The organism is Amycolatopsis sp. A133, from assembly GCF_031082405.1.
Taxonomy (GTDB): Bacteria; Actinomycetota; Actinomycetes; order Mycobacteriales; family Pseudonocardiaceae; genus Amycolatopsis.
Genome location: NZ_JAVHJU010000003.1, coordinates 118,562 through 172,388 on the forward strand (window position 1 = coordinate 118,562; position 53,827 = coordinate 172,388).

General features: G+C 72.7%; 60 protein-coding genes and 1 tRNA gene (2 of these 61 cut by a window edge). 23 read left to right on the forward strand and 38 right to left on the reverse strand.

Going from position 1 to position 53,827, the window contains the following annotated elements:
- Window positions 1-142, forward strand: partial view of a recombinase family protein gene (locus Q5425_RS03290; protein ID WP_308670563.1) — the 3' portion only. The gene continues 1,151 nt to the left of window position 1, outside the view; the window shows 142 of its 1,293 coding nt (coding positions 1,152-1,293); its start codon lies off the left edge, out of view; the stop codon is at window positions 140-142.
- Between the two features lie 36 nt (window positions 143-178).
- Here the strand turns inward: Q5425_RS03290 and Q5425_RS03295 are convergent.
- The 4 genes from Q5425_RS03295 to Q5425_RS03310 form a co-directional block, all read right to left on the reverse strand.
- Window positions 179-262, reverse strand: a tRNA-Leu gene (locus tag Q5425_RS03295).
- 91 nt (window positions 263-353) lie between these two features.
- Complete coding sequence (locus Q5425_RS03300) at window positions 354-2,042, reverse strand: AfsR/SARP family transcriptional regulator (protein WP_308670564.1); 1,689 nt, start codon at window positions 2,040-2,042, stop codon at window positions 354-356.
- 28 nt (window positions 2,043-2,070) lie between these two features.
- Entirely contained in the window at window positions 2,071-3,132 is a 1,062-nt protein-coding gene (locus Q5425_RS03305; RefSeq protein ID WP_308670565.1) for a CE1758 family FMN-dependent luciferase-like monooxygenase, read from the reverse strand.
- Complete coding sequence (locus tag Q5425_RS03310; protein WP_308670566.1) at window positions 3,132-4,079, reverse strand: NmrA/HSCARG family protein; 948 nt, start codon at window positions 4,077-4,079, stop codon at window positions 3,132-3,134. Before Q5425_RS03310 ends, Q5425_RS03305 begins: the two co-directional genes overlap by 1 nt.
- Before the next feature lie 168 nt (window positions 4,080-4,247).
- On the opposite strand from Q5425_RS03310, the gene Q5425_RS03315 reads away from it, so the two are divergent.
- Window positions 4,248-5,039 carry a cellulose-binding domain-containing protein gene (locus tag Q5425_RS03315; RefSeq protein WP_308670567.1) on the forward strand — a complete coding sequence of 264 codons (792 nt, stop codon included), beginning with the start codon at window positions 4,248-4,250 and terminating at the stop codon, window positions 5,037-5,039.
- Here Q5425_RS03315 and Q5425_RS03320 read toward each other — a convergent pair.
- On the reverse strand, window positions 5,036-5,938 hold the full coding sequence (locus tag Q5425_RS03320; RefSeq protein ID WP_308670568.1) for a LysR family transcriptional regulator: 903 nt from the start codon (window positions 5,936-5,938) through the stop codon (window positions 5,036-5,038). The two genes, Q5425_RS03315 and Q5425_RS03320, sit on opposite strands and share 4 nt — an antisense overlap.
- Window positions 5,939-6,019: 81 nt before the next feature.
- Between Q5425_RS03320 and mdlC the strand changes: the two genes are divergently transcribed.
- Genes mdlC through Q5425_RS03335 form a run of 3 tightly spaced genes read left to right on the forward strand, consistent with a single transcriptional unit; the run spans window position 6,020 to window position 10,258 of the window.
- On the forward strand, window positions 6,020-7,594 hold the full coding sequence (gene mdlC / locus Q5425_RS03325; RefSeq protein WP_308670569.1) for a benzoylformate decarboxylase: 1,575 nt from the start codon (window positions 6,020-6,022) through the stop codon (window positions 7,592-7,594).
- A gap of 2 nt (window positions 7,595-7,596) precedes the next feature.
- On the forward strand, window positions 7,597-9,024 hold the full coding sequence (locus Q5425_RS03330) for a benzaldehyde dehydrogenase (RefSeq protein ID WP_308670570.1): 1,428 nt from the start codon (window positions 7,597-7,599) through the stop codon (window positions 9,022-9,024).
- Window positions 9,025-9,040: 16 nt separating this feature from the next.
- Complete coding sequence (locus tag Q5425_RS03335; RefSeq protein WP_308670571.1) at window positions 9,041-10,258, forward strand: aromatic acid/H+ symport family MFS transporter; 1,218 nt, start codon at window positions 9,041-9,043, stop codon at window positions 10,256-10,258.
- Here the strand turns inward: Q5425_RS03335 and Q5425_RS03340 are convergent.
- From Q5425_RS03340 to Q5425_RS03350, 3 genes are all read right to left on the reverse strand, one after another.
- Window positions 10,255-10,428, reverse strand: a complete 174-nt coding sequence (locus tag Q5425_RS03340; RefSeq protein WP_308670572.1) for a hypothetical protein — start codon at window positions 10,426-10,428, stop codon at window positions 10,255-10,257. The genes Q5425_RS03335 and Q5425_RS03340 overlap by 4 nt on opposite strands.
- Before the next feature lie 40 nt (window positions 10,429-10,468).
- A complete protein-coding gene (locus Q5425_RS03345) occupies window positions 10,469-10,702 on the reverse strand; it encodes a DUF6480 family protein (RefSeq protein WP_308670573.1) in 234 nt (77 codons plus the stop codon).
- A gap of 63 nt (window positions 10,703-10,765) precedes the next feature.
- The gene (locus Q5425_RS03350; protein ID WP_308670574.1) at window positions 10,766-11,374 is read right to left on the reverse strand and encodes an HSP18 transcriptional regulator; all 609 of its coding nucleotides are present in this window, start codon (window positions 11,372-11,374) and stop codon (window positions 10,766-10,768) included.
- Between the two features lie 105 nt (window positions 11,375-11,479).
- Between Q5425_RS03350 and Q5425_RS03355 the strand changes: the two genes are divergently transcribed.
- Window positions 11,480-11,911: an Hsp20/alpha crystallin family protein gene (locus Q5425_RS03355; RefSeq protein WP_308670575.1), complete on the forward strand. Its 432-nt coding sequence runs from the start codon at window positions 11,480-11,482 to the stop codon at window positions 11,909-11,911.
- A 43-nt stretch (window positions 11,912-11,954) separates the two neighbouring features.
- Here the strand turns inward: Q5425_RS03355 and Q5425_RS03360 are convergent, their stop codons facing one another.
- The gene (locus Q5425_RS03360; protein WP_308670576.1) at window positions 11,955-12,401 is read right to left on the reverse strand and encodes a nitroreductase family deazaflavin-dependent oxidoreductase; all 447 of its coding nucleotides are present in this window, start codon (window positions 12,399-12,401) and stop codon (window positions 11,955-11,957) included.
- A gap of 52 nt (window positions 12,402-12,453) precedes the next feature.
- The gene (locus Q5425_RS03365; protein WP_308670577.1) at window positions 12,454-12,618 is read right to left on the reverse strand and encodes a hypothetical protein; all 165 of its coding nucleotides are present in this window, start codon (window positions 12,616-12,618) and stop codon (window positions 12,454-12,456) included.
- Between the two features lie 147 nt (window positions 12,619-12,765).
- Here Q5425_RS03365 and Q5425_RS03370 point away from each other — a divergent pair, with 147 nt between their 5' ends.
- Window positions 12,766-13,314, forward strand: a complete 549-nt coding sequence (locus tag Q5425_RS03370) for an SEFIR domain-containing protein (RefSeq protein WP_308670578.1) — start codon at window positions 12,766-12,768, stop codon at window positions 13,312-13,314.
- Here Q5425_RS03370 and Q5425_RS03375 read toward each other — a convergent pair whose 3' ends face one another.
- A complete protein-coding gene (locus Q5425_RS03375; protein WP_308670579.1) occupies window positions 13,315-13,677 on the reverse strand; it encodes a metalloregulator ArsR/SmtB family transcription factor in 363 nt (120 codons plus the stop codon). It lies immediately after the preceding gene.
- Window positions 13,678-13,731: 54 nt separating this feature from the next.
- Between Q5425_RS03375 and Q5425_RS03380 the strand changes: the two genes are divergently transcribed.
- Window positions 13,732-14,673 carry a cation diffusion facilitator family transporter gene (locus Q5425_RS03380; protein ID WP_308670580.1) on the forward strand — a complete coding sequence of 314 codons (942 nt, stop codon included), beginning with the start codon at window positions 13,732-13,734 and terminating at the stop codon, window positions 14,671-14,673.
- Here Q5425_RS03380 and Q5425_RS03385 read toward each other — a convergent pair.
- Both Q5425_RS03385 and Q5425_RS03390 read right to left on the reverse strand, forming a co-directional pair.
- Window positions 14,670-15,866, reverse strand: a complete 1,197-nt coding sequence (locus Q5425_RS03385; protein ID WP_308670581.1) for an MFS transporter — start codon at window positions 15,864-15,866, stop codon at window positions 14,670-14,672. The genes Q5425_RS03380 and Q5425_RS03385 overlap by 4 nt on opposite strands.
- A complete protein-coding gene (locus Q5425_RS03390) occupies window positions 15,863-16,639 on the reverse strand; it encodes a DeoR/GlpR family DNA-binding transcription regulator (protein ID WP_308670582.1) in 777 nt (258 codons plus the stop codon). The genes Q5425_RS03385 and Q5425_RS03390 overlap by 4 nt, the downstream gene beginning before the upstream one ends.
- Window positions 16,640-16,762: 123 nt before the next feature.
- Between Q5425_RS03390 and Q5425_RS03395 the strand changes: the two genes are divergently transcribed.
- Together Q5425_RS03395 and Q5425_RS03400 are read left to right on the forward strand one after the other, a co-directional pair.
- Window positions 16,763-17,350, forward strand: coding sequence for a TetR/AcrR family transcriptional regulator (locus tag Q5425_RS03395; RefSeq protein WP_308670583.1), 588 nt, complete (start codon window positions 16,763-16,765; stop codon window positions 17,348-17,350).
- 72 nt (window positions 17,351-17,422) lie between these two features.
- Window positions 17,423-18,193, forward strand: coding sequence for an aminoglycoside phosphotransferase family protein (locus Q5425_RS03400; RefSeq protein ID WP_308670584.1), 771 nt, complete (start codon window positions 17,423-17,425; stop codon window positions 18,191-18,193).
- Window positions 18,194-18,231: 38 nt separating this feature from the next.
- Here Q5425_RS03400 and Q5425_RS03405 read toward each other — a convergent pair whose 3' ends face one another.
- Both Q5425_RS03405 and Q5425_RS03410 read right to left on the reverse strand, forming a co-directional pair.
- A complete protein-coding gene (locus Q5425_RS03405) occupies window positions 18,232-19,341 on the reverse strand; it encodes a Gfo/Idh/MocA family oxidoreductase (protein ID WP_308670585.1) in 1,110 nt (369 codons plus the stop codon).
- Window positions 19,338-20,081, reverse strand: coding sequence for a TIM barrel protein (locus Q5425_RS03410; protein ID WP_308670586.1), 744 nt, complete (start codon window positions 20,079-20,081; stop codon window positions 19,338-19,340). Before Q5425_RS03410 ends, Q5425_RS03405 begins: the two co-directional genes overlap by 4 nt.
- 219 nt (window positions 20,082-20,300) lie before the next feature.
- Between Q5425_RS03410 and Q5425_RS03415 the strand changes: the two genes are divergently transcribed.
- Window positions 20,301-20,495: a hypothetical protein gene (locus tag Q5425_RS03415; protein ID WP_308670587.1), complete on the forward strand. Its 195-nt coding sequence runs from the start codon at window positions 20,301-20,303 to the stop codon at window positions 20,493-20,495.
- Between the two features lie 87 nt (window positions 20,496-20,582).
- Entirely contained in the window at window positions 20,583-21,437 is an 855-nt protein-coding gene (locus Q5425_RS03420; protein WP_308670588.1) for an SAM-dependent methyltransferase, read from the forward strand.
- 4 nt (window positions 21,438-21,441) lie between these two features.
- Here the strand turns inward: Q5425_RS03420 and Q5425_RS03425 are convergent, their stop codons facing one another.
- From Q5425_RS03425 to Q5425_RS03470, 10 genes are all read right to left on the reverse strand, one after another.
- Window positions 21,442-21,795 (reverse strand): CU044_2847 family protein, encoded by a 354-nt coding sequence (locus Q5425_RS03425; protein ID WP_308670589.1) that lies wholly within the window; start codon window positions 21,793-21,795, stop codon window positions 21,442-21,444.
- 27 nt (window positions 21,796-21,822) lie between these two features.
- Complete coding sequence (locus Q5425_RS03430; protein ID WP_308670590.1) at window positions 21,823-23,109, reverse strand: ABC transporter substrate-binding protein; 1,287 nt, start codon at window positions 23,107-23,109, stop codon at window positions 21,823-21,825.
- Window positions 23,109-24,221 (reverse strand): hypothetical protein, encoded by a 1,113-nt coding sequence (locus tag Q5425_RS03435; protein WP_308670591.1) that lies wholly within the window; start codon window positions 24,219-24,221, stop codon window positions 23,109-23,111. The genes Q5425_RS03430 and Q5425_RS03435 overlap by 1 nt, the downstream gene beginning before the upstream one ends.
- Window positions 24,218-25,639: a VWA domain-containing protein gene (locus Q5425_RS03440; protein WP_308670592.1), complete on the reverse strand. Its 1,422-nt coding sequence runs from the start codon at window positions 25,637-25,639 to the stop codon at window positions 24,218-24,220. The genes Q5425_RS03435 and Q5425_RS03440 overlap by 4 nt, the downstream gene beginning before the upstream one ends.
- A 4-nt stretch (window positions 25,640-25,643) precedes the next feature.
- Window positions 25,644-25,970 (reverse strand): tetratricopeptide repeat protein, encoded by a 327-nt coding sequence (locus Q5425_RS03445; protein WP_308670777.1) that lies wholly within the window; start codon window positions 25,968-25,970, stop codon window positions 25,644-25,646.
- Window positions 25,892-27,898 carry a tetratricopeptide repeat protein gene (locus tag Q5425_RS03450; RefSeq protein WP_308670593.1) on the reverse strand — a complete coding sequence of 669 codons (2,007 nt, stop codon included), beginning with the start codon at window positions 27,896-27,898 and terminating at the stop codon, window positions 25,892-25,894. Before Q5425_RS03450 ends, Q5425_RS03445 begins: the two co-directional genes overlap by 79 nt.
- Complete coding sequence (locus Q5425_RS03455) at window positions 27,895-29,328, reverse strand: trypsin-like peptidase domain-containing protein (protein WP_308670594.1); 1,434 nt, start codon at window positions 29,326-29,328, stop codon at window positions 27,895-27,897. The genes Q5425_RS03450 and Q5425_RS03455 overlap by 4 nt, the downstream gene beginning before the upstream one ends.
- 242 nt (window positions 29,329-29,570) lie before the next feature.
- Window positions 29,571-30,542 (reverse strand): transporter, encoded by a 972-nt coding sequence (locus Q5425_RS03460; RefSeq protein WP_308670595.1) that lies wholly within the window; start codon window positions 30,540-30,542, stop codon window positions 29,571-29,573.
- Window positions 30,539-31,423: an ABC transporter ATP-binding protein gene (locus tag Q5425_RS03465; RefSeq protein ID WP_308670596.1), complete on the reverse strand. Its 885-nt coding sequence runs from the start codon at window positions 31,421-31,423 to the stop codon at window positions 30,539-30,541. The genes Q5425_RS03460 and Q5425_RS03465 overlap by 4 nt, the downstream gene beginning before the upstream one ends.
- Window positions 31,424-31,434: 11 nt before the next feature.
- A complete protein-coding gene (locus Q5425_RS03470; RefSeq protein WP_308670597.1) occupies window positions 31,435-31,830 on the reverse strand; it encodes a GntR family transcriptional regulator in 396 nt (131 codons plus the stop codon).
- A gap of 105 nt (window positions 31,831-31,935) precedes the next feature.
- Here Q5425_RS03470 and Q5425_RS03475 point away from each other — a divergent pair, with 105 nt between their 5' ends.
- From Q5425_RS03475 to Q5425_RS03485, 3 genes are all read left to right on the forward strand, one after another.
- Complete coding sequence (locus Q5425_RS03475; protein ID WP_308670598.1) at window positions 31,936-32,709, forward strand: cyclase family protein; 774 nt, start codon at window positions 31,936-31,938, stop codon at window positions 32,707-32,709.
- Window positions 32,706-34,325, forward strand: a complete 1,620-nt coding sequence (locus tag Q5425_RS03480; protein ID WP_308670599.1) for a thiamine pyrophosphate-binding protein — start codon at window positions 32,706-32,708, stop codon at window positions 34,323-34,325. Before Q5425_RS03475 ends, Q5425_RS03480 begins: the two co-directional genes overlap by 4 nt.
- A 92-nt stretch (window positions 34,326-34,417) precedes the next feature.
- Window positions 34,418-35,413 (forward strand): hypothetical protein, encoded by a 996-nt coding sequence (locus Q5425_RS03485; RefSeq protein ID WP_308670600.1) that lies wholly within the window; start codon window positions 34,418-34,420, stop codon window positions 35,411-35,413.
- 48 nt (window positions 35,414-35,461) lie between these two features.
- Here Q5425_RS03485 and Q5425_RS03490 read toward each other — a convergent pair whose 3' ends face one another.
- Together Q5425_RS03490 and Q5425_RS03495 are read right to left on the reverse strand one after the other, a co-directional pair.
- The gene (locus Q5425_RS03490; RefSeq protein WP_308670601.1) at window positions 35,462-36,691 is read right to left on the reverse strand and encodes a DUF222 domain-containing protein; all 1,230 of its coding nucleotides are present in this window, start codon (window positions 36,689-36,691) and stop codon (window positions 35,462-35,464) included.
- A 217-nt stretch (window positions 36,692-36,908) separates the two neighbouring features.
- Window positions 36,909-37,349, reverse strand: a complete 441-nt coding sequence (locus Q5425_RS03495; RefSeq protein ID WP_308670602.1) for an Lrp/AsnC family transcriptional regulator — start codon at window positions 37,347-37,349, stop codon at window positions 36,909-36,911.
- A gap of 166 nt (window positions 37,350-37,515) precedes the next feature.
- Here Q5425_RS03495 and Q5425_RS03500 point away from each other — a divergent pair, with 166 nt between their 5' ends.
- Window positions 37,516-40,899 (forward strand): indolepyruvate ferredoxin oxidoreductase family protein, encoded by a 3,384-nt coding sequence (locus Q5425_RS03500; protein ID WP_308670603.1) that lies wholly within the window; start codon window positions 37,516-37,518, stop codon window positions 40,897-40,899.
- Here the strand turns inward: Q5425_RS03500 and Q5425_RS03505 are convergent.
- The 3 genes from Q5425_RS03505 to Q5425_RS03515 form a co-directional block, all read right to left on the reverse strand.
- Window positions 40,880-41,506 carry a response regulator gene (locus tag Q5425_RS03505; protein ID WP_308670604.1) on the reverse strand — a complete coding sequence of 209 codons (627 nt, stop codon included), beginning with the start codon at window positions 41,504-41,506 and terminating at the stop codon, window positions 40,880-40,882. The two genes, Q5425_RS03500 and Q5425_RS03505, sit on opposite strands and share 20 nt — an antisense overlap.
- Window positions 41,507-41,571: 65 nt before the next feature.
- A complete protein-coding gene (locus Q5425_RS03510) occupies window positions 41,572-42,078 on the reverse strand; it encodes an ATP-binding protein (protein WP_308670605.1) in 507 nt (168 codons plus the stop codon).
- Window positions 42,079-42,235: 157 nt separating this feature from the next.
- Entirely contained in the window at window positions 42,236-42,877 is a 642-nt protein-coding gene (locus Q5425_RS03515; RefSeq protein ID WP_308670606.1) for an NAD(P)H-dependent oxidoreductase, read from the reverse strand.
- Between the two features lie 82 nt (window positions 42,878-42,959).
- On the opposite strand from Q5425_RS03515, the gene Q5425_RS03520 reads away from it, so the two are divergent.
- Window positions 42,960-43,430, forward strand: a complete 471-nt coding sequence (locus tag Q5425_RS03520; RefSeq protein WP_308670607.1) for a MarR family winged helix-turn-helix transcriptional regulator — start codon at window positions 42,960-42,962, stop codon at window positions 43,428-43,430.
- A 4-nt stretch (window positions 43,431-43,434) separates the two neighbouring features.
- On the opposite strand, the gene Q5425_RS03525 is transcribed toward Q5425_RS03520, so the two are convergent.
- From Q5425_RS03525 to Q5425_RS03540, 4 genes are read right to left on the reverse strand one after another with little or no spacing between them, the layout of a single operon-like run.
- Window positions 43,435-44,046, reverse strand: a complete 612-nt coding sequence (locus Q5425_RS03525) for a SecDF P1 head subdomain-containing protein (RefSeq protein WP_308670608.1) — start codon at window positions 44,044-44,046, stop codon at window positions 43,435-43,437.
- A gap of 6 nt (window positions 44,047-44,052) precedes the next feature.
- Complete coding sequence (locus Q5425_RS03530; RefSeq protein WP_308670609.1) at window positions 44,053-44,667, reverse strand: CPBP family intramembrane glutamic endopeptidase; 615 nt, start codon at window positions 44,665-44,667, stop codon at window positions 44,053-44,055.
- Complete coding sequence (locus Q5425_RS03535; RefSeq protein ID WP_308670610.1) at window positions 44,664-45,560, reverse strand: NAD(P)H-binding protein; 897 nt, start codon at window positions 45,558-45,560, stop codon at window positions 44,664-44,666. The genes Q5425_RS03530 and Q5425_RS03535 overlap by 4 nt, the downstream gene beginning before the upstream one ends.
- Before the next feature lie 10 nt (window positions 45,561-45,570).
- Window positions 45,571-46,494, reverse strand: a complete 924-nt coding sequence (locus Q5425_RS03540) for a DMT family transporter (protein WP_308670611.1) — start codon at window positions 46,492-46,494, stop codon at window positions 45,571-45,573.
- A gap of 73 nt (window positions 46,495-46,567) precedes the next feature.
- On the opposite strand from Q5425_RS03540, the gene Q5425_RS03545 reads away from it, so the two are divergent.
- A complete protein-coding gene (locus tag Q5425_RS03545; protein ID WP_308670612.1) occupies window positions 46,568-47,491 on the forward strand; it encodes a LysR substrate-binding domain-containing protein in 924 nt (307 codons plus the stop codon).
- Window positions 47,492-47,496: 5 nt separating this feature from the next.
- Here Q5425_RS03545 and Q5425_RS03550 read toward each other — a convergent pair whose 3' ends face one another.
- On the reverse strand, window positions 47,497-48,387 hold the full coding sequence (locus Q5425_RS03550) for a LysR substrate-binding domain-containing protein (RefSeq protein WP_308670613.1): 891 nt from the start codon (window positions 48,385-48,387) through the stop codon (window positions 47,497-47,499).
- A gap of 84 nt (window positions 48,388-48,471) precedes the next feature.
- Between Q5425_RS03550 and Q5425_RS03555 the strand changes: the two genes are divergently transcribed.
- A complete protein-coding gene (locus Q5425_RS03555) occupies window positions 48,472-49,425 on the forward strand; it encodes a threonine/serine dehydratase (RefSeq protein WP_308670614.1) in 954 nt (317 codons plus the stop codon).
- Here Q5425_RS03555 and Q5425_RS03560 read toward each other — a convergent pair.
- On the reverse strand, window positions 49,367-50,185 hold the full coding sequence (locus Q5425_RS03560; protein WP_308670615.1) for an LLM class flavin-dependent oxidoreductase: 819 nt from the start codon (window positions 50,183-50,185) through the stop codon (window positions 49,367-49,369). The genes Q5425_RS03555 and Q5425_RS03560 overlap by 59 nt on opposite strands.
- 84 nt (window positions 50,186-50,269) lie before the next feature.
- The gene (locus Q5425_RS03565; RefSeq protein WP_308670616.1) at window positions 50,270-51,100 is read right to left on the reverse strand and encodes a peptidoglycan-binding protein; all 831 of its coding nucleotides are present in this window, start codon (window positions 51,098-51,100) and stop codon (window positions 50,270-50,272) included.
- A gap of 437 nt (window positions 51,101-51,537) precedes the next feature.
- Here Q5425_RS03565 and Q5425_RS03570 point away from each other — a divergent pair, with 437 nt between their 5' ends.
- The 4 genes from Q5425_RS03570 to Q5425_RS03585 all read left to right on the forward strand — a co-directional run bounded on the left by Q5425_RS03570 (window position 51,538) and on the right by Q5425_RS03585 (window position 53,718).
- The gene (locus Q5425_RS03570) at window positions 51,538-52,590 is read left to right on the forward strand and encodes an NlpC/P60 family protein (RefSeq protein WP_308670617.1); all 1,053 of its coding nucleotides are present in this window, start codon (window positions 51,538-51,540) and stop codon (window positions 52,588-52,590) included.
- Window positions 52,591-52,649: 59 nt separating this feature from the next.
- Window positions 52,650-53,072, forward strand: coding sequence for a hypothetical protein (locus tag Q5425_RS03575; protein WP_308670618.1), 423 nt, complete (start codon window positions 52,650-52,652; stop codon window positions 53,070-53,072).
- A gap of 76 nt (window positions 53,073-53,148) precedes the next feature.
- On the forward strand, window positions 53,149-53,349 hold the full coding sequence (locus Q5425_RS03580; RefSeq protein WP_013227672.1) for a DUF3072 domain-containing protein: 201 nt from the start codon (window positions 53,149-53,151) through the stop codon (window positions 53,347-53,349).
- A gap of 192 nt (window positions 53,350-53,541) precedes the next feature.
- Window positions 53,542-53,718, forward strand: a complete 177-nt coding sequence (locus tag Q5425_RS03585; protein WP_308670619.1) for a hypothetical protein — start codon at window positions 53,542-53,544, stop codon at window positions 53,716-53,718.
- 4 nt (window positions 53,719-53,722) lie between these two features.
- Here Q5425_RS03585 and rho read toward each other — a convergent pair whose 3' ends face one another.
- Window positions 53,723-53,827: the 3' end of a transcription termination factor Rho gene (gene rho / locus Q5425_RS03590; protein WP_308670620.1), read on the reverse strand. The gene runs 957 nt beyond the window's last position; the window shows 105 of its 1,062 coding nt (coding positions 958-1,062); its start codon lies off the right edge, out of view — the gene reads right to left on this strand; its stop codon occupies window positions 53,723-53,725.

The following is a 53,827-nucleotide window of genomic DNA, read 5'->3' on the forward strand; positions in this document are numbered from 1 at the left end:
TGGGGCCATGATCGCCGACTACCTGAGATCGAATGACTTAATGATCATGTGCGGCGGCCCCACGCGAGAAGTCAAAGGCTGTAGTTCACCGCGCGTACCTCCGGCAGCGGACGAGACCGCCGGAGGGCAGCTGCTGCTATGACCTGGCCGCGACGCGCGGCTTCATGGGGTAATTGAGTGTCCGAGGGGGGACTTGAACCCCCACGCCCGTTAAGGGCACTAGCACCTCAAGCTAGCGCGTCTGCCATTCCGCCACTCGGACCTGCTGAAGAAAGAGTATACGGCGCCTCCCCACCCTCGTTCAGGGGGGTCCAGGTCCGCACCCGACCCACATCTGGCATGATCGGCAAGTTTCACACCCTCTGCATCGATTCAGCGGCCCGGCTTCGGGCGAACGCCCGCAGTGGCTCCTGGTAGCGGTATCGGTCCGCGCCCGACGGGTCCAACAGGTGGGCGTCCGCCAGTGATTCCAGTAGCACCGCCGTGTCGCCCAAGGGCAGCCCGAGGATCTGGGACGCCGCCGCCACCGAAAACTCGGGCGTGCTCGACAGCAGGCTGAACGCTCTGGCCTCTGCTGGGGGCAGGTCGGCCATTGCCGACTCGTACGGCTTCTCGATCGCTCCGCACTCCGGGGGTGTTGCCGGTGCTCCTGGGGCTGGGCGGCCCAGGCGGTGCGCTGCCGCCGCCAGCGTCCATCCCGGGCGGGCGGCCAAGCGGGCTCCGACCGCCTGCAGCACCTGGGGGAAGCCCGCCGTTCGCGCGGCCAGCGCCTCGGCTTCCGCCGGTTCGCGGCGGACGCGGTCCGTGCCGATCAGGCGCTCCAGCAGCGTCAACGACTCCGGCCGGGACAGGCCACCCAGCTTGGTCCAGTGCGCGTGGGCCAAGCCGTACAGCCGCCGGCGGGCGGTGATGATCACCGCCGGGCCATCTGCGCCCGGGAGCAGCGGGCGGACTTCGTCGGCGTCGCGGGCGTTGTCGAGGACCACCAGCATGCGGTGGCCCGTCGTGCGGGTTCGCCACAGGGCCGCGCTCTCGCTGGGGGACGTCGGTGGGTCCGTGACGCCGATGCCGTGCAGCAGCTCGGCCAGCGGTTCCGCCGACGCCGACAGGTCCACGAACAGCCGGCCGTCCGGGAAGTTCCGGGCCAGGGCGTGGCCGACGTGGACCGCCAGCGCCGTCTTGCCGATCGCCGCCAAGCCCTCGATGCCGATCACCGGGACCGAGGCCGACGACCGGGTCAGGGCGTCGGCGAGCGCCGCGGTCTCCGACGCTCGGCCGGCGAACTCCGGGAGGTCGGGCGGCAGCTGCGACGGGTGGGACTTCGCGGCCGGCGCCAGCGAAGGGTCCGCGGCCAGGATTCGCCGTTGCATCTCCCGCAGCTCCGGACCGGGGTACAGGCCGAGCTCGGACTCGAGCAGGCGCTGCGCGCGGGCGAAGACCTCCAGGGCCTCGGCTTGGCGACCGGCGCGGTACAGCGCCAGCATCTGCAGCTCGCGCGGCCGCTCCCGCAACGGCTCCTCCGCGATCAAATCGGTCAGCTGGGCCGCCGCTTCCCCGTGCCGGCCCTCCGCGATGTCGGCCGCCGCCAGGTCTTCGCGGGCCGTCAGGCGCAGCTGAGCCAGGCGGACGCGCTCGGCCTCGAAGCCGTTCAGCCCGGCCAGCGGCGTGCCGTGCCACAGGCGCAGGGCCGCGCGCAGGACGGACGCGGGAGCAGGATCCGTGCGGGCCGAAGCCAGCAAGCGCTCGAACTCCGTGACGTCCAGCGCCGACGTCCGGATCGCGTAGCCGCCGCCGGCCGACTCGATCGCCACGCCCGCGTGGCGCAGGCGGGACACGTACGAGCGGACCATCCCGACCGCGGCGCGCGGTTCGGCGCCGCCCCACAGCGCCGAGACCAGCTGGGCCGGGGACAGCGGCGTGCCCTGCTGCAGCAGCAGCACCGCCAGGGCGGCCCGCTGCTGGGGCGGGCCCAGCTCGATCTCGACGTCCCCGCGCCACGCCCGGACCGGGCCCAGCACCTCGAACCGCATCGCATCGGTCACGCTCAGCGCAACCCGCGGCGACGGGCGGCTATTCCGCCGGGTGGCCGGGAGGATCGTCCGGGACGCCCGGTGGGCGCAGGCGCTCGAACTCCTTCCGCAGGACCGGGACCACTTCGGTGCCCAGCAGGTCGATCTGCTCCAGCGCCGCCGCGTGCGGCAGGCCCATGCCGTCCACGTTGAACAGCTGGCGCTGGTAGTCGCCGAAGTCCTCGCGGAACCGCATCGTGCGGTCGATGACCTGCTGCGGGCTGCCGACGGCCAGGGGTGTCTGGGCCATCGTCTCCTCGAGGGACGGCCCGTGGCCGTAGATCGGCGAGTGGTCGAAGTACGGCCGGAACTCGGCGATCGCGTCCTGGGACCGGCGCCGCATGAACACCTGGCCGCCGAGGCCGACGATCGCCTTCTCGGCCGGCCCGTGGCCGTGGTGTTCGAACCGTTCGCGGTACAACGCGATCATCCGCCGGGTGTGCTCGGGCGGCCAGAAGATGTTGTTGTGGAAGAACCCGTCGCCGTAGTAGGCCGCCTGCTCGGCGATCTGCGGGCTGCGGATCGAGCCGTGCCAGACGAACGGCGGCACGCCGTCCAGGGGCCGTGGCGTCGACGTGAACCCCTGCAGCGGCGTGCGGAACTTGCCGGACCAGTCCACGACCTCCTCGCGCCACAGCCGCCGCAGCAGCGCGTAGTTCTCCACCGCCAGCGCGATGCCGTCGCGGATGTCCTTGCCGAACCACGGGTACACCGGCCCGGTGTTGCCGCGGCCCAGCATCAGGTCGAGGCGCCCGTCCGCCAGGTGCTGCAGCATCGCGTAGTCCTCGGCGATCTTCACCGGGTCGTTCGTGGTGATCAGCGTCGTCGACGTCGACAGCACGATCCGGCTCGTGCGCGCCGCCACGAACCCCAGCAGCGTGGTCGGCGACGACGGCACGAACGGGGGGTTGTGGTGCTCCCCCGTCGCGTAGACGTCGAGGCCGGCTTCCTCCGCCCGGACGGCGGTCTCGACCATCCGCTTGATCCGCTGGTGCTCGGTCGGCGCCCGCCCCGTCGCGGGGTCGGGCGAGATGTCCCCGACCCCGAAGATGCCGAACTGCATCAAAGCCCCTTGAAGGCGTCGCGGTGCGCGGAGAGCCAGGTGGCGAAGTCCTGCAGCCGCGGGTTCAGCTTCCGCACGGCCTCCGGGTCGCGCGCTCCGGCGAACACGCTTTCGTGCTCGGCGTAGTAGACGAACATGTTCGCCAGGTCGTCCGCGCCGGGCACCGGCAGCCCGCGCACGTCTTCGACGCTCATCGGCCGGTAGCCGACGTCGGTGCCGAGCTCCTTCGCGAACGCCGCCGCGTACTCCTCGCCGGTCAGGTTCTCGCCGGAGATGCTGATCGTCTCGCCCACGAGCTCGGGGCCGCGGGTGAAGATGCCGAACGCCGTCCGCCCGATGTCCTCGGCCGCGATGCCCGGCAGCCGCCGGTCGGCCATCGGCAGGTGCAGCGCGAGGACGCCGTCGTCGTCGCGGACCGGCCGGAAGAAGTCCACGAAGGACTCGAAGTAGAACGTCGTGGACAGGAACGTCGCCGGCACGCCCGCCTCGACGAAGAACGCCTCCGCCTCGGCTTTGCCGTCGAAGTGCGGCACCTTGTACCGCCCGTGCAGCGTCGGGACGCGGTCGTCGTCGACCGGCAGGTGCAGCCGGGTGTCGGGCAACGTCGACCAGATCACGTGCGCGAGCCGGGTGGCCTTCGCGGCCCCGGCCATCGCGCGTGCCTGCTGGTGCTCGCGCTCGACGGAGTTGTACTCCCAGAACGCCGTGACGAGGTAGGCGCCGTACGCGCCTTCGAGCGCCTTCGTCAGGCTCGCCTCGTCGTCGAGGTCGGCGGACACGACCTCGGCGCCGCGCGCGGCCAGCGCCCGCGCCGCCTCGGAGTCCGGGTTCCGCGTGAGGGCGCGCAGCGCGAACCGCTGTTCCGGGTCGTCGAGGATGGCGCGGGCCAGCCCGCCACCCTGCTGGCCGGTGGCGCCGACGACGGCGATGAGCTTCTTGTCGGTCATCGAAAAACCTCCTGGGTCCGGGCCGGGTGTCCCGGCCACCAACCCAGGAAACCGCCGCGGCATCAGCGTGTCGTGCACGGCGGGTGCACGAGGCGTGCACACCATTTACAAGACCGCCCGGGATTCCTAGGATTCGCCGGTCGGGCCGCACAACTGGAGGTTCCGGGTATGGGGCGTGCCCACCGTCGGCGAAACGAGGAGCTCTCGGTCGCCGAGCTCCTCCGCGAGACCGGGGCGACACCGCGGTCGCTCGACGACGCGTCGCCGGGCGCGCGGGTGCGGGACGAGACCGGGGAGGGCTACCGGGAACGGCTCGAACAGCGGGCCCGCGAGGCCGCCTCCGCGCAGCAGCGGGCCGGGCGGCGGATCCGGTGGGCTTCCGCGACGGCCGGGGCCGTCGTGGTGGTCGGCAGCCTGGTCGTCATCGCCGTCACCTCCGAGAGCTCGCCCGGGCGGCAGGCCGCCACGGCGCCCGATCCGCTCGCGCCCGCGACGACCACGCCGCGGACCCCGGCCACCACCTCGGCGCCCGGCCCCACGCCGATGCCCACCGTGCTGCGGCAGACCGCCACCTCCGCCTCGCCGACGTCGTCCACGCCGCAGACCGCCACTCAGGCCGCTCCCCCGGCCGCTCCGGCCGTCCCCTGCACCGTCCGCTACGCCGTCACCGACCAGTGGAACAACGGCTTCACCGCCGGGGTCGCCGTCACCAACACCGGCAGCCGGACGCTCACGCCCTGGACCGTCACCTGGACCTTCACCGCCGGCCAGCGGGTCACCCACAGCTGGAACGGCGACTTCGGCCAGAGCGGCTCGCGGGTCACCATGAAGGCGGTTTCCTACAACCTCACCCTCGCTCCCGGGGCGACCGTCGACATCGGCTTCAACGGCTCCTTCGACCGCGGCAACCCGGCGCCCACCGGGTTCACCCTCGACGGCGCCCGCTGCGATCCGGCCTAACCGAGCACCTCGCGCATGAACCCCACCAGCCAGTGCTGGGCCGGGGTGCGGGCGTGCGTGTGCCGCGTGTACACCGACACCTGGGCCGGCTCGACCTCGAGCGGCAGCTCGAACAGCCGGACCCGGTGCTGGGCCGCGAACATCTCCGCCACCAGCCGCGGGACCATCGCCACCAGCTCGCCGTCCTGCACCAGGTACGGCAGCGCCGCGAACCGGGTCACCTCGAGCACCACGCGGTCGAGCAGGCCGCACGCCTCCAGCGCGCGGCGGGGGCCGTCGTGGCCGGTCGGGCCGAACACCGTCACGTGGCGCTCCGCCGCGAGCTGGCCGAACGAGACCGCCGCACCCAGCCGCGGGTGGTCGAGCGACACCATGCCCAGGTAGCCCTCGGAAAACAGCGGGATCCGGGCGACACGCTGGGAGCTGATCAGCGGGGACGCGATGAACGCGTCGATCTCGCCGCGGCCGAGCTGGTCGGCCGCGCGGTCGACGTCCAGCGGCCGGACGGTCAGCGTCACCCCGGGAGCGCGCGACGGCAGCGCCGCCATCAGGCGCGGCAGCAGCGAGATCTCCCCCAGGTCCGACAGGCACAGCGTGAACGCCGCGCGCGCCTTCGACGGCGAGAACGACTTCGCGCCGCTCACCGCCGTCTCGATCTCCGACAGCGCGCTGTGCAGGGGTTCGTACAGCGCGCGGGCGGTCGTCGTGGGCACCAGCCCGCCACCCGTGCGGCGGAACAGCTCGTCGGCGAACCGGCGCCGCAGCTTCTGCAGGCTGTAGCTGATCGTCGGCTGCGTGACGTGCAGGGATTCGGCCGTGGCGGTCACGCTGCGGGTCTCGTACAACAGCACGAACGTGCGCACCAGGTTCAGGTCGAAGTCCGGCATCATCGATCCCATCTATGAACCGCCGAGGCAACATTTATTGGAACACAGCCGCGGAGCTCCATAGGGTCGGGCGGACTTCGAGGAGGCAACACGATGCCCACCGCCCGCCGGCTCGCCCACGAGTTCCTGGACCGCCGTGGCCTGACCACCGTCTTCGGCAACCCCGGTTCGAACGAGCTGCCGTTCCTCGCCGAACTGCCGGAGAACTTCCGCTACGTCCTCGGCCTGCACGAAGGCGCCGTCGTCGGGATGGCCGACGGCTACGCCCAGGCGACCGGCCGTCCGGTGCTGGTCAACCTGCACGCCGCCGCCGGTTCCGGCAACGCGATGGGCGCGCTCACCAACGCCGTCTACTCGCGCTCTCCCCTGGTGCTCACCGCGGGCCAGCAGGTCCGCACGGCGATCGGGCCGGAGGCGATGCTCGCCAACGTCGACGCCACCCAGCTGATGCGGCCCCTGGTCGGCTGGGCCGGGGAGCCGAGCTGCGCCGAGGACGTGCCCCGCTCCCTCGCGCAGGCGGTGTTCGAAGCCGAGCTGCACCGGCGCCCGACCTACCTCTCGGTGCCCTACGACGACTGGGCCGCCGAGCTGGACGCCACCGCCGCCGTGACGCTGGACCGGACTGTCCAAAAGGGTCTGACGCCGAGCGGGGACCAGCTCGACGCCCTCGCCGCGACTGTCGCCGCGGCGAAGAACCCGGCGCTGGTCCTCGGCGGCGACATCGACGCCACCGGGCTCTTCGACCGGGCCGTCGCCCTGGCCGAGCACCTCGGCCTGCCGACCTGGGTGGCGCCGTCGCCGCACCGGCTGCCCTTCCCCAACCGGCACCGCCTCTTCCGCGGCGTGCTGCCCGCCGGTATCGCGCCGATCTCGGCCGCGCTGACCGGGCACGACCTCGTGCTGGTGCTCGGCGCGCCGGTCTTCCGCTACCACCAGCACGTCCCCGGCGCGTACCTGCCGGAGGGCACCCGGCTGATCCAGGTGACCGACGACTTCGGCGCCGCGGCCCGCGCGCCGATGGGCGAGGCGCTGGTCGCCGATCCGGCACCGGTGATCGAGGCGCTGCTGGCCAAGCTGCCCGCCCGTGACACCGAAAGCGGGTACGCCGGAAACCCGGAACCCAAGACCGGCGAGAAGGCGCTGCACCCGGAGCAGGTCTTCGCCGCCCTGCGCGACACCCAGGCCGCCGGCACGCGTTACGTCGTCGAGTCGACGTCGACGAACTCGGCCTGGTGGCGGCAGATGGACCTGCGCCGCGAGGGCTCCTACTTCTTCCCGGCCGCCGGCGGGCTCGGCTTCGGCCTGCCCGCCGCGGTCGGCGTGGCCATGGGCAGCCCGGACCGCCCGGTCGTCGGCGTCATCGGCGACGGCTCGGCCAACTACGGCATCACGGCGTTGTGGTCGGCCGCGCACTACCGCGTGCCGGTCACCTTCGTGATCCTGCGCAACGGCGTCTACGGAGCACTGCAGTGGTTCGGCCGGCTGCTCGGGACGCCGGACGTCCCCGGCACGGAGATCCCGGGGATGGACTTCACCGCCATCGCCGCCGGGTACGGCGTCGAAGCCACTGCCGTCACCGGCGAAGACGACCTGCGCGCCCAGCTCAAGACGACCCCGGACGGCCCGCGGCTGATCCAGGTCGACACCGAACCGACCTCCCCGGAGTGATCATGACCCTGCTCGACGAGTACTTCGTCCGCGGTACCGGCGGCACCCACCCGGTCCTCGAACCGGCCACCGGCGAGATCCTGGGCCGGGTGGGCATCGCGACCCCGGACGACGTCGCGAAAGCCGCCGCGGCCGCCGCGAAGGCCCAGCGTGACTGGGCCCGGCGCAAGCCCGCCGAACGAGCCGCAGTGCTGCGTCGCGCCGGCGAGCTGTGGGAGAGCCACGCCGCCGAGGTGCAGGACTGGCTCGTCCGCGAAGCCGGCTCGACGCGGCCCAAGGCCGGGATCGAAACGGAGATGGCGGCCGGGATCTGCTTCGAGGCCTCGGCCCTGCCCACCCATCCGCTCGGTGAGGTGCTGAGCACCGGCGAACCCCGCTGGTCGCTGGCGCGGCGGGTGCCGGCCGGCGTGGTTTCGGTGATCTCGCCGTTCAACTTCCCGCTGATCCTGGCGATCCGCTCGGTCGCGCCCGCGCTCGCGCTCGGCAACGCCGTGCTGCTCAAGCCGGACCTGCGCACCGCGGTGTCCGGCGGCGTGAGCATCGTGCGCGTCTTCGAGGAGGCCGGGCTGCCGGAAGGGCTGCTGCACCTGCTGCCCGGGGACACGGGAGTCGGCGCCGCGGTGGTCGACGCGCCGGAGGTGTCGGTGGTGTCGTTCACCGGCTCGACCGCCGCCGGGCGGAAGGTCGGCGAAGCCGCCGCGCGCTCGCTCAAGCGCGTGCACCTGGAGCTCGGCGGGAACAACGCGCTTGTGGTCCTGCCGGGCGCCGACGTGGCCAAGGCCGCCTCCGCCGGCGCCTTCGGCTCGTTCCTGCACCAGGGCCAGATCTGCATGACCACCGGCCGCCACCTCGTCCACGAGTCCCAGGTGGACGCCTACGTCGAAGCCCTCGCCGAGAAGGCGCGGCGGCTTCCCGTGGGCAACCCGGCCGAGAGCGACGTCGCCCTCGGCCCCATCATCGACGACCGGCAGCTCGCGCACGTCACCGACGTCGTCGACCGCAGCGTCGCGGCCGGCGCGCGGGTGCTGGCGGGCGGGAAGCCCGACGCGCCGTTCTACCCGCCGACCGTCCTCTTCGGACTCGACGACCGGAACCCGGCCTGGCGCGAGGAGATCTTCGGCCCGGTCGCGCCGGTGCGCGCCTACCGCGACCTCGACGAGGCCGCCCGGCTGGTCAACGACTCCGAGTACGGCCTGTCGGTCGGCATCCTCGGCGACGTCGGCACCGCGATGACGCTGGCCGACGAGGTCCGCTCGGGCAAGGTGCACATCAACGAGCAGACCGTCGGCGACGAGCCGACCGCCCCCTTCGGCGGTGTCGGCGACTCCGGCAACGGCTCCCGCTTCGGCGGGGCGAAAGCGAACATCGAGGCCTTCACCGAGACGCAGTGGCTGACCGTCCGCGCGGACATCGCCGGTTACCCCTTCTGACCCGAGGAGCACGACAATGACGACGTCTCCCGTCCGTCCCGCGTGGACGGCGGTCCTCTGCTGGCTGACCGTCCTGCTCGAGGGCTACGACCTGGTCGCGCTGGGCGCCACCATCCCGACCCTGCTGAAGAGCGGCCACCTCGGCTTCACCGCGGCCGGCGCGACGGCGGTCGCCACGGTGTCGCTGATCGGCGTGGCCGTCGGCGCCGCCTGCCTCGGCCCGCTCACCGACCGGTTCGGCCGCCGCGTGCTGCTCATCGGCTCGGTCCTGCTGTTCTCGCTGTTCACCCTCCTGACGCCGCTCGCGCCGAACGTGGCGACGTTCGGGGTGTTCCGGTTCGCCGCCGGGCTCGGCCTCGGCGCGTGCATGCCGGTGGCGCTCACGGTGATGTCGGAGAACCTGTCGGCCCGGCAACGCGCCAGCGCGAGCACGCTCACCATGACCGGCTACCACGTCGGCGCGGTGCTGACGTCGGTCCTCGCGCTCTCCGCCAAGGAGGACTGGCACCTGCTGTTCTACGGCGGCGGGATCGCCGGCCTGGTGACCGTGCCGCTGATGTGGTGGAAGCTGCCGGAGTCCGCGGCCTACCTCGCGGCCCGCGAGACGGCGGACCGCGTGGGGATCCGCGACCTGCTGGGCGCCCGGTTCCGGCGGATCAGCATCGCCGTGTGGACCGGCTCGTTCATGGGGCTGCTGCTGGTCTACGGGCTCAACACCTGGCTGCCGCAGCTGATGCGCACCGCCGGCTACCCGATCTCGACGTCGATCACGCTGCTGCTGGTGCTCAACGTCGGCGCGGTGCTCGGGCTGGTGCTGGCCGGCACGATCGCCGACCGGTTCGGCATCCGGCCGATCGCGCGGATCTGGTTCGGCGCCGGTGCGGTGCTGCTCGCGGCGCTGAGCCTGAAGATCGGAAACGCGTTCCTGCTCAACACGGTCGTGCTGCTGACCGGCGTTTTTGTGTTCTCCGCGCAGGTGCTGATCTACGGCTACGTCGCGCAGGCGTTCCCGGCGCAGGCCCGGGGCACCGCACTCGGGCTGACGTCGGCGGTCGGACGGCTGGGCTCGATCCTCGGCCCGTTCGTCACCGGAGCCCTGGTCACCGCCGGCGTCGCCTACCCGTGGGGCTTCTACTTCTTCGCCATCGTGGCCGCGCTCGGCCTGGGCGCGGTGATGCTGCTACGCGGTGAGTCGCGGACCGAGGAGCGGTTGGCGCCCGTGTCCGCCGGTTAGACCGTGTCTTCCGGACGGCGACGGCCCAGCGTCGCCTCCGGGTGCTCGGTCCGGCGGTCGGAGTCGCGCAGGACCTCGCGGGCCTGGGCCTCGGGGTCCGCGCTCTCGACGGCTTGCTCTTCGGGCAGCAGCTCGGCCCGGGTTTCCGTGCGGTCTGGAGTGTCGTCCATGGTCGGCGAGTACCCCATCCGCCGCGATCTCAGACACCGATCAGGCGTTCAGCCAGCCGAAGGCGAGCGCGAAGACCAGCCCGGCGACCATCAGCACGAGCACGCCGATGAGGACCAGCCACAGCACGGGCATGGTCTTGGACGGCATCGGCTGGGGGTGCGACAACCCCGACGTCTGGGCGGAGTCGGGTGGCGTGCTGCCCGGCGGTACCCCGCCCCCGGCTTCCAGGTCCGGCGTCCGGCGGGGGTCCGGATCCGGGGGTTCGGCGGTCATGGCGGCACCGTCCTTCCGTCGCTCCCGCAGCGGGTGCCCGGCGGGCGGCCGGGCAAACCCGGCTCACCCGCGGGAGCGGCGGTTACCGGCGGCGTCGCGGCGGAGCTGGTCGGCGTGGGCCGAGATCTCGCCGAGCTGCTCGGCCAGGCCGGCGTGCGCGCCGGTCAGGTGCGGCTGCGCGGCGGCCAGCGGCGGGAGCAGCGTCGCCGGGTCGTCGTCACCGAGGGCCGCGCCGAGGCGGTCGGCGCTCTCCTGGGCGGCGGGCTCCAGCCCGTCGAGCGCGCTGACCCGGCCGGCGAGCTGGCGCAGGATCGCGGAGTTGCGGCGCGCCCAGTCGGCGACGGCCCGGTCGCCCGCGCGCCGGTCGCGTTCGGCGTCGACCCGCGCCTCGCCCGTCTTCGCGCCGGGGTGCGACGGCTGCAGCCGCAGGTACCGCCGTTCCGCGGCCTGGCGGCTCGCGACGCCCAGCGCGGGCGCAAGCGCCACCCAGCTGGTGCCGGCCGCCCTCGCCGCGGCGATCAGCTCCGGTTCCCAGCTCGCGAGCTCCTCGCGCAGCACGCGCAGGCCGGCCAGCGCGCCCAGCACCCGGTCCTGGTCCACGCCCCCGGCCCGGGCGGCCGCGACCACCTCCTGGATCCGGCGCAGCGCGCCGGTGGGATCGGTTCCGTTCATCACGTCATCCTTTCGACGACCCACATCTTGTCATCGTTTTGATGACATGCTAGAACAGCACCGCGTGTTGACACCAGAGTTGGCAAGTTCAGGAGGTGGATCCCGATGTTGATGCGCACCGACCCGTTCCGCGACTTCGACCGGCTCGCCCAGCAGGTCTTCGGCGCCGGCACCTGGTCGAAGCCGGCCGCGATGCCGATGGACGCCTACCGCGCGGGCGACGAGCTCGTGGTGTGCTTCGACCTGCCCGGCGTCGATCCCGGCGCGGTCGAGCTGGACGTCGAGCGCAACGTCCTCACCGTCAAGGCCGAGCGACGGCCCCTGCCGACCGGTGACGACGTCCGGATGCACGTCTCCGAGCGGCGGCTGGGCGTGTTCTCGCGCCAGCTGTTCCTCGGCGACACCCTGGACACCGAGCACATCACCGCGAGCTACGACGCCGGGGTGCTGACCGTCCGCATCCCGGTCGTCGAGAAGGCGAAGCCGCGGCGCATCGAGATCGACGGCGCCGGCGAGCGCACGCAGATCGACGCTTGACCTTCCGGCGGGGCCAGGCGTGCGTCCGGCCCCGCTACCGGAATCAGGCTCCTTCGACGCGGAAGACGGCGATGCGGTCGGCGGCCGCCGCGACGGCGTCCGGCGTCGGCGCTTCCGCCAGGCCGGTCGTCACGTACCGCTTGCCCACGCTCGGCGGGCTCGTCTCGACCAGCCGGTGCAGGACGGGCCGCCGGTCCGGCACCGGCAGCTCGACCAGCCGGGCGGTTCTTGAGCGCCGTCCGCGGGTCAGCGTGACCTCGCCCGCGGCCCGCACGTTCGCCACCCAGGCCGCCTTCGGATAGGCCTGGACGATGTAGTGGTCGCCGTCGACGGGGACGACCGCGATCGGGAACGTGCGAGGGATGCCGGTGCGGCGTCCGGGCACGGTGAGCAGCTGCATCGGCCCGAAAGCGACCCCGAGCCGCTGCAGCCCCACGACGATCTTGTTGCCGGCGTTGACCATCCGGCGGTAGTTCTCCGCTGTTGTCATGCCTCGACGGTACACGAACTCATATGAAACTCGTATGATCCGAGTTTCGTATTTACTCGCGGTCCGGTCCGGGCTTCGTCTCCGGCGGTAGCGGGTCCGGAACGGGCACCCCGGGCTCGGGGAGCGGCTGGTCCGGCCCGGGCCCGGCCGGCACCGGCTCCGGGACGACGGACGGGGGCTGCATCGGTTCGGGCGGCACCGGGGGTGCGGTCGACATCGGGTTTCCCTCCGCCACACTGCGCCGCCCGCGGTTCGGGCGGCGATCAACCTCGGGCTACCCGTTCCACCGAGCCCGGGAAACCCGGCCGGGCTATTGTTTCCGCCGGACCGACACGCCGTCGCGCCAGGGCGAAGAGGATTTCCGATGTCGCACGACCATCCCCGGGTCTTCGTCTCCTACACCCACGACAGCACCGAGCACTGCGACAGCGTCCGGGAGTTCGCGACTTTCCTCCGGTCCGGGCAGGGCATCGACGTCGTCCTCGACCAGTGGGTGGGCGAACAGCGGCAGGACTGGCAAGCCTGGGCGACGCGGAACATCCTGGAAGCCGACTTCGTGATCGTCGTGGCGTCGAAGGGTTACCGGAGGATGGGCGACGGCTACGGTCCGAACCACCGCAACCTGGGTGGCCAGGCGGAAGCGGCCACGCTGCGCGATCTCCTCCAGGGCAACCGGCAGGACTGGACGCGCAAGCTGCTCCCCGTGGTCCTGCCGGGTCACCGCGTCGAGGAGATCCCCCAGTTCCTGCAGCCCCGCGCCGCCGACCACTACGTCATCAGGTCCTTCACGGCCGATGGTGCCGACGAACTGCTCCGCCACCTCACGCGCCAGCCCCGCCACCTGCCGCCACCACTCGGCAAGCCGCCGGTTTTGCCGCCGCGGTCGGGCGGCAACGGGACGGCCAAGCGCTGATCAGCTGGTCCGCGGGTGGTGGGCGTGGTCGCCCGCGGGCAGGTCGCGGTCCACGTGCTCCGCGTGGTGCAAAGCCTGGGCCAGCAGCCCGCGCACGTGGTTGTCCGCCGCCGAGTAGTACACGAACGTGCCTTCGCGGCGGCCCTTCACCAGGCCCGCCAGGCGGAGCTTCGCCAGGTGCTGGCTGACCGCCGTCGGGGCCGCGCCGGCCAGCTCGGCCAGGCAGGCGACCGAGGATTCGCCCTGCAGCAGGGCCCACAGCACCTTGATCCGGGTCGGGTCGGCCAGCAGGCGGAACGACTCCGCGGCCAGGTGGACCTGCTCGTCGGTGGGCATGTCGAACTCCGGCAGCGACGCGTGCATGGCCACTACCTTACTACTTGCGTATCTGCGTGCTTGCGCAGGTAAGCTCACCCCATGACCGGACACGGACACGGCCACTCGCGGTGGCGGCCGCACAGCCACGACAGTGCCGATCGCGTCGACCACGCCCTCGAGACCAGCCGGCGCGGCGTGCGCGCGCTCGTGTGGTCCTTCGCCGCGCTGTCCGCGACCGCTGTCGCGCAGCTGATGCTCGTGCTGGTCACCGGCTCGGTGGCGCTGCTGGGCGACACCGTCCACAACTTCGCCGACGCGCTGACCGCCGTCCCGCTCGGCGTCGCGTTCCTGCTCGGCCGCCGCGCGGCGACCCGCCGGTACACCTACGGCTTCGGGCGGGCCGAAGACCTCGCCGGTGTGGTCGTCGTGCTCGTCGTCGCGGCGTCGGCGGCGGTCGCCGGCTACGAATCGGTGGTGCGGCTGCTCGCGCCGCACCCCGTCGCGCACCCGTGGGTGGTTGCCGTGGCCGGCGTCATCGGCTTCGCCGGCAACGAACTCGTTGCGCGGTACCGGATCAAGGTCGGCCGCGAGATCGGTTCGGCCGCCCTCGTCGCCGACGGGCTGCACGCCCGCGCGGACGGCTTCACGTCACTGGCGGTCGTCGCCGGCGCCGCGGGCGTCGCCTTCGGCTTTCCCCTGGCGGACCCGGTCGTCGGGCTCGGGATCACCGTCGCGATCCTGTTCGTCCTGCGCGATGCGGCGAAGGAGGTGTTCCGGCGGCTGCTGGACGCCGTCGACCCCGCGTCGGTCGAGCTGGCCGAACGAACGGCCCGTGCCGTCGACGGCGTGCTCGGCGCCCGCGACCTGCGGATGCGCTGGATCGGGCACCACTTGCGGGCCGAACTGGCGGTGACGGTGCCGGCGGACCTGACGGTCGAGGCCGCCCACACGCTGGCCCACGAGGTGGAACACCGGCTGGTGCACACGATCCCGCGCCTGACCGCGGTCACGATCCACACGGAACCGGCCCACCACCCCTAAGAACCGACGGGCTGCTCCACCGGTTCCGGCTTCGGGCTCAGCACCCCGGCGAACACCGCCGCCAGGACGCACAGCACCACCGGCACCGCGAAGGTGACGTTCAGCGGCATCCACCGCGTCAGCCCGCCGATGAGCGCCGGGCCCGCCAGCAAGCCGACGTACCCGAGGCCCACCACCCGGGCCATCAGCGCACCCGAGGCCCGCGTGTCCAGGTTGCCCGCCGCCGTGAAGAGCTGGGGGACGCCGCCGGAGAGGCCCAGGCCGAACAGCGCCCAGCCCACCAGGGACACCGGGACCCACGGGGCCGCCGCGGCCGTCGTCAGGCCCGCCGCCGCCAGGATCGCGCCGTAGCGGACGATCGCCGCCGGACCCGCCCAGGCCGCGACGCGGTCGGTCAGGAAGCGGCCGGTCGTCATCGCCACCGCGAACGCGCCGTAGGCCAGCGCCGCCGTCGACGCCGAAGTGCCGAGCACCTTTTCCATGTGCAGCGCGGCCCAGTCGTTCGCCACGCCCTCCGACAGCATCAGTGCCAGGGCCAGCAGGCCCAGCAGCCAGACCAGGCGGCCCGGCGGCCGGCGCGCGACGACCGGCTCGGTGGCGGTGGAAGAGGCGACGGCGGACGGCGCGTCGGCCGGCTCCATCAGGAATCGGGCCGACAGCACGGAAAGCAGCACGCACAGCAGGCCCGTGCCGGTCAGCGTCACGCCGGTGGGCACGCCCGCGCCGAGCGTGGCCGCGCCGATGACCGCGGCGATCGCGCCGCCGATCGACCACATCGCGTGGAAGGCCGCCATGATCGGGCGCGGGTAGGCCCGTTCGACGACGACCGCGTGCGAGTTCATCCCGACGTCGATCGCGCCGTTGCCGAAGCCGAAGCCGATCAGCGCCAACCCCAGCGTCCACCAGGAGTTCGCGAACCCCGGCGCGCACAGCGCGAGCCCGAGCAGCACGCCCGCGGCCGGCACCAGCCGCCGGTGCCCGAGCCGGTCGACGAGCGGGCCGGCCACCTGCATGCCGGCGAACGCGGCGCCGCCGAGCACCAGCAGCAGCGCGCCCAGGGTGCTGTGCGAGATGCCCGTCGCGCGCTCGACGTTCGGGATGTGCACCACCCACATACCCATCCCGAACCCGTTGAGGCCGAAGAACATGAAGGTCGCGAACCGGGCGGCACGCGGGCGGGGCGGGACGGTCATCGAGACTCCAAAGGAACGGCGACGTGCACGAGCACGCCGCGATCGGCCAGCGCCGCGCGCTGGTCCTCGGGCGCTCCCGCGTCGGTGATCACCACGTCGGCGCGGTCGGCGGGACAGATGTGGGCGAGCGCGGCGCGGCCCCACTTGGCGCCGTCGGCGAGCACGATCGCCCGGGCCGCGACGTCGAGGGCGGCCTGCTTGACTTCGGCGTCGCCCAGGTCGAAGGCGGTCAGCCCGCTGTCGAGGCCGAGCGCGCAGGGGCTCAGCACGGCGACGTCGAACCGCAGCGCTCGCAGCGAAGCCAGGGTCAGCGGGCCCACCAGGGCCTGCTCCCCCGGCCGCGGTTCGCCGCCGGGCAGCAGCAGCCGGACGCCGGGCGCCTCGGCCAGTTCGCGGACCGCGTGCAGGGACAGCGGCATCACGGTGACCGTGCGCCCGCGCAGCAGCCGGGCCAGCTCGAGCGCCGTCGTGCCGCTGTCGAGGACGACGGTCTCGCCGTCGCGGATCAGCTCGGCGGCCGCGGCGGCGATGGCCCGCTTCGCCGCGATCGCGTCCGTCGCGCGGGCCGCGAACGGCGGTTCGATCCCCGACGGCGACGCCGGGACCGCGCCGCCGTGCACCCGGCGCAGCACGCCGCGGGACGCCAGGTGGTCGAGGTCGCGGCGGACGGTCATCTCCGACGCGCCGGTCGCTTCGGCCAGCTCGGCGACGCCCACCTGGTCGGCGTCGCGCAACCGCTCCACGATGACCCGTTGCCGGTCTGCGCTCTTCACGCCGCGATGCTCGCAAGCCGCGCGCGTTCGCACAACCGATTTGTTCGTCCGCTCACGTCGCTTGTGCGAACTTCCGCTGCGGCATGATGGTGCCGTGCACGCCGCCGAGACCACCGCGACCCCGTGACCGGGGGCTACCTGAAGGGCCGGATCCGCCGCGAAGACATCATCACGGCGGCGGCCGCGGCGTACGGCGAGCTCGGCTACCACGGCTCGTCGCTGCGGGAGATCGCCAAGCGCGTCGGGATTTCGCACGCCGGCCTCCTCTACTACTTCCCCACCAAGGAAGCCCTGCTCGCCGCCGTCCTCGAACGCCGGGACACCGAGGACTCCGAGCGCGAGCAGCTGACCGTGCCGCCCGGGCTGGCGGTCCTGCGCCACTTCCTCGCGCTCGCCGAGCACAACGTCCGCCACCCCGGGATCGTCGACCTCTACTCCCGGCTCGCCGCCGAAGCGGTCGCCCCCGACCACCCGGCGCACGAGTACTTCGTGCGCCACTACCGGGCCGCGCGCGACGGCGTGCACGAGTCGTTCGAAGCCCTCGCGGTCCGCGGCGAGCTGCGCGAGGGTGTCGAGCCCGGGATGGCGGCGCTGACGTTCATCGCGCTGATGGACGGCCTGCAGGTGCAGTGGCTGACCGTGCCGGGCGACGTCGACCTGGTCGGCTCGCTGCGTTTCTACCTGCAGAACCTGCTCACCGTCCCGCTTTAGCCGGCCTGCCGGTTGCGGGCGCGGCGGAAATGATCGGGAGAATGACGGTGGCCGCGGGTAAGGTTCGCGCCCGTGGCCGGGGATGAGCTGTTGCAGGACCAGCCGCACCGACGTGTCGTCCGGGTCGGCGACACCGTCCGCAGGCCCACCTACCCGTGGTCGCCGGCGGTCCACGCTCTGCTGCGGCACCTGGAGGCGGTGGGCTTCCCGTACGCCCCTCGCGTGCTGGGCCTCGACGGGGAAGGCAACGAGGTGCTCACCTATCTGGAGGGCGAGTCCGGCCCCCAGGGCTGGGCCAAGGTGGCCGACGACGCCGGCCTGGCGAGGTTTGCGCGGTTGCTGCGGGACTATCACGACGCGGTGGCCGGCTTCCGGCCACCCGATGGGCTCCGGTGGTTCACCGGCGAGAGCGGCGCGGGCGGCCACGAGCTGATCTGCCACGGCGACTTCGGTCCCTGGAACGTCGTCTGGCAAGGCGAACAGCCGACCGGAATCCTCGATTGGGACTACGCCCGTCCCGGCACCCGGCTCCACGATGTCGCGTACGCCTTGGAGTACGTCGCCCCCTTCCGGGATGACGCGGAGTGCCTGCGGTGGCTGCGTCATCCCCGTCCTCCCGATCGGCGGCACCGCTTGGAGTTGTTCGCGAGCGGCTACGGCCTGACGTCCACGTCGGAACTGGTCGATGCCGTGATCGAAACCCAGCGGGACGGCATCGAGCAGGTCCGGAAGCTGGCCGGCGCGGGATTCCAGCCCCAGGTCGACCGGGTTGCCGACGGCCTGCTCGAGGAACTGGCGAACCGGGTTGCCTGGAGCCAAGCCCATCGGCATTTGTTCGAGTAGGCGTTGCCGCTGTGCGGCCACGGCCGTCCGCAGCCGGCTCAGCTTCCACCCAAGGTCTTCGCGTAGGGGTCCCAGCCCGCCGGCAGCGCGGGCGGGACGTCGACGGTGCTGCCGACGTCCACGCTTCGCCTGCGCGCCATGGACTCCTCGATGGCCAGCATCGCGTCGAGCACGTGGTAGGCCAGCTCACCGGACGCGCGTTCCGGCACGCCGGCCCGGATCGCCCGCGCCAGTTCCAGCGTGCCGGTGCCGCGCGAAGCCGTGTGCCCCTGCGGCGCCAGCTCTTCCGGCTCGTCGTGACCGAGCAGGTGCAGCCGGGTCGGCTCGTCGAACCGGTTGGGGTCCGGCAGCACGGCGGTGCCGAGGGTGCCGGTCAGCTCGACCAGCCCGGACCGCTTGAGCGCCGAGTCGAAGCTCAGGACCAGCTGGGCCGACGCAGCTTCGAACTCGACGAGCGCGGTGACCGTGGTCGGCACGGCCACCGGGAACACCGTCCCGGCCCGTGGCCCGGACCCGACGACCCGGGTGTCGCGCGCCCGGCCGCCGGCCCCGGTGACCCGCCGGACCGGGCCGAGCAGGTGCACCAGCGCCGTCAGGTAGTAGGGGCCCATGTCGAGCAGCGGCCCGCCGCCGGCCTGGAAGTAGAACTCCGGTGCCGGGTGCCACAGCTCCGGGCCCGGCACCTGGAACAGCGCCAAGGCGGTCAGCGGACGGCCGATCCGGCCCGCGTCGACGGCGTTGCGCGCGGTCTGCAACGCGGCGCCGAGCACGGTGTCGGGGGCGCTCGCCACGCGGAGGTTCTTCTCCCGGGCGCGATCGAGGAGCTTGCGGCCGGCCTCGCGGTCCAGCGCGAGGGGCTTCTCGGTCCACAGGTGCTTGCCCGCGTCCAGCGCGGCGAGCCCGACTTCGGCGTGCGCGGCCGGGACAGTCAGGTTGACGACGATTTCGACTTCCGGGTCGGCCAGCAACTCCGCCACCGTGCCCGAACGCGGGACGCCGTACTCGGCCGCGCGCGCCGCCGCCCGGTCGGTGTCGAGGTCGGCGACCCACCGCACGCGGACGTCCGGGAAGCTCGTGAGGTTCTCCAGGTAGGTCCCGCTGATCACGCCGGCGCCGACGATCCCGACGCCGACCGGCCCGCCGGTCACCGGCCCGCGCCGGTCAGGAAGGCGTGGCTGGCGGCGACGGCCTCGAAGATGTCGCCGGCCGGACCGCTGTAGGCGTCGAACTCGACCACGCGCAGCGCGTCCGGCGCGGCGGCGAGCACTTCGGCGACCGGGACCCGGCCCTGCCCGGCCGGTACCTGGCCGGTGGCGTCGGTGGCGAGACCGCCGTCCTTGACGTGGATGGCCCGCACCCGGTCGCCGAGCCGCCGCAGCAGCGCGGGCGCGTCCTCGCCGCCCGCGGTGGCCCAGTAGGTGTCGACCTCGAGGGCGACCGCCGGGTCGAGCTGCTCGGCGAACACCTCGAAGGCACTGCGGCCGTCGATCCGGGAGCGCAGTTCCCACCAGTGGTTGTGGTAGCCGACGCGCAGGCCGTGCTCGGCCGCCAGCTTGGCGGCGGCGTTGAGCGCCTCCGCCGTGGCCGCGATGTCGGCCGCGTCCTGCCACCGCTCGGGCGGCACGAACGGGTCGATCACCAGGCCGATGCCCAGTTCGGCCGCGGTGGCGAAGACGGCGGGCTGGTCGGCGCCGACCAGCTGCGCGTGCGCGGTGGGGGCGGACAGGCCGTTGGCGGGCAGCCCGGTTCGCAGTGCCTCGGCGTTTTCGACGACGCCGTACGGCTCGACCTGGGTGAAGCCGATCGCGGCGAGCCGCCGCAGGGTGTCGGCGGGATCGGCCGCGAAGGCGTCGCGGACCGAATACAGCTGCACGGAAAGCACGCTCATCCCCAGCTCCTCGAGCTCCCGGTGGCGGCCGTCCGCCACGGCTCCCCAATTTCTACCACCTGGTCAAAATTGCCACCAGCACTTTCGCGCCGGGTCCACCGGACGGCGGCGCGCCGACCGTCCGTGCCACGGCTCACCCCGAACGGCGTTTTGGCATCCGCCGAATGGGGCAGTAACGCCAAGAGCAGGGAGCCAGGGCCGATCCGGGAGGTGCCGGTAGTGGACAGGGCAGGGGACGAAAGGGACATGGGCGCCGCCGTCGGGCGCCCGGCGTCCCGGCGCGACCTGACGGACCTGTCCGAGGCCGCACGCGACCTCGACCGGCGGATCGAGCAGCACCTCGCCCGCCTGCGCCGCGAACGCGACCTGCGCGCCGCCGACATCCCGGACCAGCGGCTGCGACGGCTGGGTTAGCCGGCCAGGCCCTCGCGTTCACGGCCGGGACGCGGCCTACTACGCTGGGTGGCCCACCGCCACGCACCGGAGTCCTGCGAGGTCGCCATGTCCGACGCCCCGTCCGCGCTGTCCCCGAGCCAGACGCCGGTAGGCGTCGACCCCGCCCGGCCGAGCATCGCGCGGATCTACGACGGGTTCCTCGGCGGCCACAACTTCTACGAGGTCGACCGCGTGGTGATGGACAAGATCCGCACGGCGGTCCCGGAAGCGGTGGACATCGCCCGCGGCAACCGCGGCTTCCACAACCGCGCGCTGCGGATGCTCGCCAACCAGACGAAGATCCACCAGTACGTCGACTGCGGGTCGGGGCTGCCGACGGCCGAGAACACCCACCAGATCGTGCAGCGCATCGACAAGGACAACACGGTCGTCTACGTCGACAACGACCCGGTGGTCCTCGCCCACGGCCGGGCACTGCTCGTCGAGAACGACTTCACGCACATGGTCGAGGCGGACATCTTCCACCCGCAGGAAGTCCTGGGGCACCGGGAAGTCCTGGCTCACGTCGACTTCTCCGAGCCGGTCGCGCTGTTGCAGGTGGGCACGATGCACCACTTCGAGGGCGACGGCGTCTACGACATCATGCGCGAGTACATCGACGCGCTGCCTTCGGGCTCGTACGTGGTGCTGTCGCACTTCTTCGACCCCGAAGTGCCGGAGCTGACCGAAATCGCCAAGCGCATCGAGCAGATCCTGGTCTCCGGCCCGCTCGGCGCCGGCCGCTTCCGCACCCGCGCGGAGATCGAAGCGATGATGACCGGCCTCGAACTGGTCCAGCCGAATGCGACGGCGGAGCCGGGTATGGCGGTCTGCGACGAGTGGTGGCCGGACGGTCCCCGGCTCACGCCGCTCAGCGATGCGGCCAAGTGCGTCGCGGGGATCGTCGGCTACAAGCCGTAGCGCTTCAGGCTTCCACTTCTTCGGCCGGCACGGTCTCGGTCGGCGCTGCCTCGTCGCGCACCCACTTCAGCTTGACCTCGAACTGGCCCTGCAGCCCGGTGCGCGCGATCACGGCCCCGGCCTGGGCGTCGAGCTTGACGCCGAACTTGAGCTCGACCTCGTCCGGGCCGAGGTCGCGGAACTGGGCCAGCGCCGCGGCCGCGGCCGCGCGGACCTCGCTCAGGGCGTGCTCGAAGGTCGTGGTCGCCTTGCGGAGGACGCCCGAGGGCGCCGCGGCGTGTTCCAGGCCCGGCTCCCCTTCGACCTCGACGACCACCGATCCGCCGTCGGTCAGCGGGAAACGCACGAACTCCTGCACCGGATCTCCTTCACTGGGTGGGTGCCGTCAGCACGGCAGGTCGAGCCACTGGTCCTCGCCGATGCCGCGGCGCACCTGTTCCAGGTCTCCGAGCAGGGTGTCCAGCCGGTCGGGGTGGGCCAGGTACTCCAGCACCGCCTGGTAGAACGCGCTGCTCATCGCCGAGGGCATCAAGTCCGACGCGTCGAAGCAGAGGTCGGTACCGTCCGCCAGGGTCGTCGCGATCCGCCGGGTGACGTCGCTGGTGTAGACGCCCTGGTCGACGAGACGCTGGTGCACCGAGAACGTCGTCCCGCCGGACGGCCAGATCCGCTGCCCCTGCTCCCCGGCCAGGTAGACCATGAGCCGGCGCGCGGCGGGGGTGTCGCGGAACATCCCGGCGAGGTCGGCCGACACCTCCGACCGCGCGGTTTTCCCGGTGCCCGGGAACGGGAAGAACCGGAAGTCCCGGTCGGGCACGGGCGGCCCGGCCGGCCGCGGGACCGCCAGGTAGCCGCCGATCGCGAACGAGCCGAGGTGCTCCAGCAGGCAGCGGGGTGGATCGGCGAACAGGCCCCGGCCGGCGTCGGCGAACGAGGTGAGCAGGGCCGCCGTGCTGCCACCGCGGACCGCACCCGGCGCCAGGACCAGGGCGCCCCAGCTCAGCCACGCGTTGCGCACGACTTCGTCGGTCCAGGCCAGCTCGCCGGCCGCCCACTTGCCGTACTTGTCCGGAGCCACGTGCAGCAGGATGTCCTCGAGCCAGTCGGTGCCCGGGAACCCGGAGTTCGGCGGCGCCCCCATGCCGAGACACCACGGCTGCTGCCCGGCGGCGGAAAGCCGCCGGGAGGTCGCCACGAGCGCATCCCAGGTGACCGGCGGATCTTCCCGGAACCTGTTCGGGTCGTACCAGACGACGCTCTTCAGATCCGCCTTCACCACGACCGTGTACATCGTGTTCCCGCCGAGCTGCTGCAACTTCCGCCACTTCGGGCCGTACGCGGCGGTCGCGTCCGCGTCGAGGACGCCGTCGAGGGGTTTCAGCTGCCCGGAATGCGCGTAGCCCGCCAGCTCGGCCGGGTTGGCCAGCACCGCCACGTCGGGCGGGGTGCCCTGCTGCAGGTCCCCGCGCAGCACCTGGTTCTGCGCGCGGGTGCCCTGGTAGCGCGTGGGGATCCCGGTCTCCCGGGTGAACCCGTCGAGGACCCGCAGGAACGCCGTCTGCTCGTCGCCGGTCCACGGCCCCAGCACGGTCACCGGCTCCGCGCCGGTCCCGGCGGAACACCCGGAGATCAGGAGCACGAGGGCGAGCACCGAACCGGCGCAGCGCTTCATCACGGCTTCCTCGCGCGGAACCGGTATTCGTCGACACGGCGGTGCAGGCCAACCACCGCCAGGAGGCCGATTCCGGCGGCCAGCAGCGGGATCCCGTAGCCGAGCACCCCGGTCCAGCCCGGTTCGGTGAGTCCCGGACCCAGCAGCGCCGACTCGTCGACGACGCCCGGCGGCGCGTCCGGGACGGCGGGCGGGACGGGTGTCCCGGCGGCGAACGCGGTCACCGTGTCACCGCACGCGGCCGCTCCCTCGATCCCGCACTGGGCGGTCAGCACATGGGCGAGAGTCCACCGGGCCCGGCCGGCGGCAGCCGAGGTGGCCGCGGACCGCGCGTCGACGGTGTGCTCCAGCGCGGCGCCGCCGTCCCGGGCGTCGGATTGGACGCCGAGCAGCAGCGCCGTTCCCGCGCCCAGCAGCACGCACGCCACCGTGGCGGCCAGCAGAGCGGTGTTCACCGTGCGCCGGAACCGCCGGGCGAGGAACCGCTGGGTCCAGACGAGCGTGGCGAGCAGCAGGACCAGCGGCACCGCCCACAGCGCCGTGATCGCGGGATTCAGCCAGTTCGCCCCGAGCTGCCGGTCGAGGGCGGCCCGCTGAGCGGCCTCGAGCGCGTCGAGCCGGGCGAGGATGCCGTTCGACGGCGCGGTCAGCAAGTCCGACGCGGACTGCAGGTTGCTCGCGGCGAGCGGGCCGCCCGCGTCCTGCCGGAAGTGGGCGTCGGCCTTCCCGATGAAGCCGTTGTACGACGGCAGCAGCCCTTCGATCAACAGCAGCGTCTGGCTGCCCGCCTCGCCCGCCGCGTTGTGCTCGGCGACCTGGGCGAGCTGCTGGCTCGTCCGGGCGATTTCGTCCTCGTACTGCTCGCTGGGGCCGGTCAGGCGCGCTTGCCGGGCCTCGAACGCGGTCACCGCCGCTCGGTGCGCGGCCACGATCGCCTCCTTGGCCAGCGACACCTCGAGCACGGCGGGCGCGGTCCGCTCCCGCACCTCGGCGATGCTGGCCCGCACGCCGAGGAAGGTCGCCAGCGCGGTCCCCAGCACGAGCACGGTGCCGGCCACCAGCCCGAGCCGCAGCCACCACAGCGTCTGCCGGGTGGTGCTGGTCGCCGTCACGACGGCGCTCCCGCTTCGAACGGTTCACCACAGTGCCCGCACCGTTTCGCCGCGGGCCGCGCCTTGTGTCCACAGTGGACGCACTCGCGGGGTGCGCCGCCGGCTTCGGGCGGGCCGCCCGCGGTCTGGTCCGCCGACCCGGTGTAGGTGGAGATGGTCGAACCGAGGACGAGGGAGAACCCGTCGCGGGGGCGCACGCCGTCCTTGATCGCGACGGTGCCGTCGTCGCGCACGTCGATCAGCCGGCCCAGGCGCTTGAGGATTTCCGCGTTGCGCAGTCCGGTCGCGAGCCGGACCGCGGTACCCCACTCGCGCGCCGCCTCCACCCGGTCTTCGCGCTCGAAGGCGTCCCAGCCGGCCCGGACCGCGCGGCCCAGCTCGGCCTGCCCGGTGACGCGGGCGACGTTGTCGTCCGGCACGCTGGAGAGCGCCAGGTCCTCGGTCAGGTAGCCCACGACGGCCTGCTGCTCGCCGACTGCCTCGTCGGCGCCGGCGAGGAGGGCGACCGTGCCCAGCAGCCGGTCCTCGTACCGCGTCAGCTCACCCGCCTCGACGTCGAGGCAGAGGTGGTACTCGCGCAGCTCGTCACCCCACGCCCCGGTGGGCAGCTCGATCCGGCCCTCCCGGGTCCGGCACTGCGCGGTGAGTTCGACCTCGGTCGGGAAGACCTGCTTGACGAACCGCAGCCGGCTGTAGGGCATCGTGGTGATCCGCAGCCGGAGGTCCGGCACGGTCCGGCCCATGGCGTGCTCGATCAGCCGCCGGAAGTCGCCGGCGAGCTCGGCGTCCTCGAGGACGGCGTCCGCGTTGCCACGCAGCACCGAGGCGATGCGCTGGAGATCCCGCGGCTCCCAGTCGTCGCCGATTCCCCTGGCGTCACAGGCGAACCGGCCCCGGCAGCGGTCGAGCGCGGCCTCCAGCGCCCCGGTGCGGTCCGACTCGTTCTTGCCGTCGGTGAGCAGCACGGCGTGCCGGATGGCGGCCGGGGCCGGCTCGAACAGGTCCAGGGCCAGGTTCAGCCACGTGCTCATCGCGGTGCCGCCGCCGGCGATCAGCCCGGAGACCGCGGCCTTGGCTTCGTGGCGGGTCCGCTCGCCGGCGACCGCCAGCGGCGGCGCGGGCGGGTAGACCAGCCGGGCGTGCCCGGTGCATTCGACCACCCCGAACAGCACACCGTCGCGCAGCGAGCCGATGGCCGCGCGGCAGGCGTGCCGCGCGGCCTCGATCTTCGTCGGCGGCCAGTCCATCGAGCTGGAACAGTCGACCAGCAGCAGCTCGGCGGTCGGCGGTGGCGCAACCGCGGCCGCGGCGTCGCCCACCCGCACGGTGAGGACGACGTCCATCCGGTCGTCGGTGGGCGCGAGGTACTTGTTCTGGCTCAGCTGGAGGGTGAACGACGGGCGGTCCCGGTCGGGCATCCGATCACCTTCTCGTCTTCGGCCGGACGGAGTTCGCGAGGTCGACCAGGACGCCGTGGGAGTTGCGGTCCTGCGCGCGCTCGGCGAGCCGGCGCAGGGACCGCTCCAGCAGCGCCCGCACACCGCGTTCGGTGACGGGCTCCCCGAGGAGCGCGCCGCCGTTCCAGCCGGTGTCCCCGGCCGGTGCGGTCAGGGCGGCCGGTGCGGTCAGGGCGGCCGGTGCGGGCAGGGCGGCCGGTGCGGCCGGTGCGGTCAGGGCGGCCAGCACGGCCTCGCGGACGAGCGCCTCGAGCCGGTCCTGGGACTCCCGGTCGAGGTAGAGCTCGGGCAGCCGCCGGGCCGCGTCGTCGAAGTCGGCGCGCCCCGGTCGCCCGGACGGCAGGCGCCCGGCCGGATCCGCACGGAGGCGATCCGCGCGGCGTCGTAGTGCCGCGAAATCGGCGGCACGGCGTCCAGCAGGGCGACCGCGGCGTCGCGGCCCCGGGCCGGGTCCCGCAGGTAGCAGCGGGCCAGGCCGAAGGCGGCGCTGACCTGGGTGTGGTCGCGGTGCCACACCGAGCGGTAGCAGCGCTCGGCCGGCTCGGTCCGCCCGCGCAGCTCGGCGCAGAAACCGAGCGCCAGCTTCGGCGCGATCTCGCCGGGCCAGATCCGGTGCACCCGGTCGAACGCGGTCGCGGCCTGCTCGGCGTCGTCGCGGGCCAGCGCCAGCAGCCCGTGGTGCCAGGCCGCCCGCCAGTCGCGCGCGGCCTCGGTCCCGAGCTGCTCTTCGGCGTTCGCCAGTGCCGCGGCCGCGGCATCGGAGTTGCCCAGCGCGACCTGCGCCCGCGCCCGGGCGAACGCGATCTCGACCGACGGTTCGCCGAACATCGCCAGCTTGTCCAGCCAGCGGTGCGGCCCGGGTGCACCCGCGGCGGCGATGAAGCCCACCGCCGGATCTTCCGGGGCGACCCTCGGGACCGGCAGCCGCCCGGCGCCGCCCGCGGCTTCCGGCAAGCCGAGGTCCAGCTGGTCGCCGGCGTGCTCACCGGTGACCCAGTGGTCGAGGCCGGGCACCGCGCCGAGGCCGTCGTCGAGCAGTTCGGCGGTGTCTTCGAACAGCGCCGAGGGCGCCGGTCGCGGCCGTTCGTCGCGCAGCGAAAGGATTTCCCGGCGCACGCCCTCCAGCTGCTCGGCCATTTCGGACGCGGTGGCGAACCGCCGCTCGAACGGCGCGACCGCGCGCTCGAGCACCCGGTCGAGAGAGCCGAGGCCGCCGGCGATGCGGTCGGGGTCGGCGTCTTCGGTGGCGGCTTCGAGCAGCACCTGCAGGGTCCGGCCCACGGTGTGCAGGTCGGAGCGCACGGTCAGGCCGTGGCGGGCGAGCTCGTGCGGCGGGGCCTGGAACCCTTCCGTGCCGACGCTCGGACCGGCCGGGTCGTCGATCGGGCGGGCCGCGCCGAGGTCGATGACCTTGACCCGCTTGTCGCCGTGGATCACGTTCTCCGGCTTCATGTCGCAGTAGAGCAGGCCCTCGCCGTGGAGGTAGTCCAGTGCGCCGAGGATCGCCCGGCCGTAGACGATGACGTGCTCGACGCGCGGAGGCGGCCCCTGTTTCAGCAGGTCGCGCAGCGACCGCCCGCCGACGTACTCCATCACCAGGTAGGTGTCCGGCTCGCCGCCGCCGGGTGGCGGGTGCTCGACGAAGTCGCTGACGCGCACGATGTTCGGGTGGTCGAGCCGGACGAGCACGTCGCGTTCGACCCGCGCCAGCGCGCGCAGCACGGCGTTGCCGGTGTTGATCACGCCCTTGAGCGCGACGTGCTGGCCGGCGAGCGCGGTGTCGGCGGCCAGGTACACCCAGCCGAGCCCACCGCGGGCGAAGCAGCCGAGGACGTCGTAGCGGTCGCCGACCCGTTCGCCGCGCTTCAGCTTGGGCAGGAAGGAAAAGGCCTCGCCGCAGTTTTCGCAGAACCCTTCGGCGAAGGCCGGTTCGCCGGCGTAGGCGCGGCCGACGGGTTCCCCGCAGTGGCCGCAGAACCGGTGCTGCTCGGGGTAGTCCGGGTCGGCGAGGACGAGCTTCTCCGGGTCCGGCACCTCGATCGCGGGCAGGGAGTGGAAGTCCGCCTCACCGCCCCAGAGCTCGACGCTGCGCCGGGTGCTTTCCGGCGCCGGCCCGGACGGGGCAGGCCGCTCGGCGGGGACCCGGCGACGGCCGCACACCTCGCAGAACCCGATCGGCCCGACCGGCTGCCCGTGGCACCACGCCGCTGCGGTCGTCACACCCGCTCCAGCCTGCGGCGGACCGCCCGCACGTACCGCTCGACCAGCTCGGCCGCGACCTCCGGTTCGTCCGGCCGCGTGGTCAGCGCCGCCATGGCCGGGCGGTACAGCCCGGCCAGTTCCTCGTCCTCCATCAAGCCCGCGCCGGTCGCTTTGGCGTTGTAGGCGCGCAGCCGTCCGTGCAGTTCGTCGTGCCGGGCGGCCAGCGCGTCGAGCCGGCCGTACTGCCGGACGAGCGCCCAGCGGGCCGCTTCCGCGTCGCGTTCGGCCTTCGCCAGTGCGAGCCGCACGCGGCCCGGTTCGATCCGCTCGCCCGCCGAGCGCAGCACGGACAGCCGCAGGCGCAGGTCCACGGATTCGCCGGGCACCTCCTCGCAGGAGCCGCTCCGGTCGGCTCGCTCCCGCGTGCGTTCCTCCTCGTGCTCCACCATGTCCACCAGCAGCGCCAACCGCTCCAAGCGCCGCGCGTTCCGCTCGTTCTCCCAGCGCCGGGCCAGGTGCACGCCGGGCGAGTCCGGCCCGCTGAACCGGACGAGCACGGTGGCGCCCTTGTCCACCAGCGGCCGCACCACCTCGGTGAGCACTTCCTCCGGGGCCTGGGCGTCTTCGACGCCGGTCACCGCCACCGCGACGTCTTCCGGGTTGGTCTCCAGCACGGTGACGGCCTCGCCGGTGCTGATGCCGGCACTGACGTTCTCGGCCACTTCGCCCGCGGACTTGCCGGTGGCGTCCACGATCGCGGCGAGCCGCTCGCCGGGAACCCGGCCCGGCGCCCGCGACACCCGGCGTTCGCGCCGGACCCGGACCAGGAAGTCCTCGGCCGAATCGCCGTCCCCGATGAGGACGATCAGCGGGCCGGACGACGGCCGCGGCGGCTCGCCCACCCACCGGGCGACGTCCGGCACGTACCGGACGATCACTTCGACCGGGATCAGGTAGGCGAGCCCGGACCGTTCGTCGGTGTACTCGGTGACCACCATGCCGAGCACCGCACCGGTCGCTTTGTCGATCACGCCCGCGCCGCTGAAACCGCGGCGCACCCGCTCCCCCGGCAGCGGCGAGTTCAGCTGGATCCACTCCCCGGCGGCTCCGGCCGGGCCGGCCAGCTCGGCGTTGTTCACCCAGAGGCCGTAGCGGTGCGGGTGCGGGAAGCCGTAGGTGTGGACCACCCGGTCGCGCACGGCACCCAGCCGCACCAGCGGGGCGCCGGGCACGTGGGGGAACGCTTCGGCGAGGTCCAGCACCGCGATGTCACCCCGGCCGTCCGCCGTCGGCGGCACCCAGCAGCCGGGCCGCACGGCGGCGAGCGTCTCCGGCATCCCGGCCAGCCCGACGAACCGCACCAGCACGTGCGAGCCCGAAAGCGCTTCCTCCCCTGCGGCCTGCACAACGTGCGCGCAGGTGAGCACCGTGGATTCGCCCAGCAGCATCCCGGCACCCAGTGCCCGGCCCGACGAGTCCAGCAGGCATACCCGCCACGGATCCGGATCCCCCGCGCGCCCAGCGGCAAAACCGTTGTGCTCCCTCACCGGGAGCGACCTTACGGCGGCGCACCGGCCCTGCGGGCCGGGTTCCCCCGCTTACCCCCGCAGATCACCCGATCGGCCGCAGAACTCCGCCGGACCGTGGAAAACTCACGAACACGCGCCGGTCTCCGGTGGGCAGTGCCCGCTCAGGCGATCGTGCGCAGCCGCCGCATCGCGAAGAACACCAGCGCGGCCGTGAGGAGCACGAAGATCCCGGTCTCGATGCCCTGGAAGAGCCAGAACCGGTCCCCCGGCTGGTATTGCAGCCAGTTGGTCGCCCCGGGGCCGGCGGCGGTGTCGCCGCAGCCGCCGGGCGGGCACGGGCCGATCCGGGCGTTCGGCAGGACCAGCTCACCGGCCGCGTTGCGGACGCCGACGTCCATCACCCAGTCGCCGGACGCGGGGTTCGGCGTCTGACTCCCGTCCGGGGAGAACGAGAGGGTCTGCGCGGGCCGGTACCGCGGCCGGGCGAGGACCTCGATCGCCACGCGGACCGCCGCGAACCCGGCGAGGGAAATTGCCATGGCGGGCAGCACTTTCCGCCAGTACGTCCCCGCGAACACGCCCAGCCCCAGCGCGAAGAGCGTGTACGCGATCGGCACGATCCCTTGGACGTCGAACGAGAGGTACGTCAGACGGCCGGTGCTCGCGCTCACCAGCGGCTCGAACCACCAGGACACGCCCAGCGCGTACCCGACCGCCAGTACCGCGGTGATCGCGCCGACCAGACCGAACTTGGCCAGCGCCCAGTGCAGGCGGCTCACGCCCTGCGTCCACACCAGCCGGTGGGTGCCCTGCTCGACCTCGCGGGCGACCAGCGGTGCGCCGAAGAACACCCCGACCAGCACGGGCAGGACCACGAACAGGACGGCGATGAACACCATGCCGCCGAACTGCTGCTGGAACTCCTGGCCGAGGTTTTCGCAGCGCGTCACCGCCTCGGTCTGCGTGACCATCGACGCGCTGCCGAGCGTGGACCGGCAGGCGGCCAGGCCGAGACCGGCGTACTTCGCGTGCATCGCCAGGCCCGTCGGCACCATGATCGCGGCGAGCACGCCGAGGGCGGCGAGGGTGAACAGCGCCTGCTTGCGGTGCTGGCGCCAGATCAGCCAGATCATGCCGGCACCTCCCACGCGGACGCCGGGACGCGCGTTCCGGCGTCGGCGAGGTAGGCCAGCACCACGTCTTCCAGGGTCACCTCGTGCTGCGTCCACAGTGGATCGATCGGGTCGTCGCCGCGGCGGACCAGCAGCGTCGACTGGCGCTCGGTGTGGCTCGCGCGGACCACCTGCTCGACGCCCGCGACGGCATCGCTCCCGGCCCGCGGGCCGACGAGCGTGCGGTGGCTGCCGAGGAGCTCGTCGACCGGCCCGGCCAGCTGGACGCGGGACCGCTGCAGGAGGATCAGGTGGTCGCAGCTGCGTTCGAGGTCGGCGAGCAGGTGCGAAGACAGCAGCACGGTCGTCTCGCTTTCGGCCACGGCACCCATCAGCGTCTGCATGAACTCGCGGCGCGCGAGCGGGTCCAGGCTGGCGATGGGTTCGTCGAGCAGCAGCAGCCGCGGTCGCTTGGCCAGCGCCAGGGCCAGCGCGACCTGGGCGCGTTGCCCGCCGGAGAGCTTCCCCACCGGCTGGTCCGGCGGGATCCCGAGCCCGGCCAAGCGGTCACGGGCGAGCGCGGTGTCCCACCGGGCGCGGTTGAGCTTGCCGCCCATGGCGACCAGCTCCGCCGCGGTGAAGTCGCGGTACAGCGGGGCGTCCTGCGCGACGAACCCGATGTCGGCGAGCACGGACCGCGGCGCGCGCCCGAAGACGCGCACCTCCCCCGAGTCGGGTTTCAGCAGCCCGACGGCCAGGTGCAGCAACGTCGTCTTGCCCGCGCCGTTCGGCCCGACGAGCGCGGCGATCCGCCCGGCGGGCACCTCCAGGTCGCAGTCCTGCAAGGCCCAGTTCCGCCCGTAGCGCTTGCCCAGCGCGCGGGCCTGCACGGCCAGCTCCATCCCGGAACTCCTCACGCAAGGTCGCGGGGCACCGCGGTGCCCCGCAACGTGGTCTCGATCAGGGCGGCGATGTCGTCGGCCGACATCCCCGCCGCTTCGGCGCGCTCCAGCCAGGCCACCAGCTCTTCGCGCAGCTGCCCCTGGCTGCCCAGCGACGGCCCGGCCAGGCTGCCGGTGACGAACGTGCCCACCCCCGGCCGGCCTTCCGCGAGTCCCTCCAGGACCAGCTCGCGGTAGGCCTTGAGCACGGTGTTCGGGTTGATCGCCAGCGCCTGGGCCACTTCGCGCACTTTCGGCAGCTGGTCGCCGGGGCGCAGCAGGCCGACCCGCATCGCCTGCTTCACCTGGACGACGAGCTGCATGTACGTGGCGACCCGCGAGCGGCCGTCCAGGACGAACTCGATCACCCGGCACCTTCCTATTGTCCTACGACATTAAGACAACACCTGACGGCGCACCGCTGTCAAGGCATAGAGTTCGAGCCGAACGCACACCGGCACCAGGAGGCAGGAATGTCGTTGTTGGACGGGCTGAGCCAGGCGATCGCGAGCGGCGCGATCGAGATCGTCGACCTCACCGCTCCCCTGAGCTCGAGCACGCCGATCCTGCAGCTGCCGGAGCCGTTCGCCAACACCATCCCGTTCCGGCTCGAGGAGATCAGCCGCTACGACGAGCGCGGCCCGCGGTGGTACTGGAACGACATCCACACCGGCGAGCACACCGGCACCCACCTCGACGTCCCGGTGCACTGGGTGTCCGGAAAGGACGGCCACGACGTCTCGCAGGTGCCGCTGAAGACCCTGGTCGCGCCCGCGGTCGTGCTGGACTTCTCCGCGCGGGCCGCGGCCGACCCGGACTTCCTGCTTTCGGTCGACGACGTCCGCGCCTGGACCGCCGAGCACGGGCCGCTGCCCGACGGCGGCTGGCTGCTCTACCGCACCGGCTGGGACGCGCGCAGCGCCGACCAGGCCGAGTTCCTCAACGCCGACGAGACCGGCTCGCACACCCCGGGCGTCTCGGCCGAATGCGCGCGGTGGCTGGCCGAGGAAACGCCGATCACCGGGCTCGGCGTCGAAACCGTCGGCACCGACGCCGGGCAGGCACCCGGGCTCGAGCCGATGTTCCCCTGCCACGAGCTGCTGCTGGGCGCGGGCAAGCACGGTCTGACGCAGCTGCAGAACCTCGCTTCGCTGCCGGCGACGGGCGTGCTGCTGGTGGTCTCGCCGCTGCCGATCGTCGGCGGCTCGGGCAGCCCCGCGCGCGTACTGGCCCTGGTGGAGCGGTGAACGTCGCCGAACTCGTCGGCCGGACCCTGGCCGGCCTCGGCGCCGGCACGGCGTTCGGCGTGGTGGGCAGCGGCAACTTCGAGGTGACCAACGCGCTGCGCGCGGGCGGCGTCCGGTTCGTCGCCGCCCGCCACGAAGGCGGCGCGGCGAGCATGGCCGACGCCTACGCCCGGATCAGCGGGCAGGTGTCGGTGCTGTCGCTGCACCAGGGCTGCGGGCTGACCAACGCCGTCACCGGCATCACCGAGGCGGCCAAGAGCCGCACGCCGATGCTGGTCCTCACCGCCGACTCCGCGGGATCGTCGGTGCTGTCGAACTTCCGCATCGACCAGGACGCGCTGGCCACGGCCGTCGGCGCGGTGCCCGAGCGCGTGCACTCGGCGGCGAGCGCGGTGGCCGACACCGTGCGGGCGTTCCGGACCGCCCGCCAGCAGCGCCGGACGGTGGTGCTGAACCTGCCGCTCGACGTCCAGGCCGAGCCGGCGCCGTCCCCGCCCGTCGTGCCGGACATCCCGGGACCGGCGCCGGTGCGGCCGGACACCGCTTCGGCGGCCGCACTGGCGAACCTCCTGGCGGCCGCCGAGCGGCCGGTGTTCATCGCCGGCCGCGGCGCCCGCGAAAGCCGGGAACCGTTGCGGGAGCTGGCTTCGCGGTGCGGCGCGCTGCTGGCGACGTCCGCCGTCGCCCACGGGTTGTTCCACGGCGACGAGTTCGCGCTGGGCATCTCGGGCGGGTTCGCCTCGCCGTCGGCGGCCGAGCTGATCGTGGGCGCCGACCTGGTCGTCGGCTGGGGCTGCGCGCTGAACATGTGGACCACCCGCCACGGCAAGCTGCTCAGCCCGCACGCGAAGCTGGCACAGGTCGACGTCGAGCAGGCGGCACTGGGCGCGCACCGCCCGATCGACCTGGGCGTCGTCGGCGACGTCACGTGCACGGCCTTGGACGTCCTCGCGTTGGCGCGGGAGCGCCGGGGGTATCGCACGGACGACGTCGCAGCCCGCATCGCGGCGGGCCGCTGGACCGACGTCGAGCACGAGGACCTGTCCCGCAACGGCCGGATCGACCCGCGGACGCTGAGCAGGCTGCTGGACGACCTGCTGCCGGCGGAGCGGATCGTCTCGATCGACTCGGGCAATTTCATGGGTTACCCGAGCGCCTACCTGTCGGTGCCCGACGAGCAGGGATTCTGTTTCACGCAGGCGTTCCAGAGCATCGGCCTGGGCCTGGGCACGGCGATCGGCGCGGCACTGGCCCGCCCGGACCGCCTGCCGGTGCTGGGCACCGGCGACGGCGGGTTCCACATGGCACTGTCCGAACTGGACACGGCGGTCCGCCTGGAGCTGCCCCTGGTGGTGATCGTCTACAACGACGCGGCGTACGGAGCGGAGGTCCACCACTTCGGCGACGCGGACATGACCACGGTCCGGTTCCCCGGCTCCGACGTGGCGGCCATCGCCCGCGGTTTCGGCTGCACCGGCATCACGGTCCGCTCCCCGGAAGACCTGCCGGCGGTCCGCGAGTGGCTCGCGGCACCCCGCACGGCACCCCTGGTGATCGACGCGAAGATCGCCGACGACGGCGGATCGTGGTGGCTGGCGGAGGCGTTCCGGCACTGACCCGCCCTTGACACCGGCCGGACCCCCGCTGAATGCTGACCGAATTGTCTTACAGTCGTAGGACAATGGGTCAATCACCCGAGGAGCTCCCGATGCGACTCTTCTTGGCCGCCCTCGCGGCCACCACGCTGTTGGCCACCCCAGCCGACGCGGGCCAGCAGCACCCCGACCCGGCGGGCACCCTGCTGGCGGCGTTCACCGACCACGCGATCGTGGCGAAGTCCAGCCCGGACGTGGGACCGTTCGTGTTCGACCTGATCCGCGACCCCCGCTTCCCAACCCGGGTGAACGAAATAGCGGTGGAGTGCGGCAACGCCCGCCTCCAGCCACTGCTGGACGCGTACACCGGAGGCGGCGACGTACCGGACATCAATCGGGTGTGGCGCGACACGACCCAGCCGAGCTGCGGGTTTTCGACGTTCTACGAGCAGCTGTTCGCACTGGTGCGGCAGGTCAACACGACGCTGCCGGCGTCACGGAAGATCCGGGTCCTGGCTTCGGACCCACCGGTGGACTGGAGCCGCGTGCACTCACCGGCGGACCTGGAGCCGTTCCTGGACCGGGACGCGTCGATCGTGTCCGTGGTGAAGACCCAGGTGCTGCAGAGGAATCGCAAGGCGTTGATGCTGTTCGGCTTGGGCCACTTGACCCACAACGGCGGAAGCGGCGCGGTGGCCCAGCTGGAGCGCGAGTACCCGGGAGCGGCGTACGTCGTGGCGGACCACCGCGGGTTTACTTCGGACAACGCGCGGCTGGAGCAGCGGCTGGGACCGTGGCCGGCTTTGGTGCCGGCTTTGGTGCCGTTGAGGGGTTCGTGGCTCGGCACGCTCGAGACGACGTTCTTCCCGGTCAATCGTGAGTATCCGCCGGGTACGCGCGGTTATCCGGGCGTGGACGCTTACTTGTACGAGGGGCCGGCCGATTTGCTGCTGCGCGAGCCGTTGTCGGCTCGGGCGGTGTTGGACACGGACTACCTGGCCGAACTTCGCCGTCGGGCTACGGCGATCGACGCGCCTCCGGATGCGCTCGAGTGGCCGGAGACGTTCTTCTCGCGGGAGCTTGGTTCCGGGGTCTTGTTGCGTGGGTAGAACGTGGGTGTAGGCCCGTAGCCGTGTGGCTGCGGGCCTTTCCCGTGTTCAGGCTGCGAATGGGAGGGGTTCGTGGAGGTTGTTGCGCCTCGGTTTTCGGCGTTTGTCGATGAACACCGGCGGGAGGAACTCGGGGAGGCCGTCGACGGCGATGCGGACCTCCCAGCCGGAGCGGTGCATCAGCCGGTGGTGGTGGGCGCAGAGCAGGACCAGGTTGTTCAAGTCGGTGGAGCCGCCGTCGGCCCAATGCCGGATGTGGTGCCCCTGGCAATGCCGAGGCGGGCGATGACATCCTGGGAAAGCACAGCCACGGTCACGTAAGAAGAGGGCCCGGCGCAGACCGGCGGAAATCAGGCGGCGGAGGCGGCCGAGGTTGAGGGGTTCGCTCTTCTCACCCAACACTGCGGGGATGATCATGCTGTCGCAGGCATGCACCCGAGCCTCCGCGGCAGACATCTCCCCGGTATCGCCCAGGGTCGCGCGACCGACACCTGACCGCAGGTCCTCCAACGACACCGCGACCATCACGTGAGCACGTTCACCGGCCTGCATCGGCAGGTCCGGGGAGTTCAGCGCCAGGTCGACAGCGTCGGAGAAGGCGTCTCCGTAGCGTTGGGGCAGCGTGCGGAGGTCGGGGCCCTCGTCGGTGGTGTGGCGCTCGGCCAGGGCGTCGAGCAGGGCGCTGGCGCGGGTGCCGGTTTCGTCGTCGAACGTCCCGTTCAACTCCCAGATACCGGTTCTCTTACGGCGCAGAAACAGCTCACGAGCCGGAACGACCGGTTCGGCGGTGTCGGGTTCCGTGCCGTCGGGATCCAAGTGAGCCAGGATCCGGGCACCGAGGGCCGCGACCTGCTTGTGCCCGGCCTCCTCGGCAAAGGCCAGCAAGTTCTCCTCGGCACTGTCCCGGTGCTCGAGAGGAACGTGGGTCAGGACATCGACGATGGTATCGATCATCAGGTTGCTTAACCGGCCCGTGCGGGCGGCAGCACCGGTCGCGGGAGCCACGGCGGGAATGGGACTGCCGTCAAGGGTCCGACCGGCATTAAGGGCCCGGGCCCGTTTCACCGCGCGTTCGGCAGCCTGCTTCGGCACATCTCCAAGATGCTCCAGCAAACGAGCAGCCGACCGGTAGCCGAACAGCTCCATGACACCCCGCTGCTCGATCTCCACCAGCAGAGCACCCAGCGACGCCTCAGCCGACCGCATACACGCAAGCAGCTCACCGGCACGGTCGGCCAAAGCCACCGCATCGGGGTGCCGGATCGCGTCACTGGACATAAACCAAGAATACCGCCAACCGCAAAGAACCGAATCACACGATCAGGCAACAACTGTCCGCACCCCAGAACAGCCACAACAAAAACCCCGGCAGAGGAACCGAAGCGTGGGGAATCGGCGCTACCGACCAAGACGCAAAGCAACCACAAACAAGCGCCGATTTCCCACGCCCCGGCGAAGCCGTCATCTTTAAAAGATGACCACAGGAATGGAAAACCTAACGCGACCACGACTCAAGAGCAATCAAAGTCTTGGTCCCAGTAACCTGATGATGCCGCCGGATCTCATCGATCGTCTTCTGCAAGTGAGCCATATCCCGAACCCGCAGCCAAACCAAAGCATCCGGATCCCCAGCAATGGTGAACACCGCCTGAGCCTCCGGCATCCGCGTCGTCGTCCGGAGGATCTCGTCGACCTTCGTGTTGCCCACGAACCGCAGCTCGGTGAACGCCTCGATGCCCCAGCCGAGCTTCGCGTGGTCGACCTGGATCGTGAACCCGGTGATGACCCCACTCTCCCGCAGCCGGTCGATGCGACGCTTGACGGCCGCCGTCGAGAGGGTCACGCGGCCGGCGATGTCGGACAGCGTCCGGCGGGCGTCCTCGCGCAGGAGGCCGAGGATCTCGTGGTCGGTCGCGTCCAGCAGCTCTTCGGGCATGCGCGGAAGCCTAACCGGACGCAAAGAATCCCACCAACCAACACAAAAGACGACCGAAGTTTGCGTCGAGGGGTCGTAAAGGTGAATGCCTGTTGCGTTAGTGTGGCGCGCGTCGCATCGTGCCCGGAAGCGTGCGAGAGCACCGAAGGGCGAAGGGAGCCGCGCCGTGGAGACGTTCACGCTGGAGGACCGCTATCTGCGGGAGGCCGGGACCGTGCACCTGACCGGGGTGCAGGCCCTGGTCCGGCTGCTGTTCGACCGCGTGCGCCACGACCGCGCCCTCGGTGGCGATCCCGCCGTCTTCGTCTCGGGATACGAGGGCTCGCCGCTGGCCGGCTACGACCTCGAACTCGGCCGCCGGGCGACGCTGCTGGAAAAGCACGATGTCGTGCACCGGCCCGGGCTCAACGAGGAGCTGGCAGCTACGTCGGTCATGGGGAGCCAGCTCGTCGCCGGGGCCGGTGGACGCCGCGGGGTGACCGGCTTCTGGTACGGCAAGGCCCCCGGTCTCGACCGCGCCACCGACGCCCTCCGCCACGCCAACCTGGCCGGCACCGACCCGCGGGGCGGGGCGGTCGCGCTCGTCGGCGACGACCCCAACGCGAAGTCCTCCACCGTCCCCTGCGCGTCCGAGCTCGCCCTCGCCGACCTGGCGATCCCGATCCTCTACCCCACCGACTCCGAGGACGTCCTCGGTCTCGGCATGCACGCCGTCGAGCTGTCGCGCGCGGCCGGGGTGTGGACGTCGCTGAAGATCGTCGCGAACGTCGCCGACGCGTCCGGCACGGCGACCGTCGGTCCACAGTGGAGCGCACCGGAGATCGCCGGGGCCTACCGGCACCAGCCGACGTCACGGCTGCTCGGCACGAGCCTCGCCGAGCTGGAGCGCAGCCTCTTCACCGTCCGGCTGCCGCTGGTCACGGAGTACCTGCGCGCGAGCGGGATCAACCGGATCACCGCACGCGGGCCGGCCGACCGGATCGGCATCGTCTCCGCCGGCAAGTCCTACCTGGACCTGCAGCAGGCGCTGCGCACCCTCGGCCTGGACAGCGGAACGCTGACCCGGTACGGCATCCGCGTGCTCAAGCTCGGCGCGATCCACCCCCTCGAGCCCGGGATCGTCCGCGAGTTCGCCGACGGCCTCGACGAGATCGTCGTCGTCGAGGAGAAGCGCGCGTTCGTCGAAACCGCGCTCAAGGAGATCCTCTACGGCGTTGCCGGTGCCCCGCGGATCACCGGCAAGAAGGACCTCGACGGCCGGACGCTGTTCACCGAGCTCGGCGAGCTGGATCCGGACGGCGTCGCCGCCGGGCTCGCCCGGCGGCTGCCGGAGGACATCCCGCCGGTCGCCGCCTACCGCGGCCGCCGTCGCCGCGAACGCATCGCCGTGCCGCTGCTCGCGCGCACGCCGTACTTCTGTTCGGGCTGCCCGCACAACTCGTCGACGAAGGTCCCGGCAGGCACGCTGGTCGGCGGCGGCATCGGCTGCCACACCATGGCCCTGTTCATGGAGCCCGACCAGGTCGGCACCGTCCTGGGGGTGACCCAGATGGGCGGCGAAGGCACCCAGTGGATCGGCATGGCGCCGTTCGTCGAGGCCCAGCACTTCGTCCAGAACATCGGGGACGGCACGTTCACCCACTCCGGCAGCCTCGCCGTGCGCGCGGCGGTCGCCGCCGGGGTGAACATCACCTACAAGCTGCTCTACAACTCCGCCGTGGCGATGACCGGCGGTCAGGACGCCGTCGGCGGGCTGCCCGTCGAGAAGGTCGCGCAGCTGCTGCTCGTCGAGGGCGCGAAGCGGGTCGTGATCACCAGCGACGCACCGGCGAAGCACCGGAAGCTGCCCGCCGGCGTCGAGGTCCGCGACCGCACCGAGCTCCTGCGCACGCAGGAAGAGCTGGCGGCGATCAAGGGCGTCACGGTGCTGATCCACGAGCAGGAGTGCGCGGCCGAGAAGCGCCGGAAGCGCCGCCGCGGCAAGCAGACCGCGCCCGCGACGCGCGTGGTGATCAACGAGCGCGTCTGCGAGGGCTGCGGCGACTGCGGCACCAAGTCGAACTGCCTGTCCGTGCAACCGGTGGAGACCGAGTTCGGCCGCAAGACGGCGATCCACCAGTCGTCGTGCAACGTCGACTACTCCTGCCTGGCCGGTGACTGCCCGTCGTTCGTCACGGTCGTGCCGGGCCGGAAGCAGCGCCGGAAGGCCACCGAACTGGCCGCCGACGCCGTCCCCGCGCCGGAGACGCCGGAAACCCGGGCGAAGGACTTCACCGTCCGGATCACCGGGATCGGCGGCACCGGCGTGGTCACCGTGACGCAGATCCTCGCCACGGCGGCGGTGCTCGACGGGCGGCACGTCCGCACGCTCGACCAGACCGGGCTCGCCCAGAAGGGCGGCGCGGTCGTCTCCGACCTCAAGGTCACGGTGGAACCGGTCGAGCAGGCCCCGAAGCTCGCGGCCGGCGAATGCGACCTCTACCTCGCCTGTGACGCGCTGGTCGGCGCGGACGCGACGAACCTCGGGGTCGCCGACCCGGCCCGCACGATCGCCGTCGTCTCCACGACCGAGGTCCCGACCGGCCGGATGGTCGTCGACACGACGGTGTCCTTCCCGGACCCGGGCAGCGTGCTCGCGCCCATCGACACTGCCGCCTCGCGCACGGTGTCGCTGGACGCGCGCGGCCTGGCCGAGGAGTTCTTCGACGACGACCAGTTCGCCAACGTCCTGCAGCTCGGCGCGGCTTTCCAAACCGGCGCGATCCCGCTGCCCGCGGCGGTGATCGAGCGCGCCATCGAGCTGAACGGCACCCAGGTCGCCGCGAACCTGCAGGCGTTCCGCCGGGGCCGCCTGCTCGTGGCCGAGCCCGGGGAGAAGACCCCGGCCCCGAAGCCCGTGCCGGCGAAGCCGGACGCAGTGCGAGCCCTGGTGCACGCCGAGCCCGGCTCGGAACTGGCGCGGCTGCTCGACATCCGGCTCCCCGAGCTGATCGCCTACCAGGACAAGGCCTACGCCCGGACGTACGCGGAGTTCGTCGAGCGGGTCCGGGTGCTGGAGGACGGGCCGACGGAGATCACCGAAGCCGTCGCGAAGCACTTGTACAAGCTGATGGCGTACAAGGACGAGTACGAGGTCGCGCGGCTGGCGCTGGACCCGGCGTTCACGGACGGCCTCGAGGAGCAGTTCGGCGCGGGCACGCGGTACGCGTACCGGCTGCACCCGCCGGTGCTGCGGGCGCTCGGGATGCGGCGCAAGATCAGCCTCGGCCCGTGGTTCCGCCCGGCGTTCCGGCTGCTCCACGCGCTGCGGCGGCTGCGCGGCACCCGCTTCGACCCGTTCGGCCGCGCCGCGGTGCGCCAGGTGGAGCGCGAGCTGATCGAGGACTACCGCCGCGCGATCCTGGAGGCGTTCAAGGCTCACGACCGGGCCCGGGTGCTGGCGCTGGCCGAGCTCCCCGACCTCGTCCGCGGCTACGAAGACGTCAAGCTGGCCAACGTGGCCCGCTACCGGCAGCGGCAGGCCGAAGTCCTCACGCCCGCAGGTAGCTGAGCATCGCCTGGGCGCCGTCGGGGACGCGCAGCTTCGTGCTGACGTCCCCGGCGTGCTGCCGCGCCGCGGCGGTGCCGATGCCGAGCAGTCGCCCGATCGTGGGCACCGAATGGCCTTCGGCCAGTAGCGCCACGACCTCGCGCTCGCGCTCGTTGAGCGTCGCCACGGGGTCGCCGGGCCGGGGCCGGGCCAGCTGGACCGCCACGACGTCCCGGTCCAGGACCGTGCCGCCGGCGGCGACGCGCCGCAGGGCGTCGAGGAACTCGCCGGGCCGGCCGACGCGCTCCTTGAGCAGGTACCCGGCTCCCCCGCCGCCGGCGGCCAGTAGATCACCCGCGTAGCCGTCTTCGATGAACGCCGAAAGCGCGAGGATCGCCAGGCCCGGCATCCGGCGCCGGGCTTCGAGGGCGGCGCGGAGCCCTTCGTCGGTGAACGTCGGCGGCATCCGGACGTCGACGACGGCCAGGTCCGGCTCCGCGGTCTCGACCGAGGCCACCAGGTCGCCGGGGTGGTCGACGGCGGCGGCGACCTCGAACCCTTCACTGCGCAGGAGCAGCACCAGCCCCTCGCGCAGCAGCGCGTCGTCCTCCGCGATCACGATCCGCACGGCGGCTGCCTCCTCGCGTCCACGTCACCCCCTGCTTGGAGGCACGCACGCGCGGGGAAAAGCGTTCAGCCCTGGCCGGACCAGCCGCTCAGCCGGGTCAGCAGGCGTTCCAGGACCTCCGGGTCCGCGGCGACCGGATCACCCGAGACGGGCTCGTCGACCAGCGTCCGGCGTTCCTGGCGCCGCGGCAGGCGCACCTGCCGCGCGGTCATCCCGCCCGGCAGCGCGAGTTCGCACCAAGTGGTGCGGCCGCCGCCCTCGGCGGGCGCGACACCCAGCCGTTCGCCGGGCCGGGCCTGCGGGTCCGGCCGCCCGGGGACGTCGTCGTCGACCTCGATCGAGAGCACCTCGGCGCGCAGCCGCAGCCGCAGCGTGACGAAGGCGGGCGCCTTCGGGTCGCTGGCGTCGACCACCGCCCCGACCAGGCGTCTCGCGGTGGCGGTCACCTGCTCCAGCATCGGCATCAGGGACCAGTCGGTGAGGATCAGGCGGACGAACAGCTCGGTGACCGGCAGCGCGCTGGGCTGCGCGACGAGCCGGATGTCGTCCATCTGGGAGGTGTGCGCGCTCAAACCCGACCTTCCTCACCCAGGTGCCGCCCGTGCCGCACCATGCCAGCCGCCCGCCGCGGCACGGTACCCCCCGCGCCGGGCCCCGCTGCGGTCGGGGCCTTGGGTGAGGTGCGGGGACGCCGGCCGCGCGCAGTCCGCCGCGCGGCCGGCTCGCGCGTCAGACCCGGGCCGGGACCCAGAGCTCGTCGATGGCGCGTTCCGCCGCTGAGAGGCTCTCCTCCGCGAGCGGCACGAGGTCGGCCATCGCCGGGCGGACCGGCGCCAGCGTCAGCTCGGCCGTGATGAACCGCGGCTCCAGCCCGGTGAGAGAGACACCGTGCGGCAGCCACGGCTGCGCGTGGTCCCAGCCTTCGCGGGGCGTGCCTTCGCCGTAGCCGCCGCCCCGGCTGGCCACCACGACGAACTCGCGGCCGCCCAGCAGGCCGGTGTAGGTCGCGTGGTCGATCGACAGCCCCGGGGCGATGAGGTGGTCGACCCACGTCTTGACGCTGCTCGGCGGGCCGAAGTTGTACAGCGGCAGGCCCAGCAGCACCGTGTCGGCCGCCTTCACCTCGTTGACGATCGCCACGGTCCGCGCCCAGGTCGCCGCCTGCTCCGGCGTGTGCTGCTCGGGCGGCACCTGGCTGGCCAGGCCGCCCGCCGCGTCGAGGTGCGGGAGCGGGTCGGCGCCGAGGTCGCGGTAGGTGACCGTGCCGTCCGGGTAGGCGGCGCGCCACGCGGCCGCGGCGCGCGCGCTGAGCCGGCGGCTCACCGAACCTTCGCCCTGGATGCTCGAGTCGATGTGCAGGAGATGCGCCATGTCGTTAGCCGTCCATAGATCGTTGGTGCAAGACAAACTATTGATAGCACATCGACCGTTGGGCTGCCTATATACTGGGCGCATGACCTCGCTGCCGGTCGTCAACCAGCCGCCCCACCGGTGCGGCGCACTGGTCGACCACCTCGCGCGCCGGCTGCGGCTGCGCAGCGAGTCGGTGCTGGCTCCGCTGGGACTGCGGCCGCGGCACCTCATCGCCCTGACCGTGCTGCGGGACCAACGCGGCAGCTCGCAGCAGGACCTGGCGAAGACCCTGGAGATGGACAGCACCAACGTCGTCGGCCTGCTCAACGACCTGGAGACCGAGAACCTGATCGAGCGGCGCCGCTCGCCGACCGATCGCCGCCGGCACGTCGTCGAACTCACCGACGTCGGCGCGAAGCTGCTCGCCCGCGCGGAATTCGCGCTGACGGCGGTCGAGGACGAGGTGTTCAGCGGGCTGAGCGACGAGCAGCGCGAGGCGCTTTACGCCCTCCTGCAGCAGGCGACCAGCATGACGGGAACGGAAGCCTGCCGGGAAAGCCCGCCCTGCTGACGGTTCACCCGCCGGCGATGTCGCGGGCCAGCTGCCGCGCTTCCGGCAGCGTGAACTTCCCGGTGATCTGCGTGGCGCCGTCGGTGATGGCGGCCTGGATCTGCGGCGCGGTCAGCACCTGGCTCTTCACGACCATCGCGACCTGCTTGCCGACGTTGCGCCCGGTCCACTCCGCCCAGGCCCGCGCCCCGGCGGCGGTGAAGGTGAGGTTGACGACGGCGCTCCCCGTCGCGGGATCGACGCGTGCCTCGACCCAGCCCACGTCCGCACCGCTGAGGAAGCCCGGGCCGAGCAGGTACCGGGTGCCTTCCCCGCGGTCGCAGCCGACCAGCGGGAGCGCCGGGTCGTCCCGGCCGTCGAGGGCATCCGGGACGCCCGGCGAGCAGTCGAGCGCCCGCGCGGCGGCCTCCTGCGTGGCGGCGTTCGTGCTCTGCCGCTGACCCGGTGCGCCGACCGCCGGTCCGGGCGGCAGCTCGCCCAGCACCGGCCGGAACCGCAGCCGCGTCCCGTCTTCGACGACGAAGCCGTCCCGCGACGCGTGGGCCCGGCCGGACACGTCGCCCTGACACCCAGCGGCAGCGGCGAGCAGGGCGACGGCCGCGAGGAGGATGCGCACAACCGGTCATTCTGGACTGCGGGCCCCCGGCGGGTCGAGGGGTTCCGGCGGGAAGAGGCGCGGCATGAAGCCGAGCATCAGCGCCGACCAGACCACGTGCGTCAGCACGGGCGCCTGCACCCCGCCCGATCGGTGGCGCTGCCACGCGAAGAGCGTTCCCATCACCGCCGACGCCAGTACCAGTGCGGGGTTTCTCGTCGCGGTCGTGGAAAGCACGTACAGCGCGGTCGAGGTCCGTGCTCCGGTCGCGTCGTAGAGCGCACCGCGGAAGAACACCTCCTCCGCCGCGCCCGTCACCAGCGTGGTCGCCGCCACCGAGGCCGTCGAGCCGCGGCGGGCGTGGTCGAGCACGCCGGTGATCGCCCGGCGCAGCGGCGGGATGCGGCGGGCCACCAGCGCGCACCCGTAGAACACGCCGAACGCGCCGGCTCCCGCGGCCACCGGCCGGACGACGTCCCGGCGGCCCCGGGGCACCGGGCCGGCCGCGTGGGCCCCGGCGAGCCAGGTCGTGGCGACCGACGCCGTCAGCACGTGGAACCGGCGTGATCCGGGGCGGCTGGCCAGTGACGCGCCGAGCAGCCCGGACCCGGCGGCGGTCACCGCGGCGAGGAACGGCTTCACGTGGTCCGCCGGCTCTTCGCCCGTTCGCCCAGCGCCTGCAGAACGGCTTCGTCGTAGCCCATCGGCTCGAACTCGACGACCCGGCGGATCGTGTCGTCGCGGACGACGACCTCGTTGGTCATCGAGTCGATCAGCGCCCGGCCGGTCGTGGCGTCGATGTCGGTGACGAGCGACAGCCAGAACGAGGACAGGCGCGGGGAAAGCAGCGGCACCGGCAGGATCAGCAGCGGCCTGCCCTCGATCGCCGCGACCCGCTGCAGCATGTCCCGGTAGGCCAGCACCTCGGGGCCGCCGATGTCGAACGCCCGCCCGCCCGCCTCCGGGTGGTCGAGGACGCCGACCAGGTAGCGGACCACGTCGGCGACCGCGATCGGCTGGGTGCGGGTGTTCACCCAGCGCGGGGTGACCATCGCCGGGAGGTGCTCCACGAGCTGGCGCGTCAGCTCCCACGACGTGCCGCCGTGCCCGATCACGATGCCGGCGCGCAGCACCGTCACCGGGACGCCGGTCTCCCCGAGCAGCCGCTCGACCTCGCGGCGGCTGGCCAGGTGGTCCGACAGCGTGTCGTCGTCGTCCCCGAGCCCGCCGAGGTAGACGATCCGGCGCAGGCCCGCGCCGGCCGCGGCCCGGGCGAACGCCCGCGCGGCGTCGGCGTCGCGGCGCTTGAAGTCCGCACTGTCGAGTGAATGCACGAGGTAGTAAGCGGCTTCGGCGCCCTTCAGCGCGTCGCGCAGGGAGCCGACGTCGGCGACGTCGCCGCGGACGGCTTTCCCGGCCCCGCGGTACTTCGCGGGGTGGCGGGTCATCGCGAGCACCTCGTGCCCGGCCGCTTCCAGCGCCGGGCACAACCGGCCGCCGACGAACCCCGACGCCCCGGCCACCAGCACCCGCATGCCCGCGACGTTAGCCGGGACGGCCTTCGCGCGCAGATCGTCCGCCCCCGGCGAAGCAGACGGCGGCGACGACTCCCGCGCACCCGGTCAGCTGCGCCCACCCGGGAGTCTCCCCGAGCAGGCCGATGCCGAGCAGCACCGCCCCGACCGGCTGCAGCAGCATCAGCGTCGCCCCGGTGGTGGCGGACATCCGGGGCAGCGCGGCGGAGATGAGCAGCCAGCCCGCCAGCTGGCCGACCCCGGCGAGCGCGAGCAGCCAGCCGAACGCGGGCCAGCCGGGTGTCAGGTCGAGCGTGCCGGTCGGGACGCCGAGCACCACGGCGACCACGCCGGCCGAGACCGTGGCCAGCACCAGCGCGTGCGCCTGCGTGCCCGTGCCGCCGCTGAGCCGGATCAGGAAGAGGTAACCGGCGTACCCGGCGCCGGCAAGCAGCGCCGCGACGGCGCCGGTGACCGGGTCCGGCCCGAACGAGCCGGTGCCGGCGAACCCGCCGGCCAGCACGATCCCGCCGAGCAGCACGGGCACCGCGGCGAGGAACCGCTTGGCCGGCCGTTCGGCCAGGAACACGAAGGCCAGCAGCGGCACGATCACCACCTGCACGGCGAGGAGCACGGTCGCGATGCCGGCCCCGACCCGCGGGATCGCTTCGCCCCAGAGCACGAAGTCCAGGCCGAGCCCGGCCCCGGCCAGCAGCGGGAAGAGCACCCGGCGGCGTGGCGCCGGGCGGGCCGTCCGCCGTTCGCGCCCGGCCAGCAGGAGCAGCACCGGACACGCGAGCAGGCAGCGCCAGAACGCGCTCGTGCTGCCGCTGACGTGCGAGACCTTGATGAAGACCGACGACAACGAGATGCAGAAGCTGCCGAGCGCGGCGAGCAGCCGCGGGTCGAAGCGGCGGGTGAAGGTCGGGGCGGGATGGGCCGCGGTCGTGGTCACGCCTCCAGCGTGCGGGCGCCGACTGTCAAGGACAAGCGATTGTTTCTGCGGGGAATTCGGTAGCATCACTACCGTGTTCGGACTCGAGCGGATGCGGGCGCTGCACGCCGTCGCGACCCACGGCTCGGTCGCCGCGGCGGCCGCGTCCCTGCACGTCACGCCGTCCGGGGTGTCGCAGCAGCTGGCGAAGCTGGAACGGGAGGCGGGCCAGCCGCTGCTGGAGCCCCACGGCCGCGGCGTCCGGCTGACAAAGGCGGGCCAGGTGCTGGCCGGGCACGCGGAGCGGATCCTCGCCCAGGTCGCCGCGGCAAAAGCGGACCTGGAGCTGCTGCGCGAGGACGTCATCGGGCCGCTGCGGATCGGCGCGATCCCGACGACGGTGCACGCGCTGCTGCCGCCCGCGCTGGCCACGCTGGCCGACCGGCACCCCCGGCTGGCGGTGACGCTGCACGAGGGCGAGGCCGAGCAGACGATGCCCCGGGTGCTGGCCGGCGACCTCGACGTCGCGGTCCTGGAGAGCTGGAACGACCGCCCGACGGTGCTCCCGCCGTCGACGACGCGCCTCACGCTGTTCTCCGACGTCGCCGACCTCGCCCTGCCGGCCGGCCACCGGCTGGCCCACCGCAAGGCGGTCGACCTGTCCGAAGTGGACGATCTGCCGTGGATCGGCTGGAGCGCGGGTTCCGGGTGCTACGAGTGGCTGGTGCAGGTGCTGCGCAAGCAGCGGCTGGAGCCCCGGATCAGCTGCACGGTCGGCGGTTACCCGACGCAGCTGGCCCTGGTGGCGGGCAACGTCGGCGCGGCGCTGGTCCCCCGCCTGGCCCGTGACCGCCTGCCCGACGGCGTGCGGATCCTGACCACCCGCCCGGCGCTGACCCGCACGATCCACGCGATCTGCCGGGCCGGCGAGGAGGACCGCGGGGCGGTACGGGCGTGCCTGGACGCGTTGCGCACGGCCTCGGCCCGGTTCGAGAGCGCGGGGCGGGCGGTCGGCTGAGCCGTCTACTGTGGACGGCTCAGCCGGGCGGCCATCTCGGTCACCAGCCGCCCCGGACGCCGGTGGTGCACCAGGAAGATCTCGCGCACCGGCTGCGCGTCCACCGCGTCGCGCACCTCGATGCCCGCCGGGTCCACGCGCCGCAGCACGCTCTCCGGGACGAACGCGATGCCCAGCCCGGCTTCCACCAGCGCCAGAATCACCTGGTAGTCCCGGGTTTCGTAGGCCACCCGCAACCGGACGTCCGCGGCGACGGCGAGCTGCTCGAGACAGGCGCGGTTGGGCACACCCGGGCTGCCGGAAATCCAGTCCTCCGCGGCCAGCTCCCGCAGGGTGAGCCGGCGGGCGCGCGCCTTCGAGTGCCCCTTCGGCAGGACCAGCCGGAACCGCTCCGAGCGCAGCAGCGACCGCTCGAGACCGCGCGGGTCGGGCAGCGGTGCGCCGGGGTACCGGTGGGTGATCAGCAGGTCCAGGTCGCGGGAGCTGACCAGGCCGTACCCGTCGGGCGGCTCCAGGTCCAGCAGCCGCAGCGCCACCGCGGGGTGGTCGCGGCGGAACTCGGCGAGCGCGGCGGGCACGAGGGTCATGCCCGCGCTGGCGAAGGCGCCGACGGCCAGCTGCGCCGGCTCCTCGTCGAGCAGGGCGCGGACCGTCCGCTCGGCGGTGCGCAGCTCCCCCACGATCGCCTCGGCGTGGGTCAGCAGCGCCTCCCCGACCGGCGTGAGCGTGACACCGCGGGCGTGGCGGTGCAGCAGCCGGGCGCCGACGTCACGCTCCAGCTTGGCCAGCTGCTGCGAGACGGCGGACGGCGTGAACGACAGCCGCTGGGCGGCCGCGGCGATCGAGCCGGCGTGCGCGACCTCGGCCAGCACGGCCAGGCGGTGGGCGTCGAGCACGGGAGCCTCCAGCCGTAAGCGTTGCTAACGTCAGCATACGAGACGTTGCTGGTACTTACGGCGGCCCGCGCGCATGCTGGGGCCATGATCAGCACTGCGGATGTGGAACGAGCGGCCGCGCGCATCGAGGGCCGGGTCCGCCGGACGCCGGTGCTCGCCGCGGACGACGGCGTGTGGTTCAAGCTGGAGCACCTGCAGCACACCGGGTCGTTCAAGGCCCGGGGCGCCTTCAACCGGATCCTCGCCGCGGGCGAGCAAACCGCGGTCGTGGCCGCTTCCGGTGGCAACGCCGGGCTCGCCGTCGCCTACGCGGCGCGTGAATTCGGCCTCGACGCGCGGGTCTTCGTGCCGGCGACCGCGCCCGCGGTGAAGGTGGCGAAACTGCGTCAGCTCGGCGCGGCGGTGGAACTGGCCGGCGAGAAGTACGCGGACGCCTACGACGCCGCCGCGAAGCACGCGGCGAACTCCGGTGCGCTCTTCTGCCACGCCTACGACCAGCCGGACATCTGCGCCGGGCAGGGCACCCTCGGCCTCGAACTGCTGGAGCAGGCCGGCGATGTGGACACGATCCTGGTCGCGGTCGGCGGGGGCGGGCTGCTGGCCGGCGTCGCCGCCGCGGTCGAGGGCCGGGCGCGCGTGGTCGGCGTCGAACCGCGCACGATCCCGACGCTGCACGCCGCGCTGGCCGCCGGTGCGCCGGTCGCGGTCGAGGTCTCCGGGGTCGCCGCCGATTCGCTGGGTGCGTCCCGGCTGGGCGACATCGCCTTCGCGGTCGCCACCCGGACCAACGCGGGCTCGGTGCTGGTGGACGACGCCGCGATCACCGAAGCCCGGGCGGCGCTGTGGGACGGCTACCGCCTCGCCGTCGAGCCCGGCGGGGCGACGGCGTTCGCCGCGCTGCGCTCCGGCGCCTACCGGCCCGCGCCGGGCGAACGGGTCGCCGTCCTGCTCTGCGGCGCCAACACCGACCCCGCGACGCTCACTTCCCCGACAGCCGCGCCACCACCGGGGCGAACTCCTCGAGGAACGCGCCGTTGATGCTGAAGTAGGACACGCCCTGTTCTTCGCGACGGCGTTCGAGCTCGGCCACCATGTCGTCGACGTCGCCACGGAGCAGGCCGAGGGAGTCGTGCTCGATGAGCGTCTCGGCGTCGACGCCGATGAACCCGCGGATCCACGGCGGCACCTGCTCGCCGACGACCCAGATGTTCATCGCGAACTCGACGTCGCGGTCACCGGCCGCCGCACGGACTTCGTCGACGTACCCGGTCATTTCTTCGCGGGTGGTCAGCACGCCGCCGGCCATCGTGACGATGTCGGCCTTCAACCCGGCGAGCCGGCGAGCCTTCGGGCCGCCCGCGGCGATCATCACCGGCGTGTGCCCGTCGCCGTCGAGCCGGCGGACGTGGTCCACCGTCTCGGAAATCGAGTCGAGCCGCTCCTGCCCCGAACCGTACGGAAGACCGAGTTCTTCGGCCTGCTGCCGCATTTCCGGCCGCCCGGTGCCGAGGCCGAGCTCGAACCGGCCGCTCGTGACGACGGTCAGGCTGTGCGCCTCCCAGGCCGCCGCCCGCGCGGTGCGCAGCGGGCTGGCCAGGACGAACGAGCCGACGCGCAGCTCGGTCGTCGCCGCCGCGGCGGCCGCGAGCGCCGCGGTCGGCGTCGGCATGTTCAGGTTGTCCGGGCACAGCAGCGTCGAATACCCGAGTTCTTCGGCCCGGCGCGCGGTGGCCAGCCACTTCGCGCCGCCGTCGGTCGCGCCCGCGACCACGCCGAACCGGAACGCCTTCTGCGCCATCGGAACACCCCCACGTCGTTGGTCCTCCGATCAAACCACCGGTGCGCCCGGCCGTGCCACCACGGCCGGGCGCGCGCCCGGCCGTCAGCCGCGCTGGTACTCCTCCCAGGTGACCTTCGCGACCTGGGGGCCGTCGTCGGCGCCACGGCCCGCGAGGCCGTTCATGCCCAGGTAGTAGTCGCCGGTCTGGTGCTGCGCACCCGACGACAGGTCCGGGTCGGAGACGGCCATCGCGTGGATGTGGTAGTCGAAGTTCTGCGCCGGGGTGCGCAGCCAGGCCGCGAAGCCGACCTTGCGCAGCGCCGTCAGCAGCTTCGTCCGGTTCGCCGACGAGATGCCGGACACCGAGATGTCCATCGCGCCGCCCCCGTCGTGGGTCCCGGCCGAAGCGTCGACGCCGCCCGCGTTGTACGAGCCCTGGGTCAGGGTGACCGCGGAGCCGTAGATCCCCTCCGCCGCCACGAGCATCGCCTTGGTGCGGGTGTTGAGGGTCTTGCTGTGGTAGGTCACCTGGCTGCCGGCGGAAACCGGGTTCGTGACCGTGTACCGGCCTTCACCCAGCTTCTCGAGCGAGGTCTTGCCCGGCAGGCCGGAAGCGTCGAGACCGGTGTAGCCCAACGACTTCTGGTACTGGGAGTACGCCGTGATCGTCGTGGTGCCGAAGTAGCCGTCGACGTACTGGCTCGCCAGCAGGCCCTTCGCCTGCAGTGCCTGCTCGACGAGCAGGACGCTGTCGTGCGCACCCGGGGTCTGGGTGTCGTCGGCGCGGCGCGGGTCGATCTGGGCCGCCTTCAGCACGGCCTCCATGTTCGCCCCTGGCAGTACTGTCGTGGCCGCAGTCTCGGCCTGAGCCGGTGCGGCCACGGCGAACGCAGCGGCGGTGAGCGCCGTGAGCACGGCGGCCTTCGTGAACATCGTGGTCCTCCATGGGTCCGAATTCCTACGCCATGAGGATCACCCAACCGGATACAAGGGACGTACAAAGCGGTTCCGCCTTCCATGCCGGTTCGAACCCCGGTTGACCGTAAATCCGACGGTTACAGCTTGTAATCCCTGCCACATCGTAGTGACGTTCCCACTGGTCCAGGCGTGTCATCCGGTGTCACGGAGAGTTGCAGGCTTGGCCCCCTGGACGTTCCCGTGTTCGTTTCGTAACCTGTTCGAGATCTCGCGGCCCCCGGTCGTCCCCCGACGGCGACGCGAGATCGCCGCCGATACCCCCTGCCGGGTACCGGACCCCACCGCGGGCTCTTCCTGTTGCGGTCGAGCGCGCCCCGGGCACGGGCGAGGCCCCCCGACTCGCCGTCCCGGTACCCGTCGGCGGCCGAACAGCAAAGGAGACCCGCGCGAGAATGCGTTCGTTTCCCGTCAAGCGCGTGGTGTCAGGTGCCCTCGCCGCGGCCTCGGTGATCACCGTTGTCACCATGGCCCAGCCGGTGGCCACCGCCGCCCCCGTCCCCGTCCTCCAGGCGCCGCCCACCGGGTCCGACGCCCTCGCCAAGTACCGCGATCTCGCGGCCCAGGCGGAGAAGCTCAACGAAGACCTGCTCCGGGCCCAGGACGACCTGACCGCCAAGCAAGGCCAGCTCGACAAGGCCAACGCCGACGTCACCGCCGCGAAGAACGCCGGTGCCCAGGCCATCGAGGCCAAGCGGAAGTACCAGTCCGAAGTGGACAAGTTCGCCGGCGCGTCGTTCACCGGCGGCGTCCAGATGAACAAGCTCTCGGCCCTGCTGACCGGAACGTCCACTCAGGAGTTCCTGGACCGCTCGGCGGCGCTCGAGGTCATCGCGACCGGCAAGAACGCCGCGATGGACAACCTCAGCGGCGCGGCGGACCAGGCCACGGCGGCCGAGAAGTCGGCCGCCGACGCGGCCAAGCGGGCGCAGGAAGCCCGTGACGCGGCCGCAAAACTGGCGTCGGACATCGAGGGCAAGAAGAAGGGCCTGCAGGCCCAGATCGATCAGATCGAGGCGCAGAGCCGGAGCCTCAGCAGCGCGGACAAGGCCGCCCAGAAGGACACCGGCGGTGCGGCACCGAACGTCAAGGCGCCCAGCGCGGCAGCGCAGAAGGCGGTCGACGCGGCGCTCAGCAAGCTCGGCAGCGCCTACGTCTGGGGCGCCACCGGGCCGAGCACGTTCGACTGCTCCGGCCTCATGCAGTGGGCGTACAAGCAGGCGGGCCTCAGCCTGCCGCGCACGTCCTCGGCGCAGGCCGGGTTCGGCACCCCGGTGTCGCGCAGCCAGCTGCAGCCCGGCGACCTGGTCGCCTACTACTCCCCCGTGTCCCACATCGGGATGTACATCGGCGACGGCAAGATGGTCCACGCGCCGACGAGCGGCGACGTCGTCAAGATCTCGCCGCTGATGAGCGAGTACGCGGGCGCCACGCGGCCCACGGCCTAGCGTCCGGCCGGTGCCCCGTTCCGAGGTGTAGAAACCGCGGAACGGGGCACTTCTGCGTCATGGTCGAGAACCCTGACGCCGCCACCGTCGAAGCCGTCGGCAAGGTCACCGAGGCCCTCGAGACGATCGAGCGCGCCCGCGGGCACCTCTACTCGTTCCACCAGCTGACCGGGAGCGCGGACCTGGCGCTCGGCGAGGCCGTGGAGGAGCTCGAGAAGGCCGGGCACGGCGACTGGGCGCGACGGATTTCCGAGGAGCTCATCGGGCTGAACGTGTTACCCGATCGGTGGACTTTCCAGGTCGTCGAGGAGTACGACGACGGTTACTACAAGAGTTGCCGCGACTTCGAGCGCGAGCTGCTCACTTCGCTCACCGGAGGCCGCCGCCACCTGCACGAACAGCAGATGAAGGACGACCGCCGCACGCACGGGCGACCGGGCCACGAGGCAGGCGGCCCGAGCACACCCCCGGCCGGCGGGTGAGCGGCGGTTGTCGGACCCCTGGGCTACAGTCGGACCCAGGCGAACAGACGTTCGATCGAACTCGATTGGAGGAGTCATGACGGATCAGGTCGAGCCGAACCCGGAGAAGGACCCGAGCGACTGGACCACCGGCGACGAGCCGATGACCGGGCCGCAGAAGTCGTACCTGCAGACGCTGGCCCAGGAGGCGGGCGAAGAGGTGCCGGACAACCTCACGAAGGCGGAGGCGTCCGAGCGGATCGACGCCCTGCAGAAGACCACCGGCCGCGGCACGTGAGGCTTCCCGTTCCCCGCGCCGGGTTCCCGGCGCGGGGTGGGCGGACGGAGGGGGCTTCCCGGGTGCCAGAGGTCTCGGGATCGTGCGTGCGCTGACGTCGGCGGCGGCGACCGGCCTGCGGGTTTCTCCGCGGGCGACCCCCTGTCCGTCGCCTCGATGAATGGCGGTCCGCGGAGCGGGTACTACTCCGGCATGTCCCAGCCGAACGAACAGCAGCCCGAGATCGCGCGACCCGGCACCCCGGATCCCGGCCGGGCGGACGACGACCTCTACCGCCCCGGCGAGGGCGAGCCGCCGGACAGTCCCGAGGAAGCCGACGGTGTCGGCGCAAAAGTGATCGGCGAACTGCGGGAACGTCGCGGAAGCTGAGCGTTCAGGCCGCTTCCGGTAGTGCCGCACCCGTCACGCGGAGCAGGAACTCGGCGTTGGAGCCGGTCTTGCGGAGCTGCTCCAGCAGCTGCTCGATCGCGTTCGGGCC

What these genes read in the sequence shown, in the direction of transcription:
- Q5425_RS03335 (WP_308670571.1), top strand. Translation starts at nt 9,041, where the DNA reads ATGACGACGTCTCCCGTCCGTCCCGCGTGGACGGCGGTCCTCTGCTGG.
- Q5425_RS03465 (WP_308670596.1), bottom strand. Translation starts at nt 31,423, where the DNA reads ATGGAGCTGGCCGTGCAGGCCCGCGCGCTGGGCAAGCGCTACGGGCGG.
- Q5425_RS03370 (WP_308670578.1), top strand. Translation starts at nt 12,766, where the DNA reads ATGTCGCACGACCATCCCCGGGTCTTCGTCTCCTACACCCACGACAGC.
- Q5425_RS03475 (WP_308670598.1), top strand. Translation starts at nt 31,936, where the DNA reads ATGTCGTTGTTGGACGGGCTGAGCCAGGCGATCGCGAGCGGCGCGATC.
- Q5425_RS03555 (WP_308670614.1), top strand. Translation starts at nt 48,472, where the DNA reads ATGATCAGCACTGCGGATGTGGAACGAGCGGCCGCGCGCATCGAGGGC.
- Q5425_RS03535 (WP_308670610.1), bottom strand. Translation starts at nt 45,560, where the DNA reads ATGCGGGTGCTGGTGGCCGGGGCGTCGGGGTTCGTCGGCGGCCGGTTG.
- Q5425_RS03495 (WP_308670602.1), bottom strand. Translation starts at nt 37,349, where the DNA reads ATGCCCGAAGAGCTGCTGGACGCGACCGACCACGAGATCCTCGGCCTC.
- Q5425_RS03320 (WP_308670568.1), bottom strand. Translation starts at nt 5,938, where the DNA reads ATGGGATCGATGATGCCGGACTTCGACCTGAACCTGGTGCGCACGTTC.
- Q5425_RS03580 (WP_013227672.1), top strand. Translation starts at nt 53,149, where the DNA reads ATGACGGATCAGGTCGAGCCGAACCCGGAGAAGGACCCGAGCGACTGG.
- Q5425_RS03315 (WP_308670567.1), top strand. Translation starts at nt 4,248, where the DNA reads ATGGGGCGTGCCCACCGTCGGCGAAACGAGGAGCTCTCGGTCGCCGAG.
- Q5425_RS03490 (WP_308670601.1), bottom strand. Translation starts at nt 36,691, where the DNA reads ATGTCCAGTGACGCGATCCGGCACCCCGATGCGGTGGCTTTGGCCGAC.
- Q5425_RS03385 (WP_308670581.1), bottom strand. Translation starts at nt 15,866, where the DNA reads ATGACCGTCCCGCCCCGCCCGCGTGCCGCCCGGTTCGCGACCTTCATG.
- Q5425_RS03440 (WP_308670592.1), bottom strand. Translation starts at nt 25,639, where the DNA reads ATGCCCGACCGGGACCGCCCGTCGTTCACCCTCCAGCTGAGCCAGAAC.
- Q5425_RS03575 (WP_308670618.1), top strand. Translation starts at nt 52,650, where the DNA reads ATGGTCGAGAACCCTGACGCCGCCACCGTCGAAGCCGTCGGCAAGGTC.
- Q5425_RS03485 (WP_308670600.1), top strand. Translation starts at nt 34,418, where the DNA reads ATGCGACTCTTCTTGGCCGCCCTCGCGGCCACCACGCTGTTGGCCACC.
- Q5425_RS03460 (WP_308670595.1), bottom strand. Translation starts at nt 30,542, where the DNA reads ATGATCTGGCTGATCTGGCGCCAGCACCGCAAGCAGGCGCTGTTCACC.
- Q5425_RS03345 (WP_308670573.1), bottom strand. Translation starts at nt 10,702, where the DNA reads ATGACCGCCGAACCCCCGGATCCGGACCCCCGCCGGACGCCGGACCTG.
- Q5425_RS03520 (WP_308670607.1), top strand. Translation starts at nt 42,960, where the DNA reads ATGACCTCGCTGCCGGTCGTCAACCAGCCGCCCCACCGGTGCGGCGCA.
- Q5425_RS03365 (WP_308670577.1), bottom strand. Translation starts at nt 12,618, where the DNA reads ATGTCGACCGCACCCCCGGTGCCGCCCGAACCGATGCAGCCCCCGTCC.
- mdlC (WP_308670569.1), top strand. Translation starts at nt 6,020, where the DNA reads ATGCCCACCGCCCGCCGGCTCGCCCACGAGTTCCTGGACCGCCGTGGC.
- Q5425_RS03410 (WP_308670586.1), bottom strand. Translation starts at nt 20,081, where the DNA reads ATGAGCGTGCTTTCCGTGCAGCTGTATTCGGTCCGCGACGCCTTCGCG.
- Q5425_RS03355 (WP_308670575.1), top strand. Translation starts at nt 11,480, where the DNA reads ATGTTGATGCGCACCGACCCGTTCCGCGACTTCGACCGGCTCGCCCAG.
- Q5425_RS03560 (WP_308670615.1), bottom strand. Translation starts at nt 50,185, where the DNA reads ATGGCGCAGAAGGCGTTCCGGTTCGGCGTGGTCGCGGGCGCGACCGAC.
- Q5425_RS03330 (WP_308670570.1), top strand. Translation starts at nt 7,597, where the DNA reads ATGACCCTGCTCGACGAGTACTTCGTCCGCGGTACCGGCGGCACCCAC.
- Q5425_RS03340 (WP_308670572.1), bottom strand. Translation starts at nt 10,428, where the DNA reads ATGGACGACACTCCAGACCGCACGGAAACCCGGGCCGAGCTGCTGCCC.
- Q5425_RS03305 (WP_308670565.1), bottom strand. Translation starts at nt 3,132, where the DNA reads ATGCAGTTCGGCATCTTCGGGGTCGGGGACATCTCGCCCGACCCCGCG.
- Q5425_RS03420 (WP_308670588.1), top strand. Translation starts at nt 20,583, where the DNA reads ATGTCCGACGCCCCGTCCGCGCTGTCCCCGAGCCAGACGCCGGTAGGC.
- Q5425_RS03380 (WP_308670580.1), top strand. Translation starts at nt 13,732, where the DNA reads ATGACCGGACACGGACACGGCCACTCGCGGTGGCGGCCGCACAGCCAC.
- Q5425_RS03585 (WP_308670619.1), top strand. Translation starts at nt 53,542, where the DNA reads ATGTCCCAGCCGAACGAACAGCAGCCCGAGATCGCGCGACCCGGCACC.
- Q5425_RS03515 (WP_308670606.1), bottom strand. Translation starts at nt 42,877, where the DNA reads ATGGCGCATCTCCTGCACATCGACTCGAGCATCCAGGGCGAAGGTTCG.
- Q5425_RS03375 (WP_308670579.1), bottom strand. Translation starts at nt 13,677, where the DNA reads ATGCACGCGTCGCTGCCGGAGTTCGACATGCCCACCGACGAGCAGGTC.
- Q5425_RS03360 (WP_308670576.1), bottom strand. Translation starts at nt 12,401, where the DNA reads ATGACAACAGCGGAGAACTACCGCCGGATGGTCAACGCCGGCAACAAG.
- Q5425_RS03565 (WP_308670616.1), bottom strand. Translation starts at nt 51,100, where the DNA reads ATGTTCACGAAGGCCGCCGTGCTCACGGCGCTCACCGCCGCTGCGTTC.
- Q5425_RS03350 (WP_308670574.1), bottom strand. Translation starts at nt 11,374, where the DNA reads ATGAACGGAACCGATCCCACCGGCGCGCTGCGCCGGATCCAGGAGGTG.
- Q5425_RS03310 (WP_308670566.1), bottom strand. Translation starts at nt 4,079, where the DNA reads ATGACCGACAAGAAGCTCATCGCCGTCGTCGGCGCCACCGGCCAGCAG.
- Q5425_RS03570 (WP_308670617.1), top strand. Translation starts at nt 51,538, where the DNA reads ATGCGTTCGTTTCCCGTCAAGCGCGTGGTGTCAGGTGCCCTCGCCGCG.
- Q5425_RS03430 (WP_308670590.1), bottom strand. Translation starts at nt 23,109, where the DNA reads ATGAAGCGCTGCGCCGGTTCGGTGCTCGCCCTCGTGCTCCTGATCTCC.
- Q5425_RS03455 (WP_308670594.1), bottom strand. Translation starts at nt 29,328, where the DNA reads ATGCTGCTGGGCGAATCCACGGTGCTCACCTGCGCGCACGTTGTGCAG.